53 protein-coding genes (2 of these 53 cut by a window edge) are annotated in these 56,464 nt (G+C 71.2%); 31 read left to right on the top strand and 22 right to left on the bottom strand.

The window, feature by feature from the left end; all coding sequences use genetic code 11:
- Positions 1-11, top strand: partial view of a GntR family transcriptional regulator gene (locus tag ACIQWG_RS33450; protein ID WP_404102482.1) — the final stretch only. The gene continues 685 nt to the left of window position 1, outside the view; 11 of the gene's 696 nt are visible here — the last part of the coding sequence; its start codon lies beyond the left edge, outside the window; it ends in the stop codon at positions 9-11.
- A gap of 178 nt (positions 12-189) precedes the next feature.
- On the opposite strand, the gene ACIQWG_RS33445 is transcribed toward ACIQWG_RS33450, so the two are convergent.
- Entirely contained in the window at positions 190-471 is a 282-nt protein-coding gene (locus ACIQWG_RS33445; RefSeq protein WP_029382363.1) for an HPr family phosphocarrier protein, read from the bottom strand.
- Between the two features lie 179 nt (positions 472-650).
- Here ACIQWG_RS33445 and ACIQWG_RS33440 point away from each other — a divergent pair, with 179 nt between their 5' ends.
- From ACIQWG_RS33440 to ACIQWG_RS33425, 4 genes are read left to right on the top strand one after another with little or no spacing between them, the layout of a single operon-like run.
- Positions 651-3,497, top strand: coding sequence for a GNAT family N-acetyltransferase (locus ACIQWG_RS33440; RefSeq protein ID WP_404102480.1), 2,847 nt, complete (start codon positions 651-653; stop codon positions 3,495-3,497).
- A 52-nt stretch (positions 3,498-3,549) separates the two neighbouring features.
- On the top strand, positions 3,550-4,137 hold the full coding sequence (locus ACIQWG_RS33435) for a DUF5998 family protein (RefSeq protein WP_404102478.1): 588 nt from the start codon (positions 3,550-3,552) through the stop codon (positions 4,135-4,137).
- Entirely contained in the window at positions 4,137-5,330 is a 1,194-nt protein-coding gene (locus ACIQWG_RS33430) for an alkaline phosphatase family protein (protein ID WP_404102476.1), read from the top strand. Before ACIQWG_RS33435 ends, ACIQWG_RS33430 begins: the two co-directional genes overlap by 1 nt.
- A gap of 46 nt (positions 5,331-5,376) precedes the next feature.
- Complete coding sequence (locus tag ACIQWG_RS33425) at positions 5,377-6,024, top strand: thymidine kinase (RefSeq protein ID WP_404102474.1); 648 nt, start codon at positions 5,377-5,379, stop codon at positions 6,022-6,024.
- A 49-nt stretch (positions 6,025-6,073) separates the two neighbouring features.
- Here ACIQWG_RS33425 and ACIQWG_RS33420 read toward each other — a convergent pair whose 3' ends face one another.
- Entirely contained in the window at positions 6,074-6,877 is an 804-nt protein-coding gene (locus ACIQWG_RS33420; protein WP_404102472.1) for a VOC family protein, read from the bottom strand.
- A 294-nt stretch (positions 6,878-7,171) separates the two neighbouring features.
- Between ACIQWG_RS33420 and ACIQWG_RS33415 the strand changes: the two genes are divergently transcribed.
- Positions 7,172-8,023, top strand: coding sequence for a sulfurtransferase (locus tag ACIQWG_RS33415; RefSeq protein ID WP_404102470.1), 852 nt, complete (start codon positions 7,172-7,174; stop codon positions 8,021-8,023).
- A gap of 135 nt (positions 8,024-8,158) precedes the next feature.
- Here ACIQWG_RS33415 and sepH read toward each other — a convergent pair whose 3' ends face one another.
- From sepH to ACIQWG_RS33400, 3 genes are all read right to left on the bottom strand, one after another.
- Positions 8,159-9,196, bottom strand: coding sequence for a septation protein SepH (gene sepH / locus ACIQWG_RS33410; protein ID WP_404102468.1), 1,038 nt, complete (start codon positions 9,194-9,196; stop codon positions 8,159-8,161).
- 463 nt (positions 9,197-9,659) lie between these two features.
- Positions 9,660-10,979 (bottom strand): D-arabinono-1,4-lactone oxidase, encoded by a 1,320-nt coding sequence (locus ACIQWG_RS33405; RefSeq protein ID WP_404102466.1) that lies wholly within the window; start codon positions 10,977-10,979, stop codon positions 9,660-9,662.
- The gene (locus ACIQWG_RS33400) at positions 10,939-12,177 is read right to left on the bottom strand and encodes an MFS transporter (RefSeq protein WP_404102464.1); all 1,239 of its coding nucleotides are present in this window, start codon (positions 12,175-12,177) and stop codon (positions 10,939-10,941) included. The genes ACIQWG_RS33405 and ACIQWG_RS33400 overlap by 41 nt, the downstream gene beginning before the upstream one ends.
- A gap of 187 nt (positions 12,178-12,364) precedes the next feature.
- Here ACIQWG_RS33400 and ACIQWG_RS33395 point away from each other — a divergent pair, with 187 nt between their 5' ends.
- Both ACIQWG_RS33395 and ACIQWG_RS33390 read left to right on the top strand, forming a co-directional pair.
- Entirely contained in the window at positions 12,365-13,492 is a 1,128-nt protein-coding gene (locus ACIQWG_RS33395) for a ferrochelatase (RefSeq protein WP_404102463.1), read from the top strand.
- Between the two features lie 8 nt (positions 13,493-13,500).
- A complete protein-coding gene (locus ACIQWG_RS33390) occupies positions 13,501-14,316 on the top strand; it encodes an inositol monophosphatase family protein (protein WP_404102462.1) in 816 nt (271 codons plus the stop codon).
- Positions 14,317-14,413: 97 nt separating this feature from the next.
- On the opposite strand, the gene ACIQWG_RS33385 is transcribed toward ACIQWG_RS33390, so the two are convergent.
- Positions 14,414-14,587, bottom strand: a complete 174-nt coding sequence (locus ACIQWG_RS33385) for a hypothetical protein (RefSeq protein ID WP_404102460.1) — start codon at positions 14,585-14,587, stop codon at positions 14,414-14,416.
- Between the two features lie 416 nt (positions 14,588-15,003).
- On the opposite strand from ACIQWG_RS33385, the gene ACIQWG_RS33380 reads away from it, so the two are divergent.
- The 4 genes from ACIQWG_RS33380 (at position 15,004) to ACIQWG_RS33365 (ending at position 18,547) form a co-directional block, all read left to right on the top strand.
- Positions 15,004-15,657 (top strand): response regulator transcription factor, encoded by a 654-nt coding sequence (locus tag ACIQWG_RS33380; protein WP_007385219.1) that lies wholly within the window; start codon positions 15,004-15,006, stop codon positions 15,655-15,657.
- Positions 15,658-15,663: 6 nt separating this feature from the next.
- On the top strand, positions 15,664-16,908 hold the full coding sequence (locus ACIQWG_RS33375; RefSeq protein ID WP_404102458.1) for a sensor histidine kinase: 1,245 nt from the start codon (positions 15,664-15,666) through the stop codon (positions 16,906-16,908).
- A gap of 405 nt (positions 16,909-17,313) precedes the next feature.
- Entirely contained in the window at positions 17,314-17,610 is a 297-nt protein-coding gene (locus ACIQWG_RS33370; protein WP_005481602.1) for a DUF4193 domain-containing protein, read from the top strand.
- Positions 17,611-17,623: 13 nt separating this feature from the next.
- A complete protein-coding gene (locus tag ACIQWG_RS33365; protein ID WP_404102456.1) occupies positions 17,624-18,547 on the top strand; it encodes a hypothetical protein in 924 nt (307 codons plus the stop codon).
- A gap of 35 nt (positions 18,548-18,582) precedes the next feature.
- Here the strand turns inward: ACIQWG_RS33365 and ACIQWG_RS33360 are convergent, their stop codons facing one another.
- Positions 18,583-19,044 carry a DUF3093 domain-containing protein gene (locus ACIQWG_RS33360; RefSeq protein WP_404102454.1) on the bottom strand — a complete coding sequence of 154 codons (462 nt, stop codon included), beginning with the start codon at positions 19,042-19,044 and terminating at the stop codon, positions 18,583-18,585.
- A gap of 58 nt (positions 19,045-19,102) precedes the next feature.
- Between ACIQWG_RS33360 and ACIQWG_RS33355 the strand changes: the two genes are divergently transcribed.
- From ACIQWG_RS33355 to ACIQWG_RS33320, 8 genes are all read left to right on the top strand, one after another.
- Positions 19,103-19,687 (top strand): PaaI family thioesterase, encoded by a 585-nt coding sequence (locus tag ACIQWG_RS33355; RefSeq protein WP_404102452.1) that lies wholly within the window; start codon positions 19,103-19,105, stop codon positions 19,685-19,687.
- The gene (gene dut, locus ACIQWG_RS33350; protein ID WP_404102451.1) at positions 19,684-20,244 is read left to right on the top strand and encodes a dUTP diphosphatase; all 561 of its coding nucleotides are present in this window, start codon (positions 19,684-19,686) and stop codon (positions 20,242-20,244) included. Before ACIQWG_RS33355 ends, dut begins: the two co-directional genes overlap by 4 nt.
- A 1-nt stretch (position 20,245) precedes the next feature.
- On the top strand, positions 20,246-21,004 hold the full coding sequence (locus ACIQWG_RS33345) for a DUF3710 domain-containing protein (RefSeq protein ID WP_404102449.1): 759 nt from the start codon (positions 20,246-20,248) through the stop codon (positions 21,002-21,004).
- A gap of 159 nt (positions 21,005-21,163) precedes the next feature.
- Complete coding sequence (locus ACIQWG_RS33340; RefSeq protein WP_404102447.1) at positions 21,164-22,336, top strand: alginate lyase family protein; 1,173 nt, start codon at positions 21,164-21,166, stop codon at positions 22,334-22,336.
- Positions 22,337-22,484: 148 nt separating this feature from the next.
- On the top strand, positions 22,485-25,058 hold the full coding sequence (locus ACIQWG_RS33335) for a DUF4118 domain-containing protein (RefSeq protein WP_404102446.1): 2,574 nt from the start codon (positions 22,485-22,487) through the stop codon (positions 25,056-25,058).
- Positions 25,052-25,768, top strand: coding sequence for a response regulator (locus ACIQWG_RS33330; protein WP_404102444.1), 717 nt, complete (start codon positions 25,052-25,054; stop codon positions 25,766-25,768). The genes ACIQWG_RS33335 and ACIQWG_RS33330 overlap by 7 nt, the downstream gene beginning before the upstream one ends.
- A 77-nt stretch (positions 25,769-25,845) precedes the next feature.
- Positions 25,846-26,244 carry an OB-fold nucleic acid binding domain-containing protein gene (locus ACIQWG_RS33325; RefSeq protein WP_351186738.1) on the top strand — a complete coding sequence of 133 codons (399 nt, stop codon included), beginning with the start codon at positions 25,846-25,848 and terminating at the stop codon, positions 26,242-26,244.
- Between the two features lie 3 nt (positions 26,245-26,247).
- Positions 26,248-27,015: a DUF3159 domain-containing protein gene (locus tag ACIQWG_RS33320; RefSeq protein ID WP_404102442.1), complete on the top strand. Its 768-nt coding sequence runs from the start codon at positions 26,248-26,250 to the stop codon at positions 27,013-27,015.
- An 84-nt stretch (positions 27,016-27,099) separates the two neighbouring features.
- Here ACIQWG_RS33320 and ACIQWG_RS33315 read toward each other — a convergent pair whose 3' ends face one another.
- Positions 27,100-27,777 (bottom strand): potassium channel family protein, encoded by a 678-nt coding sequence (locus ACIQWG_RS33315; protein ID WP_404102440.1) that lies wholly within the window; start codon positions 27,775-27,777, stop codon positions 27,100-27,102.
- The gene (locus ACIQWG_RS33310; RefSeq protein WP_404102438.1) at positions 27,777-28,448 is read right to left on the bottom strand and encodes a potassium channel family protein; all 672 of its coding nucleotides are present in this window, start codon (positions 28,446-28,448) and stop codon (positions 27,777-27,779) included. The genes ACIQWG_RS33315 and ACIQWG_RS33310 overlap by 1 nt, the downstream gene beginning before the upstream one ends.
- A 485-nt stretch (positions 28,449-28,933) precedes the next feature.
- Here ACIQWG_RS33310 and ACIQWG_RS33305 point away from each other — a divergent pair, with 485 nt between their 5' ends.
- The gene (locus ACIQWG_RS33305) at positions 28,934-30,982 is read left to right on the top strand and encodes an APC family permease (RefSeq protein ID WP_404102436.1); all 2,049 of its coding nucleotides are present in this window, start codon (positions 28,934-28,936) and stop codon (positions 30,980-30,982) included.
- A gap of 98 nt (positions 30,983-31,080) precedes the next feature.
- The gene (locus tag ACIQWG_RS33300; RefSeq protein WP_404102434.1) at positions 31,081-32,409 is read left to right on the top strand and encodes a class I SAM-dependent RNA methyltransferase; all 1,329 of its coding nucleotides are present in this window, start codon (positions 31,081-31,083) and stop codon (positions 32,407-32,409) included.
- A gap of 288 nt (positions 32,410-32,697) precedes the next feature.
- On the opposite strand, the gene ACIQWG_RS33295 is transcribed toward ACIQWG_RS33300, so the two are convergent.
- A complete protein-coding gene (locus ACIQWG_RS33295) occupies positions 32,698-33,036 on the bottom strand; it encodes a hypothetical protein (RefSeq protein ID WP_404102432.1) in 339 nt (112 codons plus the stop codon).
- 62 nt (positions 33,037-33,098) lie between these two features.
- Here ACIQWG_RS33295 and ACIQWG_RS33290 point away from each other — a divergent pair, with 62 nt between their 5' ends.
- Positions 33,099-33,419 carry a hypothetical protein gene (locus ACIQWG_RS33290; protein WP_404102431.1) on the top strand — a complete coding sequence of 107 codons (321 nt, stop codon included), beginning with the start codon at positions 33,099-33,101 and terminating at the stop codon, positions 33,417-33,419.
- Between the two features lie 44 nt (positions 33,420-33,463).
- Here the strand turns inward: ACIQWG_RS33290 and ACIQWG_RS33285 are convergent, their stop codons facing one another.
- Positions 33,464-34,393, bottom strand: a complete 930-nt coding sequence (locus tag ACIQWG_RS33285; RefSeq protein WP_404102429.1) for a LysR substrate-binding domain-containing protein — start codon at positions 34,391-34,393, stop codon at positions 33,464-33,466.
- A gap of 119 nt (positions 34,394-34,512) precedes the next feature.
- Here ACIQWG_RS33285 and ACIQWG_RS33280 point away from each other — a divergent pair, with 119 nt between their 5' ends.
- Positions 34,513-35,355 (top strand): enoyl-CoA hydratase/isomerase family protein, encoded by an 843-nt coding sequence (locus tag ACIQWG_RS33280; RefSeq protein ID WP_404102428.1) that lies wholly within the window; start codon positions 34,513-34,515, stop codon positions 35,353-35,355.
- A gap of 691 nt (positions 35,356-36,046) precedes the next feature.
- Here the strand turns inward: ACIQWG_RS33280 and ACIQWG_RS33275 are convergent.
- The 4 genes from ACIQWG_RS33275 to ACIQWG_RS33260 form a co-directional block, all read right to left on the bottom strand.
- Entirely contained in the window at positions 36,047-36,781 is a 735-nt protein-coding gene (locus ACIQWG_RS33275) for a YoaK family protein (protein WP_404102427.1), read from the bottom strand.
- A 97-nt stretch (positions 36,782-36,878) separates the two neighbouring features.
- A complete protein-coding gene (locus ACIQWG_RS33270; RefSeq protein ID WP_404102425.1) occupies positions 36,879-37,826 on the bottom strand; it encodes a LysR family transcriptional regulator in 948 nt (315 codons plus the stop codon).
- A 132-nt stretch (positions 37,827-37,958) separates the two neighbouring features.
- Positions 37,959-40,247 carry an MMPL family transporter gene (locus tag ACIQWG_RS33265; RefSeq protein WP_404102423.1) on the bottom strand — a complete coding sequence of 763 codons (2,289 nt, stop codon included), beginning with the start codon at positions 40,245-40,247 and terminating at the stop codon, positions 37,959-37,961.
- A 67-nt stretch (positions 40,248-40,314) separates the two neighbouring features.
- Positions 40,315-41,148, bottom strand: a complete 834-nt coding sequence (locus ACIQWG_RS33260) for an SDR family oxidoreductase (protein ID WP_404102421.1) — start codon at positions 41,146-41,148, stop codon at positions 40,315-40,317.
- A 294-nt stretch (positions 41,149-41,442) separates the two neighbouring features.
- On the opposite strand from ACIQWG_RS33260, the gene ACIQWG_RS33255 reads away from it, so the two are divergent.
- Positions 41,443-42,663, top strand: coding sequence for a sensor histidine kinase (locus tag ACIQWG_RS33255; RefSeq protein ID WP_404102419.1), 1,221 nt, complete (start codon positions 41,443-41,445; stop codon positions 42,661-42,663).
- Between the two features lie 15 nt (positions 42,664-42,678).
- Here ACIQWG_RS33255 and ACIQWG_RS33250 read toward each other — a convergent pair whose 3' ends face one another.
- From ACIQWG_RS33250 to ACIQWG_RS33230, 5 genes are all read right to left on the bottom strand, one after another.
- Entirely contained in the window at positions 42,679-43,353 is a 675-nt protein-coding gene (locus tag ACIQWG_RS33250; RefSeq protein WP_404102417.1) for a response regulator, read from the bottom strand.
- Between the two features lie 76 nt (positions 43,354-43,429).
- A complete protein-coding gene (locus ACIQWG_RS33245; RefSeq protein WP_404102415.1) occupies positions 43,430-43,732 on the bottom strand; it encodes a hypothetical protein in 303 nt (100 codons plus the stop codon).
- A gap of 413 nt (positions 43,733-44,145) precedes the next feature.
- A complete protein-coding gene (locus tag ACIQWG_RS33240) occupies positions 44,146-45,030 on the bottom strand; it encodes an aldo/keto reductase (RefSeq protein ID WP_404102413.1) in 885 nt (294 codons plus the stop codon).
- Positions 45,030-46,478, bottom strand: a complete 1,449-nt coding sequence (locus ACIQWG_RS33235) for an MFS transporter (protein WP_404102412.1) — start codon at positions 46,476-46,478, stop codon at positions 45,030-45,032. Before ACIQWG_RS33235 ends, ACIQWG_RS33240 begins: the two co-directional genes overlap by 1 nt.
- Positions 46,479-46,590: 112 nt before the next feature.
- Positions 46,591-47,625 (bottom strand): zinc-dependent alcohol dehydrogenase family protein, encoded by a 1,035-nt coding sequence (locus tag ACIQWG_RS33230; RefSeq protein WP_404102410.1) that lies wholly within the window; start codon positions 47,623-47,625, stop codon positions 46,591-46,593.
- 309 nt (positions 47,626-47,934) lie between these two features.
- Between ACIQWG_RS33230 and ACIQWG_RS33225 the strand changes: the two genes are divergently transcribed.
- Both ACIQWG_RS33225 and ACIQWG_RS33220 read left to right on the top strand, forming a co-directional pair.
- A complete protein-coding gene (locus tag ACIQWG_RS33225) occupies positions 47,935-48,831 on the top strand; it encodes a helix-turn-helix transcriptional regulator (protein WP_404102409.1) in 897 nt (298 codons plus the stop codon).
- Positions 48,832-48,854: 23 nt separating this feature from the next.
- Positions 48,855-49,874 carry an aldo/keto reductase gene (locus tag ACIQWG_RS33220; RefSeq protein ID WP_404102408.1) on the top strand — a complete coding sequence of 340 codons (1,020 nt, stop codon included), beginning with the start codon at positions 48,855-48,857 and terminating at the stop codon, positions 49,872-49,874.
- Positions 49,875-49,959: 85 nt separating this feature from the next.
- Here ACIQWG_RS33220 and ACIQWG_RS33215 read toward each other — a convergent pair whose 3' ends face one another.
- Positions 49,960-50,661, bottom strand: coding sequence for a GNAT family N-acetyltransferase (locus tag ACIQWG_RS33215; RefSeq protein WP_404102406.1), 702 nt, complete (start codon positions 50,659-50,661; stop codon positions 49,960-49,962).
- 375 nt (positions 50,662-51,036) lie between these two features.
- On the opposite strand from ACIQWG_RS33215, the gene ACIQWG_RS33210 reads away from it, so the two are divergent.
- From ACIQWG_RS33210 to ACIQWG_RS33200, 3 genes are read left to right on the top strand one after another with little or no spacing between them, the layout of a single operon-like run.
- The gene (locus ACIQWG_RS33210; protein ID WP_404102535.1) at positions 51,037-52,341 is read left to right on the top strand and encodes a uracil-xanthine permease family protein; all 1,305 of its coding nucleotides are present in this window, start codon (positions 51,037-51,039) and stop codon (positions 52,339-52,341) included.
- 5 nt (positions 52,342-52,346) lie between these two features.
- Positions 52,347-53,726 carry an amidohydrolase family protein gene (locus ACIQWG_RS33205; RefSeq protein WP_404102533.1) on the top strand — a complete coding sequence of 460 codons (1,380 nt, stop codon included), beginning with the start codon at positions 52,347-52,349 and terminating at the stop codon, positions 53,724-53,726.
- Positions 53,723-54,439, top strand: coding sequence for a sulfite exporter TauE/SafE family protein (locus ACIQWG_RS33200; RefSeq protein WP_404102404.1), 717 nt, complete (start codon positions 53,723-53,725; stop codon positions 54,437-54,439). The genes ACIQWG_RS33205 and ACIQWG_RS33200 overlap by 4 nt, the downstream gene beginning before the upstream one ends.
- Positions 54,440-54,866: 427 nt before the next feature.
- Here ACIQWG_RS33200 and ACIQWG_RS33195 read toward each other — a convergent pair whose 3' ends face one another.
- Positions 54,867-55,928 carry a LacI family DNA-binding transcriptional regulator gene (locus tag ACIQWG_RS33195; protein WP_404102402.1) on the bottom strand — a complete coding sequence of 354 codons (1,062 nt, stop codon included), beginning with the start codon at positions 55,926-55,928 and terminating at the stop codon, positions 54,867-54,869.
- A 92-nt stretch (positions 55,929-56,020) separates the two neighbouring features.
- Between ACIQWG_RS33195 and ACIQWG_RS33190 the strand changes: the two genes are divergently transcribed.
- Positions 56,021-56,464: the 5' portion of a YhjD/YihY/BrkB family envelope integrity protein gene (locus ACIQWG_RS33190; protein ID WP_404102400.1), read on the top strand. The gene runs 438 nt beyond the window's last position; only the first 444 of its 882 coding nucleotides appear in the window; it begins with the start codon at positions 56,021-56,023; its stop codon lies beyond the right edge, outside the window.

Genomic DNA, 56,464 nt, shown 5'->3' with positions numbered 1-56,464 from the left:
TGCGGCATTAACAAAGGCGCCGTATACAAAGAGGGCATATTCGGTGGCGGTGAATTTCTGCTGCCCTTTTTCGAATGCACCGGCAGCGCGCCGCCAATTGCGTCGAGCCTGCCCGGAAACAGCGAAGCCGCGCCCGCCGAAAAGGCGGACGCGGCTTCACCGTTCGCTACGGATCACCCGCTCAGGTCCTCAGACCGTCTCGGGCAGCTCCTCGAGACCCTCGGCGACCAGCTTCGCCAGTCGGTCGAGGGCGGCGTCCGCGCCCTCGGCGTCGGAGGCGAGGACGATCTCCTCGCCGCCCTGGGCGCCCAGGCCCAGGACGGCCAGCATGGAGGCCGCGTTGACGGGGTTGCCGTCAGCCTTGGCGATCGTCACCGGGACGCCTGTGGCCGTGGCGGCTCGGACGAAGATGGAGGCGGGGCGGGCGTGGAGGCCCTCGGCCCAGCCGACGTTGACGCGGCGCTCAGCCATGTGATGCTGCCCTTCGGTGTTCAGGGTTGTCTAGACCAGTTTCCCACACCCGTGAAGCAAGCCGGAACGAGACGAACGTCCCGTCTCTCGGTGCCCGTCGGATCGCGGCCTCGACCCCACGTTCGTCCTCCACAGACTGCCTCGCGCCGTTGTCGTACGCGAGCCGTACTCTGGGCCCCATGCAGAGCGCCTCGGACCGGCACGAGTACCCCGCCCACTGGGAAGCCGACGTGGTGCTGCGCGACGGCGGCACCGCACGCATCCGCCCCATCACCATTGATGACGCCGAGCGCCTGGTCAGCTTCTACGAGCAGGTGTCGGACGAGTCGAAGTACTACCGCTTCTTCGCGCCCTACCCGCGACTGTCCGCCAAGGACGTCCACCGCTTCACGCACCACGACTTTGTGGACCGGGTGGGACTCGCGGCCACGGTGGGCGGCGAGTTCATCGCCACCGTACGCTACGACCGGATCGGTGCCGACGGAATGCCCGCGTCCGCCCCCGCCGACGAGGCCGAGGTCGCCTTCCTGGTCCAGGACGCCCACCAGGGGCGGGGTGTCGCCTCCGCCCTGCTCGAACACATCGGCGCGGTCGCGCGCGAGCGCGGCATCCGCCGGTTCGCCGCCGAGGTGCTGCCCGCCAACACCAAGATGATCAAGGTGTTCACGGACGCCGGGTACACCCAGAAGCGCAGCTTCGAGGACGGCGTCGTACGCCTGGAGTTCGACCTGGAGCCGACGGACCGCTCGCTCGCCGTGCAGTACGCGCGCGAGCAGCGCGCCGAGGCCCGGTCCGTGCGGCGGCTGCTGGTGCCCGGGTCCGTCGCCGTCATCGGTGCGGGCCGCACGGCCGGCGGGGTGGGCCGCAGCGTCCTCGGCAACATCAGGGAGGCCGGGTTCACCGGGCGGCTGTACGCCGTGAACAGGGCGTTCCCCGAGGACCTCAAGGAGCTCGACTCGGTGCCCGCGCACCGCTCCGTGCGGGAGATCGAGGAGCAGGTCGACCTCGCGGTGGTCGCCGTGCCGGCCCCGCTCGTACCCGAGGTCGTCGCCGAGTGCGGCGAGCACGGGGTGCAGGGCCTCGTCGTGCTCTCCGCCGGGTACGCCGAGAGCGGGCCCGACGGGCGCGAACGGCAGCGCGAACTCGTACGGCAGGCACGCGCGTACGGCATGCGCATCATCGGCCCGAACGCCTTCGGGATCATCAACACCGCCGCCGACGTACGTCTGAACGCCTCACTCGCCCCCGAGATGCCCCGTCCGGGACGGATCGGTCTGTTCGCCCAGTCCGGCGCCATCGGGATCGCGCTGCTGTCCCGGCTGCACCGGCGCGGCGGCGGCGTCACCGGGGTGACCGGAGTGTCGACCTTCGTGTCGTCCGGCAACCGGGCCGACGTGTCCGGCAACGACGTCCTCCAGTACTGGTACGACGACCCGGACACCGACGTCGCGCTGATGTACCTGGAGTCCATCGGCAACCCGCGCAAGTTCACCCGCCTCGCCCGGCGCACGGCGGCCGCGAAGCCGCTGGTCGTCGTCCAGGGCGCGCGGCACGGCGGCGCGGCACCGCAGGGGCACGCCGTACGGGCCACCCGGCTGCCGCACGCCACGGTCTCCGCGCTGCTGCGGCAGGCCGGCGTGATCCGGGTCGACACCATCACCGAACTGGTGGACGCGGGGCTGCTGCTCGCCCGCCAGCCGCTGCCGGCCGGGCCGCGCGTGGCGATCCTGGGCAACTCCGAGTCGCTGGGCCTGCTCACCTACGACGCGTGCCTGTCAGAGGGCCTGCGTCCGCTGCTGCCGCTGGATCTGACGACGGCCGCGTCGGCGGACGACTTCCACCGTGAGCTCTCGCGCGCGCTCGCCGACGAGACCTGCGACGCGGTCGTCGTCACCGCGATACCGGCGATCGGCGACGCGTCGACCGGGGACGCCGAGCTCGCCGAGGCCCTGCGGACGGCCGCCGAGCGGGTACCGGGCAAGCCCGTGCTGGTGGTGCACGTGGAGCTGGGCGGACTCGCGGAAGCCCTGTCGGCCGCGGCGAGCACCGCACCACGACCGGAGTCGAAGGCGCCCGGCGCCGTGGTCCGCGCCCACCCGATCCGCCCCCTCGACTTCCGCCCCGAGACCCTGCCCGAGCTGTCGGAGACCTCCGAGAACACCCCCCGCCTCATCACCGCCTACCCCGCGGCCGAGCGGGCCGTCCGCGCCCTCGGCGAAGCTGTCAGGTACGCGCAGTGGCGGCGCGAGGCGGCCGAGCCCGGCAAGGTGCCCGAGTACGAGGACATCGACGAGAAGGGCGCCGCCCGGCTGATCGACGGTCTGCTCGCGCGCGGGCAGGGCCTCACGCTCGGCACGGACGAGACCGGTGACCTGCTCGGCAAGTACGGCATCCAGGTCCACCGCGCCCTTCAGGCCCCCACTCCCGACGCGGCCGCCGACGCCGCCCGCACCCTCGGCTACCCCGTCGCCCTCAAGGCCACCGCCCCCCACCTGCGGCACCGCGCCGACCTCGGGGGCGTACGGCTCGACCTGGCGGACGAGGAGCAACTGCGCCGGGCATACGCCGAGTTGACCGAGCTGTTCGGCAGGGCCGAGGAGCTGCGGCCGGTCGTGCAGAGGATGGCACCGCGCGGCGTCGACACCGTCGTACGGGCCGTGATCGACCCGGCCGCCGGTGCCGTGCTGTCCTTCGGGCTCGCCGGAGCCGCCTCCCAGCTGCTCGGCGACATGGCGCACCGGCTGATCCCGGTCACCGACCGCGACGCCACCTCGATCGTCCGGTCGATCCGGACGGCACCGCTCCTCTTCGGCTGGCGCGGCTCCGCGCCCGTCGACACCCCGGCCCTGGAGGCGCTGCTGCTGCGGGTGTCGCGGCTGGTCGACGACCATCCGGAGGTCGTCGCGGTCACCCTGGAGCCGGTCGTCGTCGCCACCCACGGCCTGAGCGTGCTCGGCGCGTCCGTACGCCTCGCACCGCCGCCCGCCCGCGACGACCTCGGACCGAGGACCCTCCCCACGTACTGAGACCGCCGTGAGCGGTGCCTCGCAGTCAGTGGTCCCCCGTAGGATGGGCGTCATGGCCAAGACCAGTACGACGACCCAGGGGCTGCGGGCGGCGATCGAACGCAGCGGCTACTACCCGGCCCTCGTGGCCGAGGCGGTGGAGGCCGCCGTGGGCGGCGAGCCCATCCGGTCGTACCTGGTCCACCAGGAGACGACGTTCGACCAGAACGAGGTGCGGCGGCATGTGACCGTCCTCGTCCTCACCGGCAACCGCTTCATCGTCAGCCACACCGACGAGCAGGCCGCGGACAGCACCTCCCCGACGCCCTACGCCACGACCTCGACGGAGTCGGTCAAGATCGGCCGGATCTCCTCGGTCGTGCTCAGCCGCGTCGTCGCCAACCCGGAGCAGTACACGGTGGGCACGCTGCCCCGCGAGGTGGTCCTCACCATCGGCTGGGGCGCCGTCTCCCGTATCGACCTGGAGCCCGCCGCCTGCGGCGACCCCAACTGCGAGGCCGACCACGGCTACACGGGCAGCTCCACGGCGGACGACCTGAGCCTCAGGGTCAGCGAGGCCGGTGACGGCCCGGAGACGGTGCGCCAGGCGCTCGCCTTCGCGCAGTCCCTCTCCGAGGCGACCGCGGACATCACGCGCTGATGGCTCAGTCCACCGCCTGGGACCCGCATCCGGAACCCCTCGCCGTCACGTCCGCGCCGCCCCCCGAGTACGGCAGCGGCTCGCTCGCCGACCTGTTGCCCACCCTGGCCGCCGGCATGGCCGTACCGGGCATGACCGCCACGATCACCGAGCTGACCGCCGCCGACCGCAACTGCGTGTTCCTGATCGACGGCCTCGGCTGGGAGCAGCTCAGGGCGCACCCCGAGGACGCGCCCTTCATGACCTCGCTGCTGGGCAGCTCGCGCGGCGGCACCGGACGCCCGCTCACCACCGGCTACCCGGCGACCACCGCCACCTCCCTCGCCTCGGTCGGCACCGGCCTGCCGCCCGGCGCGCACGGCCTGCCCGGTTACACCGCGCGCAACCCGGAGACCGGCGAGCTGATGAACCAGCTGCGCTGGCAGCCGTGGACGTCACCGCGCGCCTGGCAGCCGTATCCCACCGTCTTCGAACTGGCGCACCGGGCGGGCGTGCACGCGGCGCAGGTGTCGTCGCCCACCTTCGAGAACACCCCGCTCACCAAGGTCGCCCTCAGCGGCGGAACGTTCCTCGGGCGCCTGACCGGCGAGGAGCGCATGGACCTCGCGGCCGGGCAACTGGCGGCGGGCGACCGCTCGTTGGTCTACACGTACTACGCCGAACTCGACGGCGCCGGCCACCGCTACGGCGTCGACTCCGACACCTGGCGCGGCCAGCTGATGTACGTCGACCGGCTCGTCCAGCGCCTCGCCGAGCAACTCCCGCCGCGCAGCGCGCTCTACGTCACCGCCGACCACGGCATGATCGACGTGCCCTTCGACGAGGAGCACCGCATCGACTTCGACGAGGACTGGGAGCTGCGCGCCGGGGTCGCCCTGCTGGGCGGCGAGGGCCGGGCGCGGCACGTGTACGCGGTGCCGGGCGCGGCGAACGACGTCCTGACCTGCTGGCGCGAGGTGCTCGGAGAGCAGTTCTGGATCGCCTCACGGGACGAGGCGATCGCGGCCGGCTGGTTCGGGCCGCAGATCGACGAGCGGGTGTACGACCGCATCGGCGACGTGGTCGCGGCCGCGCGGGACGACGTCCTGATCATCGCGTCCGAGCGGGAGCCGAAGGAGTCGGCCATGGTCGGCAACCACGGCTCGATGACCCCCGCCGAGCAGTTGATCCCGCTGCTCGAAGTACGCTCCTGAAGCGTCCCTCCGTTCTCATCGCTGCCCGAAAGGTGCTCAACTCCCCATGCCCGAGCTGGTGTTCTTCTCCGGAACGATGGACTGCGGGAAGTCGACGCTGGCTCTCCAGATCGAGCACAACCGTTCGGCGCGTGGTCTGGCGGGCATGATCTTCACCCGCGACGACCGCGCGGGCGAGGGCAAGCTGTCCTCCCGGCTCGGTCTGGTCACCGACGCGGTGGAGGTCGAGGACGGCATGGACGTCTACGCCTACATGGTCGACCACCTCTCCCGGGGCGGTCGCGCGGACTACATCATCGCCGACGAGGCCCAGTTCCTCGCGCCGCAGCAGATCGACCAACTCGCCCGCGTGGTCGACGACCTGGGCCTCGACGTCTACGCCTTCGGCATCACGACCGACTTCCGCACCAAGCTGTTCCCCGGCTCCCAGCGCCTGGTGGAACTCGCCGACCGGGTCGAGGTGCTCCAGGTCGAGGCCCTGTGCTGGTGCGGCGCCCGTGCCACCCACAACGCCCGCACGGTGGGCGGTCAGATGGTCGTGGAGGGTGCCCAGGTGGTCGTGGGCGACGTGAACCAGGCGGACGCCGTCGGCTACGAGGTGCTGTGCCGCCGCCACCATCGCCGCCGCATGACGGCGGCCGGCGCGCGGGCCGCGGCGCTGTCCCCGGACGTCCTGCCGGTGCAATCGGCCTAGGCCCTGTCGTTCGGATCGTGCCGACCCGCACGAGGGGCCCTGGCAGAGGTCAGCGCGGGCCCTGGATCAGGGAGAAGCGCGCGCCCTCCGGATCCGCCACCGTGGCCACCCGGCCGTGGGCGCTGTCGTGGGCCGGCCGCAGCACATGCCCGCCGAGGTCGACGACCTCGGCGAGGGCCGCGTCCGTGTCGGCGACCTCGAAGTACGTCATCCAGTGCGGCCCCCGGTCGCGCGGCAGCGCGTTGCCGACGCCGTGGATTCCGGCGACCGGGCGGCCGTCGACGTTCAGCGTCACGTAGTCAAAGTCGCCGGAGACGACCGGCTCCTCCTCGTAGGCGAACACCGACGCGTAGAACTTGGCGACGTTCACGGACTCGAAGGTCACCAGCTCGTTCCAGGCCGGGGTGCCGGGCAGGCCCGTGATGGCCGTGCCGAGGTGGGCCGTGGGCTGCCACAGGCCGAAGACGGCGCCGGAGGGGTCGGAGCAGATGGCCATCCGGCCGGCCTCGCCGGCGTCCAGCGGACCGACCCCGACGGTGCCACCGCACAGCCGTACCGTGTCGGCGGTCAGGTCCACGTCGTACGAGGCGAGGTACGGCGTCCAGGCGATCGGGAGGTGACGGTCCGGCGGCAGCTGGCCGATGCCGGCCACCTCACGGCCGTCGAGCAGGGCGCGGACGTAGGGGCCGAGCTGCTGGGGGCCGGGGCGGAACTCCCAGCCGAACAGCGCTCCGTAGAACTCCTGGGTCGCGGCCAGCCCGTGCACCATCAGACTCACCCAGCAGGGCGTGCCGGGCGCGTGCCGGGCGTGCGTCGCGCCGTTCGGGCCGGCCGACCCCCGTGCCTCGGTCATCGTCACTCTCTCCTCGGCCCCTCGCGGTGGCCGTGTCGCTTCCGCTGTCCCGACCCCGTGCCGATGCTCGCACCCCCCGTGGCCAGGCGCGCTGCGGGCGCGCCGCGCACGACGGCCGGTGACCGGAGGATGCCCGGTGTGCGATTTACCGCCCGTTTCCGTGCGATTGCCGAAGGATGTCGATCGGCTGTACAGCATGTGCCCGATCCCGTACGCCCGGTGATCGGGCCTGTCCGGCGGGCAGAGTATCCGGAGCCGGGCGATGCGGCCACCCCGTGCGCAAGGATGGTGGCCATGAACGCCATCATCTCCGCACCTGAACTCGCGAGCGCGCTGACGGGCGAGAACCCGCCGGCGCTGCTCGACGTCCGCTGGCAACTGACCATGTCGAAGGCGTCGGGAGAGCCGCCGTTCGACGGCCGGGCCGCGTACGAGGCCGGGCACATCCCCGGCGCGGTCTACGTCGACCTGGACCGGGAACTGGCCTCCGCGCCCGGTTCGCGCGGCCGTCATCCGCTGCCGGACTTGGCCGAATTCGGTACGGCGATGCGACGGGCGGGGGTGTCGTCCGGAACGCCGGTGGTCGTGTACGACGGCGGACAGGGCTGGGCGGCCGCCCGCGCTTGGTGGCTGCTGCGCTGGACGGGTCACTCGGACGTACGGGTCCTCGACGGCGGGCTGCCGGCCTGGGAGAGCCCGCTGGAGACGGCGGTACCCACTCCGGCGCAGGGCGACTTCGAGCCGGCGCCCGGGGCGACGGGCCTCCTCGACGCCGACGGGGCGGCGGCCCTGGCCCGCTCCGGCGTACTGCTGGACGCGCGTGCGGGGGAGCGGTACCGCGGCGAGGTCGAGCCGATCGATCCGGTCGGCGGTCACATCCCGGGCGCGCTGTCCGCGCCCACCAACGAGAACGTGGCCCCGGACGGCCGCTTCCTCCCCGCCGAGGAACTCGCCTCCCGCTTCAAGTCCCTCGGTGCCGCCGAGGACACCCGGGTCGGCGCGTACTGCGGTTCGGGCGTCTCCGGCGCCCACGAGGTGCTGGCCCTGGCGGTGGCGGGCATCGCGGCGGACCTGTATGTCGGCTCCTGGTCGGAGTGGTCGTCGGACCCGTCCCGGCCGGTGGCCGTGGGGGCGGAACCGCAGTAGCGGGCGCGAGGGGAGCGCGCCGGGACCGGTCCGCCTCCGGATCGCTCCCTGGGCGCCCCCGCACAGCACAAGGGCCGCGCTGCGACCAGCGCGGCCCTCATCCCCGTACGACCGCCTCCGGGGCCGTACGACCGACTACTCCTGCTTCTTCCGCCGGGTGCCGAACACGATCTCGTCCCAGCTCGGGACGGCGGCGCGGCGGCCGGGGCGGACGCCGTCCGCTTCGGCCTGGCGGTCCGTGGCGCCGATGAGGCGGTCACGGTGGCTGCCGACGGAGCGGGGCATGAGCACGTCCGCGTAGGCGGAACCGGCACCGGCCGAAGCAGCGGGCGCGGGAGGTTCCTCCGCGGCAGGTTCGGCGGGCGGCTCCTCCGGCTCGGGCTCCGCCGGGCGCTCCGGCACCACCAGGTCGCCGCGGAAGCTCGGCACGGCCTCCAGCAGGCTGGTCAGCGAGTCCCGCTCCTCCGTGACCTCCTCGGCCGGCTCGGAGGCCTGCGCGGGCAGGCTCGGCCGGTCGAGGGCGCGGTCCATGGAGCGCTCGCGCGGCAGCCGGGCGATCCGCGGTACGAAGGGGAAGCTGGGCTCCGGCGCGGCGAGATCGTCGGACTCGCCGATGAGCGAGCGCGCCTCTTCGTCGACGGCCTGGACGAGCCGCCGGGGCGGGTCGTACGTCCAGCTCGCCGAGTGCGGTTCGCTCGCCACCCGGTAGACCAGCAGCACCTCCCAGGTGCCGTCGTCCCGGCGCCACGAGTCCCACTGGACGGTGTCCTTGTCGGCGCCGCGCAGCAGCAGCCGCTCCTGGACGGCCTCGCCGAGCTGCGGCCCGGCGGCGTTCTCGCCGGGCCGGCGGACGGGAGTCTTGCGGGCCCGCTCGGCCATGAAGGCGCGCTCGGCGAGCACGGGGCCCTCGAAGCGCCGTACGCGGTCGACGGGAATGCCGGCGAGTTGGGCGACCTCTTCCGCGGTCGCACCGGCGCGTATACGCGCCTGGATGTCGCGGGGGCGGAGATGGCTCTCCACCTCGATCTCGATCTGGCCGAGGCGCGGACGATCGCCGCGCACGGCGGCGCGCAGGCGTTCGTCGATCGGAAGGGTGTACTCCGTTGCGTCGGCAGCCTTCAGCACCAGCCGTGTGCCGTCGTTAGAGACGGCCACGACACGCAGTTCGGGCATGGGGACCTCCCGGGTGGTGCCTGCCGACGTCACGTGCGTCGCTGCTTCCGCTAGTCGAGTGTGGCCTGCCCGGGTGCAGCCTGCCACAACCTTGCCGAGTTGCCCGGCGTGTCGGGCCGGGGCCCTGGATCGCCGTTATGGCACGGTTACCTATTCGCAACGCTAAGTGACCAACTCCGTCACCCTGTGCAACTGGCCCCCTCCCGGCGGTCCTTGAAGGCCACGGATGCCCAGGCGGGAGACCGGACCCAGGGCTCGCCACAGTACTCCATTTGGGCCACGTGCGTGGATTGGCACGCCGCCGAACTTCCGGCAAGAGGCGTGACTCGGCCGAGGGTTGGGCGGTTTTTCGACCTTGAACGTGGCGTACTTCACGTAAATGTCCGAAACGGAGCCAATGATTTCGACCGTGCGTCCCCCTGCCGCGCAGTTGGCCGATCGCGGGGGCCGAGCCGGCCGGGCGTTACGCCCCCAACACCCGGCGCAGATAGTCGTTCTGGAACAGCCGGTCGGGGTCGAGCCGGTCCCGCAGCGCGGTGAACTCGCCGAAGCGCGGGTAGACCTCGGCGAAGTACTCGGCGTCCCGCGTGTGCACCTTGCCCCAGTGCGGGCGCCCCTCGTGCGCCGTGAAGATGCGCTCGGCGGCGGTGAAGTACCGCTGGTACGCGGTGCCTTTGGCCATGTGGACGGCGATGTACGCGCTGTCGCGGCCCGAAGCGGTCGACAGCGTGATGTCGTCGGCCGGGGCGGTGCGCACCTCGACCGGGAAACTGACCCGCAGCCCGGAGCCCTCGATCATGGCCTTGAGTTCGCGCAGCGTCTCGACGAGGGCCTCGCGCGGGACGGCGTACTCCATCTCCACGAAGCGCACCCGGCGCGGTGATGTGAAGACCTTGTAGGGGATGTCGGTGTAGGTCCGCGCGGACAGTGCTGTGCTGGAGATCCGGGCTATGCCGGGGATCGCGGCGGGCACGGCGCGGCCGGCCCACTGGACGGCCTGGAAGACGCCGTTGGAGAGGAACTCGTCCTCGAACCAGCCCGCGAGCCGGCCCACCGGCTGCTCCGGACCCGCGCTGCGGTTGTTGCGCTTGGTGTTGGTGCTGCCGGTGTGCGGGAACCAGTAGAACTCGAAGTGCTCGTTCTCGGCCCACAGTTCGTCGAACTCCGCCAGGACCCGCCCGAGGGGCATCGGCTCCTCGCGCGCGGTGAGCAGGAAGACCGGCTCCACGGCGAAGGTGATCGCGGTGACCACGCCGAGCGCGCCGAGGCCGATCCGGGCGGCGGCGAAGACCTCCGGGTTCTCCTTCTCGGAGCAGGTGAGCACCGAGCCGTCGGCGGTGACCAGCTCAAGCCCCTTGATCTGGGCGGCGATCGAGGCCGAGTCGCGCCCCGTGCCATGGGTACCGGTGCCGGTGGCACCGGAGACCGTCTGCTCCATGATGTCGCCCATGTTGGTGAGCGACAGGCCCTCGCGCGCGAGAGCCACGTTGAGCCGCTTCAGCGGGGTACCGGCCTCGACCGTGACCGTCATGGCCTCCCGGTCGACGGAGCGGATGCCGGTCAGCAGGTGCGGGCGGATCATCACGCCGTCGGTGGCGGCTATCGACGTGAAGGAGTGCCCGCTGCCGACCGGCTTCACCTTCAGGCCGTCCTCGGCGGCCCGGCGTATCGCCCCGGCCAGCTCCTCCACGGAGGCCGGAGTGACCTCGCGCGCGGGGCGGGCGGCGACAGTGCCGCCCCAGTTACGCCACGTGCCGTTCTTGCCGCTCGCTGTGCTGCTCAACGGTGCCTCCCCGACGCGGAGCCGGCTTGCTGAGCCGGCGGTACCCCAGGAAACCGACCGCGACCGCGACGGCCCCGGACACCGCCGGCACCCCGTACCCGGCCCCCGCACCGGCCGAGTCGATCACCCAGCCGGCCATGGCGGAGCCGAGCGCGACCCCGACCGCGAGCCCGGTGCTCACCCAGGTCATGCCCTCGGTCAGTTGCGCGCGTGGTACGTGCTCTTCGATCATGGACATGGTGGTGATCATCGTGGGAGCGACGGCCATGCCCGCAACGAACAGCGCCACGGCCAGAAACGGCAAGTTTCCGACCAGTAGGAGGGGGATCATACTCACGGCCATCGCGCATATGCCCAGCAGCCAACGACGTTCCGGCGCCCCCTTGAAGCGCAACAGCCCGAAGACCAGGCCCGCCGCGCAGGAACCCGCGGCGTACAGCGCGAGGACCACGCTCGCGGCGCCCTTGTGCCCCCGCTCGTCGGCGAAGGCCACGGTGACCACGTCGACGGCCCCGAAGATCGCGCCGGTCGCCACGAACGTGGCCACCAGCACCTGGAGTCCGGGGGCGCGCAGGGCCGAACTGCCGCCCTGCTTCTCGCGCGGATGCGGGGCGGGCTCGGTGGCGTGCTGCGTGGTCAGCCAGAAGACACCGACCGCCAGGAAGCAGCCGGCGAGCAACGGCCCGGCCTCCGGGAACCACGCCGTGGACAGCCCGATGGAGATGATCGGCCCGAAGATGAAGCACACCTCGTCGATCACGGACTCGAAGGAGTACGCGGTGTGCAGTTGGGGCGTGCCCCGGTACAGCGCGGCCCAGCGCGCGCGGATCATCGCCCCCACGCTCGGCACGCAGCCGATGCCGGCGCAGGCCACGAACAGCACCCAGTCCGGCCACCCGTAGTGCGCGGCGAACAGCAGCAGGGCCCCCGCGACGAGCGAGATCAGCGTCGCCGGACGCAGCACCCGCCGCTGTCCGTGCTGATCGACCAGCCGCGACACCTGCGGTCCCGCCACCGCAGCGGCGAGCGCGATGGTGGCCGACAGGGCGCCGGCGAGGCCGTACCTGCCGGTCAGCTGCGAAATCATGGTCACCACGCCGATGCCCATCATCGACAGCGGCATCCGGCCGAGGAGACCCGCGGCGGAGAAGGCCTTGCTGCCGGGGGCGGCGAACAGGGCGCGGTAGGGGCTGGGCACGGGGGTCTCCGGTCGGGCGGGAGCAGCGTGCCCACAAAAGGGCGTGGAGCGCTGCCGTAAGGCGTGTGGATGGCCGAGACAGCTTACGAGTTAGGTGACCCTAACGCACCTGTCCGGACGTACCGGGAACCCGGGGTGGTCACCCCGCCGTTTCCCGGCTGTCAGTACCGGATGACAGGATCGACCCATGCCAGACGCGCGCGATGCCAGCCCCTACGACGCCCTGCTGCTGCTCTCCTTCGGCGGCCCCGAGGGCCCGGACGACGTGATCCCCTTCCTGGAGAACGTCACCCGCGGGCGGGGCATCCCGAAGGAACGCCTCAAGGAAGTCGGCGAGCACTACTTCCGCTTCGGCGGCGTCAGCCCCATCAACGACCAGAACCGCGCCCTGCTGGACGCCCTGCGCAAGGACTTCGCCGAGCACGGACTGGACCTGCCGATCCACTGGGGCAACCGCAACTGGGCGCCGTACCTGACGGACACGCTGCGCGAGATGGTCGCCGAGGGCCACCGCCGCATCCTCGTCCTGACCACCAGCGCCTACGCCTCCTACTCGGGCTGCCGGCAGTACCGCGAGAACCTCGCCGACTCGCTCGCGGCCCTGGAGGCCGAGGGCCTGGCGCTGCCGAGGATCGACAAGCTCCGGCACTACTTCAACCACCCGGGCTTCCTGGAGCCGATGATCGAGGGCGTGGTCCAGTCCCTCGCCGACCTCCCGGAGGACGTCCGCGCGGGCGCCCACATCGCCTTCTCGACCCACTCGATCCCCACCGCGGCCGCCGACACCTCCGGCCCGGTCGAGGACCACGGCGAGGGCGGCGCGTACGTCGAGCAGCACCTGGACGTCGCCGAGCTGATCGCGGACGCGGTCCGCGAGCGCACCGGCGTCGACCACCCCTGGCAGCTCGTCTACCAGTCCCGCTCCGGCGCCCCGCACATCCCCTGGTTGGAGCCCGACATCTGCGACCACCTGGAGGAGCTGCACGCGGCAGGCGCCCCCGCGGTGGTCATCGCCCCCATCGGCTTCGTCTCCGACCACATGGAGGTCCTCTACGACCTCGACACGGAGGCCAAGGCCAAGGCCGAGGAGCTGGGCCTGCCGATGCGCCGCTCGGCCACCGTGGGCGACGACCCGCGCTTCGCCGCCGCGATCCGCGACCTCGTCCTGGAGCGCGCCGCCGTGGAGCGCGCGCAGGAGGTCACGCCGTGCGCCCTGGGCGCGCTCGGCGCGAGCCACAACCTCTGCCCGGTCGGCTGCTGCCCGTCCCGCGCCCCCAGGCCCGCCGCCGCGGGCGCCGACAGCCCCTACGCATGAGGAGCCCCGTGACCGACGCCCTGCACACGGACCTGCTCGCCCTGGCCCAGGAGGCCGCCCGCCGCGCCGGTGAACTCCTGCGCGACGGCCGCCCGGCCGACCTGGCCGTCGCGGCGACCAAGTCGAGCCCCATCGACGTGGTGACCGAGATGGACATCGCGGCGGAGAAGCTGATCACGCAGTTGATCTCCGAGCGGCGTCCCGACGACGGTTTCCTCGGCGAGGAGGGCGCAGCCACCGCGGGCACGAGCGGCATCCGCTGGGTCATCGACCCCCTCGACGGCACGGTCAACTACCTCTACGGCCTGCCGACCTGGTCCGTCTCCATCGCCGCCGAACAGGACGGCGAGGCGGTGGTCGGAGTGGTCGCGGCCCCGATGCGCGGCGAGACCTACCACGCGGTCCGCGGCACCGGCGCCTGGGCCACCGGCCCCTGGGAGGGCGAGCGCGAACTGCGCTGCCGCCCCGCCGCCCCCCTGGACCAGGCCCTAGTGTCCACGGGCTTCAACTACGTCACCGAGGTCCGCACCCACCAGGCCGACGTGGCCCAGCGACTGATCCCGCTGCTGCGGGACATCCGCCGCGGCGGATCGGCCGCGATCGACCTGTGCGACCTCGCGGCCGGCCGCCTGGACGGCTACTACGAGCGCGGCCTGAACGCCTGGGACCTCGCCGCGGGGGACCTGATCGCCCGTGAGGCGGGCGCGCTGACCGGCGGGCGGCCGGGAGAGCGGCCGTCGCGTGATCTCGCGGTCGCCGCGACGCCAGGGGTCTTCGAGCCGCTCCAGCGGCTGCTGGAGGACTTCGGCGCCTGGCACGACTGACGGGACGGGAGCCCGCCTCACCAGGGCCCCAGCCACGACAACAGCGGGCCCCCGGCGCTGGATTCGCCGGGGGCCCGCTGTTGTGCTCACAAGCCGGTCAGACGCCGGACATGCCGACTTCCACACCATGCTCGGCGGCGAGGCGGCGCAGGTCGTCGAGCTCGCCCTGCTCCACCTCGACGAGGAACTCGTCGCCCTCGTCGCGCGCCCGCGTCAGGTCGGACTCGGTCGTCTTTATGCGCTGCAGAAGTCCTGCGGTGAATGCGTCCATGCTGCGCCCCCTCGTCCTGGGTCGTGGGTCGGTGGCACGGGGGTGTGCCGATCGGAAGGGACGATCACGTCTCCGGTAGGTGCCCGGCGCTGCCCTGCCGGGCGGCCTCGGTGCCGGACACCCCACCCGCTCTGCGGAAAGCGGATTGCGCTGTACCGCATGGTGCTGCGGTACATGCAGAGCGTGATCGCGGGGTGTACATGCCGTCCTCCCCCCGCTCTCTTCCACGGAAACCTCAACCGCTCGAGAAAATCTCGCATTCCCGGGCTTCACACCCTTCCTGGAAGGGCCGCTCACCCGTCTTACCGCCGACTTATGGCCGAAAAGGGCAGGATGGAGGCCTACACACCCGACGAAGAACCCTGCCCGCGCGCCGCCCATGCGCTACGCGGGTGGACACAGGAAGGACAAGCGACGTGCGCGTACTCGTCGTCGAGGACGAGCAACTGCTCGCCGATGCGGTGGCCACCGGACTGCGCCGGGAGGCCATGGCCGTCGACGTCGTGTACGACGGCGCGGCCGCCCTGGAGCGCATCGGCGTCAACGACTACGACGTGGTCGTCCTCGACCGCGACCTCCCGCTGGTGCACGGCGACGACGTCTGCCGCAAGATCGTCGAACTCGGCATGCCCACCCGCGTGCTGATGCTCACGGCCTCCGGCGACGTCAGCGACCGGGTCGAGGGACTGGAGATCGGAGCCGACGACTACCTCCCCAAGCCCTTCGCCTTCAGCGAGCTCACCGCCCGGGTGCGGGCCCTCGGCCGCCGTACCAGCGTGCCGCTGCCGCCCGTCCTGGAGCGCGCCGGCATCAAGCTGGACCCCAACCGCCGCGAGGTCTTCCGCGACGGCAAGGAGGTACAGCTCGCGCCCAAGGAGTTCGCCGTCCTGGAGGTGCTGATGCGCAGCGAGGGCGCGGTCGTCTCGGCCGAGCAGCTCCTGGAGAAGGCCTGGGACGAGAACACCGACCCGTTCACGAACGTCGTGCGCGTGACCGTCATGACCCTGCGCCGCAAGCTGGGCGAGCCGCCGGTCATCGTCACCGTGCCCGGTTCCGGTTACCGGATCTGATCCGCCATGGCCACCACCCCCGCGCCGCCCCAGGCGCCCCCGAAGCCCACCTGGGACCCCCGCAGGTCGGAGCCGCAGTTCCCGTGGCTGCGCCCGACCATCCGGATAAGGCTCACGCTGCTGTACGGCGGCATGTTCCTGATCGCGGGCATCCTGCTGCTGTCGATCATCTATCTGCTGGCCGCGCAGGCGATCAACACGGGCAACGAGCCCCTGTTCAAGATCGTGGACGGCAGGGAGCTCCAGGTCACCAGCGACAACTGCCCGGCGATCAAGGCCGGCCTCACGATCTCCCAGTTCAACGACGCGATCAGCGCCTGTATCGACAGCCAGCGCCGGGTGGCTCTGGACGACCTCCTCAGCCGCTCCCTGCTGGCCCTGCTGGGCCTCGCGATCATCGCCTTCGCCTTCGGCTACGCGATGGCCGGCCGGGTGCTGTCGCCGCTCGGCCGGATCACCCGCACCGCCCGCGCGGTGGCGGGCTCGGACCTGTCCCGCCGTATCGAGCTGGACGGCCCGGACGACGAGCTGAAGGAGCTGGCCGACACCTTCGACGAGATGCTGGAGCGGCTCCAGCGGGCCTTCACCGCCCAGCAGCGCTTCGTCGGCAACGCCTCGCACGAGCTGCGGACACCGCTGGCGATCAACCGCACGCTGCTCGAGGTGCACCTGTCCGACCCGAACGCCCCGGTGGAGCTCCAGCAGCTCGGCAAGACGCTGCTGGCCACCAACGAGCGCAGTGAGCAGCTGGTGGAGGGCCTGCTGCTGCTCGCCCGCAGCGACAACCAGATCGTCGAGCGAAAGCCGGTCGACCTCGCCGAGGTCGCCGGGCAGGCCGTCGACCAGGTACACGCCGAGGCGGAGGCGAAGGGCGTGGTGATCCGCGGCGAGCAGAAGCCCGCCGTGGTCCAGGGCAACGGCGTCCTGCTGGAGCGCATCGCCCTGAACCTGGTGCAGAACGCCGTCCGGTACAACGTCCCGGACAGCGGCTGGGTCGAGGTCACCACCGACGTCCAGCACGGGCAGGCGGTCCTGGTCGTCTCGAACACCGGGCCGGTGGTGCCCGCGTACGAGATCGACAACCTCTTCGAGCCCTTCAGACGCCTGCGTACGGAGCGCACGGGCAGCGACAAGGGTGTCGGCCTGGGGCTGTCCATCGTGCGGTCCGTGGTGCGCGCGCACGGCGGGCACATCGCGGCACAGCCCCGTGAGGGCGGCGGGCTCGTGATGCGAGTAACCCTTCCCGTCTGAGACCATGTGCGCCGACAACTGCCACAGTTCGGAGGATGTTCGCTTTGCGCGGAATTTTCTGGGCACCGACCGAGCGATCACGTGTGTGATCGATCACAAGGGCGAATTTCCGGCCATCTACTCTCCGTGATCATGTGACCTGCCGGAAAGCCGGGAAAATCCGGGTTTTCGGGGGTCTTGATCACGGGAAGTACACGGTGAGACGCCTTTGAACTGCGGCATTAGGACCGTGTACGGTCCCGTTCGCCATCCAAGCCGATCACTCTTGAGGAGTCCGGTTGGGTGTCGATTGAGTAACAGACCTTGATGTGAGGCAAAATCTCCGCCTCGGGTCGGGCACAAGTCCGGCCTCTCACGCGTTACGTGCGCTGGAGACACCGCAGACACCCAGAGGGGGAGAGCGACATGGCAACGGATTACGACACCCCACGCAAGACCGACGACGACGTCGACTCGGACAGCCTTGAAGAGCTGAAGGCCAGGCGGAACGACAAGTCGACCTCCGCAGTGGACGTCGACGAGTTCGAGGCCGCAGAGGGCCTGGAACTGCCCGGCGCGGACCTCTCCAATGAGGAGCTGGCCGTCCGGGTGCTGCCGAAGCAGCAGGACGAGTTCACATGCATGAGCTGCTTCCTGGTGCATCACCGCAGCCAGCTGGCCCGCGAGAAGAACGGTCAGCCGATCTGCCGCGACTGCGACTGAGGGCGGGTCGGGCATGACTGGCTCGACCCCTCCTCGGAAGCGCCGCTTTCGCAAGCGGGAAGCGGACCAAGGGCCGTCCGACGGCTCGTTCGGCGCGCGTGACGACGAGCGGGGCTCATCCACCGAGGGGGCCTCGCTCGAACCGATGTCCGGGGCTGACCTCCCGGCGCCGGTCGGGGCTCCCGCACCCGTCACGAGGCGCAGGGCCGCGGTGATCCGGGAGCGGGCCAGGGACGGCGTCCGCAAGGGCGGCAGCGCCGCCAGGGCCGGCCTCGGGTACCTCGCGGACCGGATCATCGAGAACGCGCCGAGGATCCCCGTACGGGACCTCGCGACGCTTCGCAGGCAGTTCCCGGGCCTCGGGCCCGAGCAAATCGCGGACAAGCTGATCGCGGGCGCGGCGAACGCGAGTTCCACGGTCGGTGCCGGAGTCGGCGCGGCGGCGATGCTGCCGGTGCCGCCCGCGATGCCGACCGAACTGGCCGCCGAGATCACCGGTGTGGCGGCGATCGAGATGAAGCTGATCGCCGAACTGCACGAGGTGTACGGCCTGCGCCCGCCCGGCAATCTGCGCGAGCGCAGTGCCGCGTATCTGGCCGCGTGGACCGAGGAACGCGGCATCGACCCGATGAAGCCGGCGACGATCAACGCCGCGCTCGGCGGGCAGATGAAGCGGGAGCTGCGTCAACAGATCATGAAGCGGATGGTGCGGAACCTGCCGAACCTGATGCCCTTCATGGTGGGCGCCGCCGTGGGCGCGGTCATGAACCGCCGGGACACCAAGAAGCTCGCGGCACGGGTCCGCACGGACCTGCGCAGAATGCAGGTGCCGTGGGAGGAGCTGCCCGAACTGCCACCGCTGGAGCGCCCCGCGGAGCCGTTGCAGATGCGGGACATCACACGGGACCTCGGGCGCAAGGAGCTGGGCGGCGACTGAGACCGGCCGGGCCGGTGACGGCCCGATCTGGTGTGCTAGGCCGCGGCCTTGGCCGCCCTGATCGCCTCCGCCAGGCGCTCCGGCTCACGGGTCGACAGGTACAGGTACGGCGTCGGGTCCTCGGGATCCGTGATCTCCACGCGCAGCGCCCCGGGGATGTAGGCACGCAGCAGCAGGAAGGCCCGGGTGTCGGCCTTGTGGGTGCGCCAGGCGCGGGCTTCCTCCGGGTCCAGCACATGTGCCTCGCCCAGCGCCCGCAGCGGGACCCTGGCCTCGCCCGCGATCAGCGAATCACCCACCACTCGGATCCGGACCGAGCCGTACGCACTGGCCATGACGGCCGCCGCCGCGGTGCCGCCGACCAGGCCGGCGAGCATGAGCAGGGTGCCGAAGGGCAGCAGGATCAGGGCCAGGGAGAGCCCGACCAGGAACGAGATCAGCCACCACGAGCGCGGGGCTGTGAGGCGTTCTTCGTAGGGGGCGGCGGAGAGCTGCATGGAGCCAAGCTTGGCACGGTGTCCGATTGTTGCCGACGCGCGGGTAAGGTCTGCGGCTGTGAGAGGTACTTCCGCAGCTCTTCAGCCCCCGGCCGACGCCGTGCAACCCGTGCGGCACCCGGACGCGCCCGCGCCCGGTGAGCTTCTGGGCGCGCACTACGGCGAGTGTTTCGGCTGTGGCGGCGAGCAGCCGCACGGGCTTCATTTGGAGGCGCGGGCCGGTGACGGCGTGAGCATCACCGCCGAGTTCACCGTGCAGCCCGCCCATCAGGGAGCGCCGGGGCTCGCCCACGGCGGTGTGCTCGCGACCGCCCTCGACGAGACCCTCGGCTCGCTCAACTGGCTGCTGCGGACCATCGCCGTCACGGGGCGGCTGGAGACCGACTTCGTGCGGCCGGTTCCGGTGGGCACGGTGCTGTATCTGGAGGCCGAGGTGACGGCCGTGGCGGGCCGCAAGATCTTCTCCACCGCCACCGGACGGATCGGGGGTCCGGAGGGGCCCGTCGCCGTCCGCGCCGACGCCCTGTTCATCGAGGTGAAGGTCGACCACTTCATCGACAACGGCCGTCCGGAGGAGATCCGGGCCGCCATGGACGACCCGGACCAGGTCCGCCGTGCCCGAGCCTTCGAGGTGAACCCGTGAGCCGTGCCCCCGTGGACGTGGCCATCCGGCGCGTCGACCCGGACGTACCGCTTCCGACGTACGCGCACCCCGGTGACGCGGGCGCCGATCTGCGCACCACCGAGGGCCGGGAACTGAAGCCCGGGGAGCGGGCTGTGCTGCCCACCGGGGTGTCGATCGCCCTCCCGGAGGGGTACGCGGCGTTCGTGCACCCGCGTTCCGGTCTCGCCGCCCGCCTCGGTGTCGCCCTGGTGAATGCCCCAGGGACGGTTGATGCCGGGTACCGTGGGGAGATCAAGGTGATCGTGGTGAATCTCGACCCGCATGAGGCAGTGCGGTTCGAGCGCTTCGACCGGATCGCCCAACTGGTTGTCCAGCAGGTCGAGAGGGTCCGCTTCCAGGAGGTCGCGGAGCTTCCCGATTCGGCACGGGCCGAGGGGGGCTTCGGGTCCACCGGCGGCCATGCCGCGGTGGGCACCGCAAGCGGCACAGGCGATACAAGCGATGGGGCCGCCGATGGCGGCGCAACGGGTGGGAATCGATACGCTTCGGTCGTATCCGACCGGGAAGGACAGTGACGTGTTCGGACGTCGCAACAAGAAGGGTGCCGCCGAGGACGCGGCGGGCGAGCCCGAGCAGGTCGTCGACATCGACTCTGAGGCGGACGACGACGGCACGCGCGAGCGCGTACGGCTCGAACCGGAACCGCGTCCCGACGGACCGTGGGACAGCTCCGAGGTCCGGGAGCCCGGCGAGGGCCGGGTGGACCTGGGCGGCATGTTCGTGCCGGGCGTCGACGGCATGGAACTGCGCGTGGAGGTCGCGGGCGACGCCATCGTCGCGGCGACCGTGGTGCTGCGCGACAGCGCCGTCCAGCTCCAGGCCTTCGCCGCCCCCAAGCGCGAGGGCATCTGGAGCGAGGTGCGCGAGGAGATCGGCTCCGGGATCACCCAGCAGGGTGGCATCGTGGACGAGGTCGAGGGACCGCTCGGCTGGGAGCTGCGGGCCCAGGTGCCGGTGCAACTGCCGGACGGCACCAGCGGTTTCCAGGTGGTGCGGTTCGTCGGTGTGGACGGACCCCGCTGGTTCCTGCGTGGTGTGATCTCGGGCCAGGGCGCGGTGCAGCCGCAGGCGGCCGGTCTGCTGGAGCAGATCTTCCGGGACACGGTCGTGGTCCGCGGCGAGGGCCCGATGGCGCCCCGTGACCCGATCGTCCTGAAGCTGCCGGAGGACGCCCAGATGGTTCCCGAGGGCGTTCAGCAGGAGGAGGCCGGCTCGCGCTTCTCCGGCGGCATGGGCCAGCTCCAGCGCGGACCGGAGATCACCGAGGTTCGCTGAGCACCGTAGAAACAGCAGGGCCGCATCCCACCGGGGTGCGGCCCTTTCTCGTGCGTGAACTCTTGACGGCGCATTGGTCTGTACCTACCGTCTCCGGCCAACGCGCCTGTTCATAAAGGCGCTTCACGTTCATATACGAGAACGGAAGGCCCCCCACGCATGCGCAGAACCGCACTCTTCGCGACCGCGGCCGCCCTCGTCGCCGGTGTGCTCGCCTGGCCCGCCGGCGCCGGTGCCGCCCCGAGCACCTTCGCCCACCCCGGAGTCACCGTCTCCAAGTCCCAGCTGGACTTCACCCGTTCCAAGGTCAACGCCGGCGCCCAGCCCTGGAAGGGCGCCTTCGACCAGATGATGGGGAGCAAGTACGCCGACCTGAACCGCACGCCCAAGCCCCGCGCCGTCGTCGAGTGCGGCTCCTACTCGAACCCCAACTACGGCTGCACCGACGAGCGCGAGGACGCGATAGCCGCGTACACCCAGGCCCTCGCCTGGTACATCACGCGCGACGAGCGCCACGCGCGCAAGGCCATCGAGCTGATGGACGCCTGGTCGGCCACCATCCGCGACCACACCAACAGCAACGCGCCGCTCCAGACGGGCTGGGCCGGCTCCTCCTGGCCCAGGGCTGCCGAGATCATCAAGTACACGTACACCGGGAGCTGGGCGAACTCCGGCCGGTTCGCCACCATGCTCCGGGACGTCTATCTGCCCGAGATCATCAACGGCTCGAACTCCAACGGGAACTGGGAGCTGTCGATGATGGAGGCCGCCGTCGGCATCTCCGTCTTCCTGGAGGACAAGGCGTCGTACGACAAGGCCATGGGGAAGTTCCGCACCCGCACGGCCGCCTACGTCTACCTCTCCTCCGATGGCGAGCTGCCGAAGACCGTGCCGAGCCAGAACCTCGACACCCGCCAGAAGATCGTCAACTACTGGCAGGGGCAGGGCACCTTCGTCACCGGTCTCACCCAGGAGACCTGCCGCGACTTCACCCACACCGGGTACGGCGTCTCGGCGATCTCGCATGTCGCCGAGACCAGCCGCATCCAGGGCCAGGACCTGTACGGCACCGACGTCGGCGAGCGGCTGCGGCAGGCGCTCGGGTTCCAGTCGAAGTACCAGCTCGGCACGGCCGCCCCGAGCTGGCTGTGCGGCGGCTCGCTCAAGCTGGGCCTCGGTCCCGTCACCGAGGTCGGCTACAACGCCCTGCACAACCGCCTCGGCATCGCGATGACCAACACCCAGACGCTCACCGAGCGTGGCCGGCCGGCCGGTTCCAACAACCTCTTCGTCGCCTGGGAGACCCTCACCCACGGCGACAACCCCAGCTGAGGCGCAGGTCACGCGGCGGGGGCGTCAGAATTGCGTCAAAGACGCCCCCGCCGCGGCACCCGGCCCCATTTGTCGCGATTGCTGGCCGTAAGGTCGACGCTGCACAGGCCGCTGCGCGAGCGGCGGCGGCCGGAAGACAATGGGGACCATGGGACGCGGCAAGCTTCGGATCTACCTCGGTGCGGCACCGGGCGTCGGCAAGACGTACGCGATGCTGTCCGAGGCGCACCGCCGTGTCGAGCGGGGCACCGACTGCGTCGTCGCGTTCGTGGAGCACCACGGCCGGCCCCGCACCGAGGTCATGCTCCACGGGCTGGAGCAGATCCGGCGCCAGGAGCTGGAGTACCGGGGAAGCCGTTTCACCGAGATGGACGTCGACGCCGTCCTCGCCCGGCACCCCCAGGTCGCCCTGGTCGACGAACTCGCCCACACCAACATCCCCGGCTCCCGCAACGCCAAGCGCTGGCAGGACGTGGAGGAGCTGCTGGCGGCCGGCATCGACGTCATATCGACCGTCAACATCCAGCACCTGGAGTCACTCGGGGACGTCGTCGAGTCCATCACCGGCGTACGGCAGCAGGAGACCGTCCCCGACGAGATGGTGCGCCGGGCCGACCAGATCGAACTGGTCGACATGTCGCCACAGGCGCTGCGGCGGCGCATGGCGCACGGCAACGTCTACCAGCCCGACAAGGTCGACGCGGCCCTGTCCAACTACTTCCGCCCCGGCAACCTCACGGCGCTCAGGGAGCTGGCGCTGCTGTGGGTGGCCGACCGGGTGGACGAGTATCTGAAGCAGTACCGCAGCGATCACCGGGTGTCGAAGATCTGGGGCTCCCGGGAACGGATCGTGGTCGGGCTGACCGGCGGCCCCGAGGGACGGACACTGATCCGCCGGGCCGCGCGGCTCGCGGAGAAGGGCGCCGGCGGTGAGGTGCTCGCCGTCTACATCTCTCGCAGCGACGGGCTGACGTCCGCCTCGCCCAAGGAGCTGGCCGTCCAGCGCACCCTGGTCGAAGATCTCGGCGGCACCTTCCACCACGTCGTCGGCGACGACATCCCGGCCGCGCTGCTGGCCTTCGCGCGCGGGGCGAACGCCACCCAGATAGTGCTCGGCTCCTCCCGCCGCAGAAGCTGGCAGTACGTCTTCGGACCCGGCGTCGGCGCCACGGTGGCCCGGGAGTCCGGTCCCGACCTCGACGTGCACATCGTCACCCACGAGGAGGTCGCCAAGGGGCGCGGGCTGCCCGTGACCAGGGGAGCACGCCTCGGCCGGTCCCGGATCCTCGCGGGCTGGCTCGTCGGCGTCGGCGGCCCGGCCCTGCTCACCCTGCTGCTGACCCACGTCGACGCCGAACTCGGGCTCGCGAACGACATGCTGCTGTTCCTGACCCTGACGGTGGCGGCCGCCCTGCTCGGCGGGCTCTATCCGGCGCTGGCCTCGGCGGCGGTCGGTTCAGCCCTGCTGAACTGGTTCTTCACCCCACCGCTGCACCGGGTCACGATCGCCGACCCCAAGAACCTGCTCGCCCTGGTGATCTTCGTCTTCGTGGCGGTCGCGGTGGCCTCCGTGGTGGACCTGGCGGCCCGCCGCACCCACCAGGCGGCCCGGCTGCGCGCCGAGTCGGAGATCCTCTCCTATCTCGCCGGGAACGTGCTGCGCGGCGAGACCGGCCTGGCGGACCTGCTGGAGCGGGTCCGGGAGACCTTCGGGATGGAGTCGGCGGCCCTGCTGGAGCGGGAGAGCGACGTCGACCCGTGGACCTGCGCGGGCAGCGTGGGTGTGGGAGCGGCGCCCATCCGGCCGGAGGACGCGGACGTGGACGTACCCGTCGGCGACCACATGGCCCTCGCGCTGACCGGCCGGGTGCTGCCCGCCGAGGACCGCCGGGTGCTCGCCGCCTTCGGTGCCCAGGCCGCCGTCGTCCTCGACCGCCAGCGCCTCCAGCGCGAGGCCGACCAGGCGAAGGAACTGGCCGAGGGCAACCGGATCCGGACGGCGCTGCTCGCCGCGGTGAGCCATGACCTGCGGACGCCCCTCGCGGGCATCAAGGCGGCGGTGTCCTCCCTGCGCTCCGACGACGTGGCGTGGTCGGAGGAGGACGAGGCCGAACTGCTGGAGGGCATCGAGGACGGCGCCGACCGGCTGGACCACCTCGTCGGCAACCTGCTCGACATGTCCCGCCTCCAGACCGGCACGGTCACCCCGCTGATCCGGCAGATCGACCTCGACGAGGTGGTGCCGATGGCGCTCGGCGGGGTGCCCGAGGACAGCGTGGAGCTGGACATCCCGGAGACGCTGCCGATGGTCGCCGTGGACCCGGGACTGCTGGAGCGGTCGGTGGCCAACCTGGTCGAGAACGCCGTCAAGTACAGCCCGGACGACCGCAGGGTCCTGGTGTCCGCCAGCGCCATCGCCGACCGGGTCGAGGTCCGGGTGGTCGACCGCGGGCCGGGCGTCCCGGACGAGGCCAAGGAGCGCATCTTCGCCCCCTTCCAGCGTTACGGCGACGCCCCGCGCGGGGCCGGAGTGGGCCTGGGCCTCGCGGTCGCGCGCGGCTTCGCCGAGGCGATGGGCGGCACCCTCAACGCCGAGGACACGCCAGGAGGCGGCCTCACCATGGTGCTCACCCTCCGGTCGGCGGGATCGCGTCCGGAGCTTCTCCAGGCGGAGGGCGCGAGTGGGCGCCCCGTGGAACTCGAAAGGCAGGTCACATGGTGAGCGCGGCTGGGGAGACCCCCCGGATCCCCACGAGGGTTCTGGTGATCGACGACGAGCCGCAGATCGTGCGCGCCCTCGTGATCAACCTCAGGGCCCGCAAGTACGAGGTCGACGCGGCCCACGACGGAGCCACCGCCCTCGAACTCGCCGCCACCCGCCACCCCGACGTGGTCGTCCTCGACCTCGGTCTGCCCGACATGGACGGCGTCGAGGTGATCCGCGGCCTGCGCGGCTGGACCCGGGTGCCGATCCTGGTGCTGTCGGCCCGGCACTCCTCCGACGAGAAGGTCGAGGCGCTGGACGCGGGCGCCGACGACTACGTCACCAAGCCGTTCGGCATGGACGAGCTGCTGGCCCGGCTGCGGGCCGCCGTCCGCCGGGCCGAGCCCACCGGGGGCGGCGAGGACGAGGTGCTGGTGGAGACCGACGAGTTCACCGTCGACCTCGCCGCGAAGAAGGTGAACCGCGGCGGCAAGGACGTACGGCTGACGCCCACCGAGTGGCATCTGCTGGAGGTGCTGGTGCGCAACACGGGACGGCTGGTCAGCCAGAGGCAGTTGTTGCAGGAGGTGTGGGGGCCGTCGTACGGGACGGAGACCAACTATCTGCGGGTGTACATGGCCCAGTTGCGCCGGAAGCTGGAGGCCGACCCATCGCACCCCAAGCACTTCCTGACGGAGCCGGGGATGGGCTACCGGTTCGAGAAATGAGCCCTCTCACCAGGGCGGGTTCGGGCCCCGGCACCAGGGGTACGTGAGTGGCGGTGCACCCCGGTAGGCTTCGAGTCATGAGTGCTGTTCCTCGTTCCGAGAAGTCGGTGGGCCGGTTCAGGCGCATGCTCGACCGGCTCTCCTCGTCGCAGGAGGACCTGGAGTCCGAGGAGCTGCGAGAGGACGCCGAGACCACTGGCTGCATCAAGATCGGTGACTGTCATGACCGACAGATCGTGACGGTTACTGGTACCTTGCGCACGGTCACCCTGCGGCCGCGTGCGGGAGTCCCGGCCCTTGAGGCCGAGCTGTTCGACGGCTCCGCCGCCCTGGACGTGGTGTGGCTCGGCAGGCGCTCCATAGTGGGCATAGAGCCCGGGCGCCGGCTGATCGCATCGGGCCGGATCTCCATGAGCCGGGGCCGCCGAGTGCTGTTCAACCCGAAATACGAACTGAGACCCCTCGGACGGGAGTAGCCGGTGACGTCGCTCGACAAGCCGACCGAAGACACCACCGCAGACGCCGAGCACGACTCCCGGGCGGTGACCGAGGCCGCGCTGTTCGAGGCCTTCGGCGGCCTGCGCGGCATGATCGAGACGGTGCTTCCCGGTCTGCTCTTCGTCACCATCTACACGATCAACAAGGACCTGCACATGTCGGCCATCGCGGCCCTTGCGGTGTCCTTGGTGCTCGTGGTCGTACGCCTGGTGATGCGGGACACCATCAAGCACGCCTTCAGCGGGGTCTTCGGTGTCGCCTTCGGTGTCGTCTTCGCGATGATGACGGGCAACGCGAAGGACTTCTATCTGCCCGGCATGCTCTACACCTTGGGTCTGGCGCTCGCGTACATCATCACGACGCTGTTCGGTGTGCCCCTCATCGGACTGATCCTCGGCCCGGTGTTCAAGGAGAACCTCTCCTGGCGCACCCGCAACCCCGGCCGCAAGAAGGCGTACGCGAAGGCCAGTTACGCCTGGGGCCTGATCCTGCTCGCCAAGTGCGCCATCCTCTTCCCGCTGTACTGGTGGGCGGACACCGCACAGCTCGGGTGGGTGCTCGTCGCCCTGAAGATCCCGCCGTTCCTGCTGGCCGTGTGGCTGACCTGGGTCTTCCTGGCGAAGGCGCCGGCCCCCATCGACGTGTTCGCGGAGATGGAGGCGGAGGAGCAGGCCGAGAAGGAACGCAAGGCGGCGCTGGCCGCCGAGGGCGGGGAGACCCCGGGCGCCCGGCACCGCCGGGACGGCTAGCTCTCCCCACAACCGGATCTGTCACGACGACGGAGGGCGCCCCGTACACGCGGGGCGCCCTCCGTCGTCGTGGGGTGTCTGCGCTCAGCGCTTGGTGTCCTCGCGCCGCACCGACAGCAGGTCCTCCAGCTGCTCCTCGCGGGCCTGCGCGGCCACGAAGAGGAGCTCGTCGCCCGCCTCCAGGGAGTCCTCGCGGGACGGCGTCAGGACGCGGGTGCCGCGGATGATCGTCACCAGCGAGGTGTCCTGCGGCCACTCCACGTCACCGACCTGGGTGCCGGCCAGCGCCGACTCCTCCGGCAGGGTCAGCTCCACGAGGTTGGCGTCGCCGTGGCTGAAGCGCAGCAGGCGGACCAGGTCGCCGACCGACACCGCCTCCTCGACCAGAGCGGACATCAGACGCGGGGTGGAGACGGCCACGTCCACGCCCCAGGACTCGTTGAAGAGCCACTCGTTCTTGGGGTTGTTGACGCGGGCGACGACGCGCGGGACGCCGTACTCCGTCTTCGCGAGCAGCGACACGACCAGGTTCACCTTGTCGTCACCCGTGGCCGCGATCACCACGTTGCAGCGCTGGAGCGCCGCCTCGTCCAGCGACGCGATCTCGCACGCGTCGGCCAGCAGCCACTCCGCCTGCGGGACCCGCTCGACCGAGATGGCGGTGGGCGCCTTGTCGATCAGCAGGATCTCGTGGCCGTTCTCCAGCAATTCGCCCGCGATGGAGCGACCCACCGCGCCGGCACCGGCAATGGCGACCCTCATCAGTGACCGCCCTCCTCTTCGGGACCCTTGGCGAAGGACGCCTCGACCTTGTCGACCTCGTCGGAGCGCATCATGACGTGCACCAGGTCGCCCTCCTGCAACACCGTCTGCGAGGTGGGCAGGATCGCCTCGCCGAGCCGGGTCAGGAACGCCACGCGGACGCCCGTCTCCTCCTGAAGCCTGCTGATCTTGTGCCCCACCCAGTCGGTGGACGTGTGCACCTCGGCGAGCTGGACGCCGCCGGTGGGATCCCGCCACAGCGGCTCCGCGCCCGAAGGCAGCATGCGGCGCAGCATCTGGTCGGCCGTCCAGCGGACCGTGGCGACGGTGGGGATGCCCAGGCGCTGGTAGACCTCGGCGCGGCGCGGGTCGTAGATCCGGGCCGCGACGTTCTCCACGCCGAACATCTCGCGGGCCACCCGCGCGGCGATGATGTTGGAGTTGTCGCCGCTGGAGACGGCGGCGAAGGCGCCCGCCTCCTCGATGCCGGCCTCGCGCAGGGTGTCCTGGTCGAAGCCGACGCCGGTGACGCGGCGGCCGCCGAACCCAGGGCCCAGCCGGCGGAACGCGGTGGGGTCCTGGTCGATCACCGCGACCGTGTGCCCTTGTTGCTCCAGGGTCTGGGCCAGAGCGGAGCCCACCCTTCCGCAACCCATGATGACGATGTGCACGGCGCTTACCCCGCACTCCTCGTGAGGCGTCTGACTTGCGTGAACGTGGTGCTCATAACCTTCTCTCGGTTCGCCTGGCAACGGTCGCGGGCCGGTCGCGGGCCGCCGGGCAACATCATGCCGGGGAATGGCCTGAATGATCCCTCGCGGTACGGACCGTGGCCGCGCGTGTGCCTCGGTCCACCGTAACCTTCGGCCCGCCGCGTTCCCCTCCGGGCCCTCAACGGCGGTTGAAGCTGCGGACGCCGGCGAGAGCCAGGACGCCGAGCCCGGCGAGCGAGACGAGGGCTCCGGCGAGCTGAGCGGCCGTCTGCGACATGGCGTCTCCCGGCTGTGACGAGCGTATCGACGCCGGTCATTTCAGGCATGCGCGGGCCGTCCGGCCCGGCGCCGGGCGCCGGTCCGGGACGGAATTCACCCCCGCGCCGTGCGCGATTTCACCCGGATGTGCTCCGCCCCAGGCCGGGGGCCTACGATTCTCTGTTGTGTCCAAACTGACCGACGTGCCCAAGCGGATTCTGATCGGGCGCGCACTGCGCAGTGATCGGCTGGCGGAAACGCTCCTGCCGAAGCGCATCGCGCTGCCCGTCTTCGCCTCCGACCCGCTGTCCTCCGTGGCGTACGCGCCCGGAGAAGTGCTGCTGGTCCTCTCCATCGCGGGCGTGTCGGCCTACCACTTCAGCCCCTGGATCGCGGTCGCCGTCGTCGTGCTGATGTTCACGGTGGTCGCCTCCTACCGGCAGAACGTGCACGCCTACCCGAGCGGCGGCGGCGACTACGAGGTCGCCACCACCAACCTCGGCCCCAAGGCGGGCCTGACGGTCGCGAGCGCCCTGCTCGTCGACTACGTCCTCACCGTCGCCGTGTCCATCTCCTCCGGCATCGAGAACCTCGGCTCCGCGGTCCCCTTCGTGGTCGAGCACAAGGTCGAGTGCGCGGCCGCGGTGATCCTGCTGCTGACCGTGATGAACCTGCGCGGCGTCCGGGAGTCCGGCAGCCTCTTCGCGATCCCGACCTACGTCTTCGTCGCGGGCGTCTTCATCATGATCGCGTGGGGCGCGTTCCGCGGGCTGGTCCTGGACGACACCATGCGGGCACCCACGGCGTCGTACGAGATCAAACCGGAGCACGAGGGACTCGCCGGGTTCGCGATGGTCTTCCTGCTGCTGCGCGCGTTCTCCTCCGGATGTGCCGCGCTCACCGGCGTCGAGGCGATCTCCAACGGCGTCCCCGCCTTCCGAAAGCCCAAGTCGAAGAACGCCGCGACCACGCTGGCGATGATGGGCCTGCTGGCCGTCACCATGTTCTGCGGCATCATCGGGCTCGCCATGGCGACCAAGGTCCGCATGGCCGAGAACCCGGCCGTCGACCTGATCAAGGACGGTGTCGCGGTCGGCTCCGGATACGTCCAGAACCCGGTGATCACGCAGGTCGCCGAGGCCGTCTTCGGCAAGGGCAGCTTCTTCTTCATCGTGCTCGCCGCGGCCACCGCGCTGGTGCTGTTCCTCGCGGCCAACACCGCCTACAACGGCTTCCCGGTGCTCGGTTCGATCCTCGCCCAGGACCGCTATCTGCCGCGCCAGCTGCACACCCGCGGCGACCGGCTCGCCTTCTCCAACGGCATCGTGCTGCTGGCGGGCGCCGCCGCGCTGCTGGTGTGGATCTACGGCGCCGACTCCACGCGCCTGATCCAGCTCTACATCGTCGGCGTGTTCGTGTCCTTCACGCTCAGCCAGATCGGCATGGTCCGCCACTGGAACCGCCTCCTGGCCACCGAGAAGGACCAGGCCAAGCGCCGCCACATGATCCGCTCCCGCGCGATCAACACCTTCGGCGCCTTCTTCACCGGCCTGGTGCTGGTCGTCGTCCTCGTCACCAAGTTCACCCACGGCGCCTGGGTCGCGCTGCTCGGCATGGTGATCTTCTACGTGACGATGACGGCCATCCGCCGCCACTACGACCATGTCTTCGAGGAACTCGCCGCCCCCGAGGGCCCGAGCGACGACAGCGTACGGCCCTCGCGCGTGCACTCCGTCGTCCTGGTCTCCAAGATCCACCGTCCCGCGCTGCGCGCCCTGGCCTACGCCAAGCTGCTGCGCTCGGACACCCTGGAGGCGCTCAGCGTCAACGTCGACCCGGCGGAGACCAAGGCGCTGCGCGAGGAGTGGGAGCGGCGCGGGATCGACGTACCGCTGAAGGTGCTCGACTCGCCGTACCGCGAGATCACGCGGCCGATCATCGAGTACGTGAAGAGCCTGCGCAAGGAGTCCCCGCGCGACGCGGTGTCCGTGATCATCCCCGAGTACGTCGTCGGCCACTGGTACGAGCACCTGCTGCACAACCAGAGCGCGCTGCGGCTCAAGGGCCGGCTGCTGTTCACGCCGGGCATCATGGTCACCTCCGTCCCCTACCAGCTCCAGTCGTCCGAGGTGGCGAAGGTCCGGGCCCGCCGGCGCCAGGAGTGGAACGCGCCCGGCGCGGTGCGGCGCGGGCCGGCCCAGGAGCGGGCGAAGGAGACCGAAGCCCGGAACTGACCGGGGCCGGAAGCCCGTAGACTGGTGGGCTGTTGTCAGGCCCCCAGGAGACCGCCGGTCCGGGGCCGTACCCCCTCTCGATCTGGAGTCACCCCACCATGCAGGCAGAACCGAAGAAGTCGCTGGTGGGGGAGGAGTACGAGGTCGAGATCGGCCCCGTCGCCCACGGCGGGCACTGCATCGCCCGCACCGACGCCGGCCAGGTCCTCTTCGTCCGGCACACGCTGCCCGGTGAGCGGGTGGTGGCCCGGGTGACGGAGGGCGAGGAGGGCGACCGCTTCCTGCGCGCGGACGCGGTCGAGGTGCTGTCGGCCTCCAAGGACCGCGTCGAGGCGCCCTGCCCCTTCGCCGGCCCCGGCCGCTGCGGCGGCTGCGACTGGCAGCACGCCAAGCCCGGGGCACAGCGCCGGATGAAGGGCGAGGTCGTCGCCGAGCAGCTCCAGCGGCTCGCCGGCCTCACGCCGGAGGACGTCGGCTGGGACGGCACGGTCATGCCGGCCGAGGGCGACAAGCTGCCCGCCGGACAGGTGCCGCAGTGGCGGACGCGGGTGCAGTACGCGGTGGACGATGAGGGGCGTGCGGGTCTGCGCCGGCACCGCTCGCACGAGGTCGAGCCGGTCGACCACTGCATGATCGCCGCGGAGGGGGTCAGCGAGCTGGGCGTCGAGAAGCGGGACTGGACGGGCATGGCGTCGGTCGAGGCGATCGCGGCGACCGGCTCGCAGGACCGACAGGTGATCCTGACGCCCTGGCCGGGCGCGCGGCTGCCGATCGTGGAGCTGGACCGGCCGGTGTCGGTGATGCGGGTCGGCGAGAAGGACGGCGGCGTCCATCGCGTCCACGGCCGCCCCTTCGTCCGCGAGCGCGCCGACGACCGCACCTACCGGGTCGGCAGCGGCGGCTTCTGGCAGGTCCACCCGAAGGCCGCGGACACCCTGGTGCGGGCGGTCATGCAGGGCCTGATGCCACGCAAGGGCGAGATGGCGCTCGACCTGTACTGCGGCGTCGGCCTCTTCGCCGGCGCCCTGGCCGACCGCCTCGGCGACAAGGGCGCGGTCCTCGGCATCGAGTCCGGCAAGCGCGCGGTGGAGGACGCCCGGCACAACCTGGCCGGCTTCGACCGCGTACGCATCGAGCAGGGCAAGGTCGACTCGGTGCTGCCGCGCACCGGCATCAGCGAGGTGGACCTGATCGTCCTGGACCCGCCGAGGGCCGGGGCGGGTCGGGCGACGGTGGCGCATCTGGCGTCACTCGGGGCGCGGCGCATCGCGTATGTGGCCTGCGATCCCGCGGCGTTGGCTCGGGATCTGGGGTACTTCCGGGATGGGGGGTATCGGGTGCGGGTGCTTCGGGCGTTCGATCTGTTTCCGATGACGCATCATGTGGAGTGTGTGGCGATCCTGGAGCCTGCCGAGAAAGGCGCCTGAGCTGCGGTTTTCGGGGTCCGTCATCTGCTCGACGCGTTCCCGGGCGTGCAACGTGTGAACGGTGGCGCTGCTCATCGCCAAACAGCTTGACCTGCGGTTTCCGCAGGGCCGACGCCCCCTTCGCCAGCAGCATCAGAGCATTCCTCGGACTGTCGACGCTCAAACGACGCACGTTCTGAAGCCCCATCACGTGGGCCCGGCCGCGTCCACAGACGCGGCCGGGCCGACCGTCGGTTCCGAGGGGGGACCGCCGCAGTGATGCGGCGGTCCCATCCGACGCTTCGCCGCCTACGCCAGGTGCTCGCGGAACCAGGCGAGGGCGGCGGTGCTCGCACGGTCGAACTGAGTGGTGTACGGGCCGAAGTGACCGCCCGGGACCAGCTGCAGCCGCTTGGGCTCCAGCGCGCGCTCGTAGGCCGCGAGCGCCAGATCGGTCGGGGTGAGGGTGTCATTGAGGGCGACCACCATCAGCAGCGGCGTGGGTGAAACCCGCGTGATCCAGATCCCGGGCTCGTACATGCGCGCCGCGCGGGTGGAACGGACCGTGACCTGGCTCTCCCACACGCCGTCGGGCTTGGGCTGCAGGTGGAAGTCGACAGCCTCCTGCGACCGGTAGGACGCCGGCACCGCCGGGTCACTGCTGACGATGGCCTGGGTGCGCGGAGCCTCGCCGCGCTGGGATCCGGCCGGTGCCGCACGCGGCCACGGTCCGCCGCCTGCTGCAACGCGTCGACGGCGACGACCTCGACGCGGCCATCGGCGCACATCTCCAGACCAGAACGACACCGTCGCAACTGTCCGAGCCGCCGCCGAAGTCGTCGTTGCGGGCGGTCGCGGTCGACGGCAAGACCCTGCGTGGCCCCCGCACTACCAAGGCCACCGCGATCCAGCTGCTGGATGCGATGGACCACCACGGCGTGGTCCTGGCGCAGCGGCAGGTCGCCTCCAAGAGCAACGAAATCCCCTCCTGCCAGCCCCTGCTGGACAACAAGGTTCCGGGCCACAGCTGACTATCCCCTGCGCGGGGGCACTGCCTTCGCCGAGCAGCTGGACGTCATGGTCGCGGTGGGTCGCGCTGCTGTGCGCGGATCACTTCCAGCAGGCGGAGGACTGCCGCATCGGCATCGGGACGGTATACGGCGAACACCATGGTCTCCAGGTATGGAGATGACCCTCGCACCGGAACAAAGGCGATCCCGGGGACGCCGAGGTCCCGAAGGCCTTCCGCCAGCAGACTCACGCACAGCCCGGAGGCGACGTAGCTGAGCAGGCCGCTGAGGTCGTCGGCCACGGCACGTCTGCGGGGAGTGAATCCTGCTTGACGGCAGGCGAGGTGGACCTGTTCGGCCAGGGCGGGAAGGGCCGTCACGTTCGGAAGAACGAAGTCTTGGTCGCGCAGATCCTTCAGCCCGATTTCGTCGGCCTCGGCCAGCGGGTGATCCTGCGGCAGAGCCGCGGTTAGTCGCTCGACGGCGAAGACCTCGTCGGCCAGATCGCCCGACAGGGCAGAGGTGTCGCGCACGTACCCCAGGTCCAGCGTGCCGGAGCGCACCTTCTCGGCGATGGCGACCGATGAGTCCTGGTGCAGGTGCACCCGCAGCCCGGGTATTTCCTCAGCCACCGTCCGCAGCAGTCTGGGCACGTAGAGGTGGCTGAGGATGGTCACGTACCCCACATGGATGTCCCCTTCCAGGCCGCTCGCAACACGTCGGACCCGCTCGATGGCAGCCTCCTGCGCATCGAGGAGCCGCCGCGCGTCCAGGACGAAGGCCGCACCCGCCGGAGTCGGACGAACACCTCCCGGGCCCCGCTCGAACAGCCGCACACCCAGACCGCGCTCCAGGCGCTGTATCGACTGGCTCAGCGGCGGCTGGCTCATGCCAAGACGCTCCGCTGCCCGCCCGAAATGCTTTTCGTCGGCCACGACCAGAAACTGTTCCAACAGGCGTTTGGTCAGAGAAATATCATTGAGCATATCGACCATTCCCTCATTATATATTGGACAGGATGGCGGGAATTGGTGTCGACTGGTCCGGAAATCGCAGCTCACCGAGCGGGAAACCGGTGACCTACGCGAACTCCTATCAAGGCAGGAAGATCAATATGAGCGACGTGCCCGAAATGGCGGCCCCCGTTCACATCATCGAGGAGACGCCGGCCCACTGGCGGGTCCTGTTCGACAACCCGCCCCTCAACGTGGTCGACCAGGCCGTGTTCGAGGGCCTGCAGGACCTGCTCGCACGGATGGACGCCGTCCAGGACCTTCGCGTCGTCGTCTTCGAAAGCGCGAACCCCGATTTCTACCTTGCCCACACCGACATGTCCGGGAAGTCAAGGAACTACACCAACAGCGGTGGTCCTTCCGGCATGAACATCATTACGGACACCCTCGTCCGCCTCACCAAGTCCCCCGTGGTCAGCATCGCGAAGATCCGCGGCCGCGTCCGCGGCCTGGGCAGTGAATTCGCCCTCGCCTGCGACATGCGCTTCGCCTCCCGCGAGAACGCCATCCTTGGTCAGCCCGAGGTCGGCGCGGGAGTCATCCCCGGGGCCGGCGGCACGGAGCGTCTTCCCCTGCTCGCCGGCCGAGGCCGCGCGCTGGAAATCATCCTCGGCGCGGACGACTTCGACGCCGACACCGCCGAACGCTATGGCTGGATCAACCGGTCCCTCCCGGACAGCGAACTGGACGGCTTCGTCGACACCCTCGCACGACGCCTCGCCTCCTTCGACCGGCGCCCGATCGAGGCGGCAAAGAACCTCGTCAACCAGGTCTCCCTGCCCTCCGTCGACAGACTCCTCGACGGCCGCAACGCCTTCCACGGCACCCTTGCCTGGCCCGAAACCCAACAGAGAGTCGCCGCCCTGTTCAAGCGCGGGATGCAGCAGGAGGGCGACCTGGAGAACCGATTCGGCGCACACCTCGCCGACCTGCTCGACGACTGAAGCAGGCGCGGGTGTTCAGCGGGCCGGGGTGACCTGACGGCCACTGTGGTCTCCAAGGTGATGGGCCGGCAGACCTCACCGATTTCGGCCCGCACGGGCACTGCCACCTGGATGGCCGTGCCCATGCGCGTGCACATCGCCGTCCAGGAGTCCCCGTCGTCGCGTACTTGCTACTGCAGCCGTGCGGCTCGAACCCGCGATCACCCGCGAACACGCCACCACAGCGGCCGCCCGTCGAGACCTCGCTCATGATTGCCCGGACAGGTCCTGAGCTCGCGGGTTGAGGTATCAGGTCGCCAGCTGGGGCGTGCGTCAGACATCTGACGCTCGCCTTCCACCGTGACGCTCGTTTGACGCTCGGGGGTTTCGGCGCGGGGCTGGCAGCTGCCAAACGTCCCCTGACCTGCATGTTTATCCCCTGGCTTCGGATGCACATCATCCCGATGACTCATCATGTGGAGTGTGTGGCGATTCTGGAGCCTGCGGCCAAGGGTGACTGACCTGGGGACCCGGCGACCCGATGACCACGGGGTCGCCGGTGGCGGCGCGTCGTCGACTACGCAGCCGTCACGCGTGTGGATGCCGGTGCCCGGGCCGGGTGCTGGCCGCCGCGGCCGGCGACGCCGTGCCCTGGTCAGCATGGTGATCGCGCTCCACACGCTCCGGCAGCTCGTCCGAAGGACATCGCTGGTCACAGTGGGCTGGTCCAGTCCGCATCGGATCGGGTCAGGGTGAGGGCGGCGACCGTACCGGCCACGAGCAGGACGAAGGCCAGCAGCAGCGGCAGGGCCGGGCTGCCGTGGAGGACCGATACGGCGCCGATGAGGCCGCCGACGAACATCGCCGTCGTCGAGAGGGCGCGGCGGCCGATTTTGCCTCCTCTGCCTCCGGCGACTTTGCTGTCGGAGGCCATGCCGGTGATGGTCAGGGTGAGGACGGTCGTGGTCAGGTCTGGTACGGCGAGCGCGCGAGCGGTCGCGTTCTGGACGCCCATGGCTATGCCCAGAAGCGCGATGAGCGCGTAGCGGGTCCCCGCTCCGTATGCCGGGCCGGCGAGTTGGGCGGTGACGTAGGCCGCCAGGACGAGGATCGTCTCCTGGGCTAGCGCCAGGTGCAGGACGAGTCCGCGGTGGGCTCGGGCTCTGTGCGCGATACGGCCGCCCAGGACGGCGCCTGCCGCGAAAGCGGCCAGCGCGGCCAGTGAGGCGGTCAGGGAGAAGCCCGCTGCGCCGGCGATCGCGAAGCCGGAGAAGACCACGTTGCCTGTCATGTTAGCGACGAAGACGTGGCCGAGGACCAGGTAGCTGAACGCGTCGACCAGGCCGGTGACCATGGTGAGCGCGAGCATCAGCGGGGGCAGCGGGCCGTGCCGGTCCGCCGGATCGGGGACCACGGTCGTCCACGCGTCACGAAGTACAGGGTGCATCGGCGGTCGGCTTTCACATCAGGGCCAGGGCCAGGGCTGGACGGCATACCCAGCGTGGTGCCGACCCGGCCGTGCAGTCCAACATATGGATCTGCGCTCAGCGATCGCTCAGACCGATTGATGTTTGCTCGTAGCTTCCCAGCACGTCGAGGAACGCGGCTGCGGCTGGTGCCAAGCGGGTGCCGTCGTACACCACGCAGGTGTGGTGTACGGCCTCGCGGTCGGCCAGGCGCAGCATCCGGGCACCGTGGGGCAGGTCGTCGGCGGCTTCGAGGCCCAACAGGGAGCCGGGGCCGACGACGGAGGAACGGGGGACGACGGTGACGCCGACCCCTCGCGAGGCCAGCCGGACCATGTCGTGGATCTGGCCGACTTCGAAGTGCCGGCCCGCTGTCGCGCCCGCGCGGGTGAAGGCGGCCTCGACCTGGTGGCGCAGGCCGCTGCCCTGCGAGAACTGGATCAACGGGTGACTCTCCGGCAGGTCCGCCAGGCTGATGGTCGTCCGGTCCGCCAGCAGATGATCGCGTGGGACCAGCAGCACGAGGGGGTCGCTGCCCAGCGCCCGGTGGTCCAGTCCTGGGGGCACGTGCCGGGAACCGAGGCCGACCACGGCGATGTCAAGGGCGCCGCTGATGACCGCGGCGGCCATCGCCGAGCTGGGTGCGTTGGTCACATGCAGGTCGATGCCGGGATGACGGGCGCGGTACTCGGCCAGCACCTCGACCATGTCGAAGGAAACGGTCATTGCCTGCACCAGGCCCAGCCGCAGTCGGCCCCGGCGCAGACCCGCCAGCGCGTCGAGGGCGGCCTGGGCGTTGTCGACGTCGGCCAGGAGGCGCCGGGCCATGGGCTCCAGCAGTTCACCGGCGGCGGTCAGCCGGACCGACCTGCTCGTGCGGCTGAACAGAGGGACGCCCACGTCCTTCTCCAGCCGGGCGATCTGCTGGCTGAGCGCCGACTGCGCCACGTAGCAACGCGCCGCGGCCTGCGTGAAGTTGCGGGACTCGGCGACTGCGAGGAAGTACTTCAGATGCCGCAGTTCCATGGCTGTCAATCTGTCTCAGCGATGGATCACGGTCAACTGATGTGTCTGAGCGGTTCAGCGGTGCATGAGGTGCAGCGGAACGTGGGGCAGGCCCGCACCGCCGTGGCGGTACGGGCCTGCGGGCCGGATGTGTCAGAGCTGGTCGTGTGCCGCGGCACTGGGAACGGGTTGCCGTGGGTCGGAAGCCGGGGGCGGTGTGGGCCGGGCGAGTTTCTCCCCTTCGATGTCGACGTCCGGCAGGATGCGGTCGATCCACGCGGGCAGGGACCAGGCGCGTTCGCCGAGGAGGGCGAGGACCGCGGGCACGATGGTCAGGCGCACGACGAAGGCGTCGAAGACGACCGCGGCCGCGAGAGTGAAGCCAAGGCCCTTGAGGATGGCGTCGTTGGCGCCGATGAAGCCGGCGAACACCGAGACCATGATGAGCGCGGCGGCGGTGACGACGGTGGCGTTCTGCCTGAAGCCCACCGCGACCGCCTTGCGGGCGTCGGCGCCGTGGACGTACGCCTCGCGCATGCGGGTCACCAGGAACACCTGGTAGTCCATGGCGAGACCGAAGACGATGCCGACCATCAGGATGGGCATCAGGCTCATGATCGGGCCGGGCTGCTCCAGGCCGACCAGATCCTTCAACCAGCCCCACTGGAAGATCGCGACGAGTGCGCCCATGGCCGCGAGCACGGACAGCAGGAAGCCGAGGGCCGCCGTGACGGGGACGAGGATCGAACGGAAGACCAGGATCAGCACGAGGAAGGCCAGGCCGACGACGACGGCCAGGTAGGGCACGATCGCCGCGGAGAACTTGGCGGCGATGTCGATGTTGACCGCGGTGGTGCCCGTCACCATGGAGCGTGCGCCGGTGTCCGCCCAGACGTCATGGCCCAGCTCGCGGATGTCGTGGACCAGGTCCTTGGTGACCTCGCTGCTCGGTCCGCTCTTGGGGACGACGGCGATGATCGCGGTGTCGCCGGCCTGGTTGAACACCGCTGGGGCCACCGAGGCCACGTCGGACAGGCCGGGGAGGGACGCGGTCATCTTCTCCGCGCCGCTGTGCGCGACGGCGGGGTCCTTGTCGTCGACGGTCACGGTGAGGGGGCCGTTGAAGCCCGGCCCGAAGGACTGCGACAGCATGTCGTAGGCCTTGCGCTGGGTGGACGAGGTGGGCTGGGAGCCATCGTCCGGCAGGCCGAGTTGCAGCTTCGAGGCCGGCAGGGCGATCACGCCGAGGCCGACCACGGCCAGGATCAGGACCTGGGCCGGCTTGCGGAGAATGCCGGAGATCCAGCGCTGTTGCAGACCGGGCCCGCCTTGCCGTCGGCCGGGCACCGCTGCACTGATCAGCCGCTGTACGAGCCCTGCCCTGACCGGGGTGGTCGAATCGGCTTGGGAAGCGGGGCGCTTGGCTGTCTTGGCGTGGATACGTCCGCCGAAGAAGCCAAGGAGCGCGGGGATCAGGGTGGTGGCGACCAGGACCGCGACCGCCACCGCGAAGGCCGCGCCCTGGCCCATCGCGGTCAGGGTGGACAGGTTCACCACCGCCAGGCCCAACAGCGCGATGATCACCGTCAGCCCGGCGAAAACCACGGCGGACCCCGCCGTGCCGTTGGCACGGGCGGCGGCCTCCTGCGGATCGTGGCCCTCGGCGCGCTCCGAGCGGTAGCGGGAGACGATGAACAGCGCGTAGTCGACGCCGACGGCGATCCCCAGCATGCTGCACAGCCCCGAGGTGCTGCTGGGCAGGTCGAGCGGGCCGCTGAGCGCGGAGATGCCGGCCAGGCTGATGCCCACCCCGATCAGCGCGGTCACCAGGGGCAGGCCGGCCGCGAGCAGCGAACCGAAGGTCAGGAACAGGATGACGGCGGCCAGTACGAAGCCGATCACCTCGGACGACATGCCCTCCCCGGGGGGAGCCAGCGCGTTGCCGGACGCCTCCACCGTCAGGCCCCGGTCCCGGCCCGACTCCATGGCCCGGTCCAGGCCGGTGTGGTCGCGGGAGGTGAGGTCCTTGTTCTCGACGCTGTAGTTGACTTGCGCGTACGCGGTGGTTCCGTCCGGGCTGACGGTCTTGGCGGTGAAGGGGTCACTGACCTGGGCGACGTGTGAGGAGGAGTCCTTGATGTCGGCCAGGGTCGCCTGGAGCGCCTTCTTGTTCCCGGCGCTGTCGATCTTCTCCCCGTGAGGGGCTCGTACGACGACGCGGGCGGTGGCGCCTTCGGGACCGGCGGCGGCCGGGAACTTCTGCTTCAGCAGGTCGTTGGCGCGCATGGCCTCGGTGCCGGGAATCGAGACGCTCGTGTCGGAGGGGCCCGAACTGTTGGCGGCGCCGATGCCCACGACGCCCAGGACTAGCGCCCACAGGAGGACGACCAGCCAGCGCCGTCGGAAGGCGGACCGGCCGATTCGGTAGAGAAAAGTGGCCATGGTGGTGCGGTGACTCTCTGTGTGTCGGGACGAAGGGGATGCGAAGGACAGGAGCAAGGGGTCGGCGCTACTGGCGAGCCGGCGGGAGGTCGTCGAGCAAGGCGGTGCAGCCGCCGTCGACGAGGAGATCGGCTCCGGTGATGAACCCGGCCGTCGCGCCGAGCAGGAATTCCGCGGCGGCGGCGATGTCCTCCGGCGTGCCGAGCCGCGGCACCGGGGACGTGCCGAGCACGGTGCGCATGGCCGCGCCGTGCGGGCCGGCGAGTTCGGCCTGGCCCCTCGGGGTGGCGATGACACCGGGGCTGATGCTGTTGATCCGGGCCCCGCGCTCGCCCCAGGACCGGGCCGCTTCCCGGACGCGCAGACGGTTGGCGTGCTGTGCGAAGCCGTACGCCTGTCCCGGGCCGGCGAAGTTCCTCTCCCGCAGCACCGGCAGCGACGGCAGCTCTCGTGCGGGGTTCCGGCGCAGTTGCCGTCGCTCCTCGGCGGTGAGCGGGCGGTCGCAGTAGTGGCCGGCGCCGCCAGCGACGACCACTCCGGCCCCGCCGGGTGCCACGACCTGCCCGAACTCCTCGACGACGAGGGCCACACCGACCAGGTCCACGGCCAGAATGGCGGAGACGTCGGCCTGCGCCGGGGACAGACCGGCCGTGTGCACGACGTGGGTGACCGGGCCGAGCCCCGCTGCCCTCCGGGCCAGAGCGGTGACGGAGGCCGGGCTGGAGACGTCGACCTTCTGGGCGCTGACCTGGTAGCCGGCCCGCTCCAGCCGCGTCCCGGCCGCGAGCAGGCACTCCCCGTCCTCGTCGGCGATCAGGACGGGCCGTCCGGTGCCCATTCTGCGGGCGACGGCCTGGCCCATGCCGCCGGCTCCGATGGCGACCAGTACACCGTGATGCATGACAAATCCCGGTTCGTCGAATGGATGTCTGTGTCCGATGGACGTCTGTGTCCGATGGATGTCTGTGTCCGGCAGCCCGGCGGGTGCGTGCCCGTCGACGCGCGGGGCGCGGTCGGGTGCGGATGAGGACGTTCTGGCCGGCGGCCGGACCTCGGGGGATGGTGCCGACCGCCGTGTTCACCATGGTTCCGCCGGGGCCGGACGCATCGCGTCAGCCGCTGGTATCCGACGTCCGGCTCCGTGTCGGTCATTCGGCCGACACCTCTGTAGGCATTCACTCCTACGCTGAGCAGCGTGAACTGGAACCTGCCGCGCGTCCCGGTCGGCCGTCGGCTGATCACGGTCAGCGGGCTGGTCGCGTTCACTCTCACCTGGGGCGTGGACCTCGCAGCCTTCGTGACCAGTCCCGCGCCCTTCGGGACCCCGGCCGGCTGGCTGCCCGTGCTCGTCACCGGTCCGGTGGCCGCCCTGGCCGCCATCGGCCTGCCCCGGTCCGTGGAGCTGAGCAGGCGGGTGGCCGTCGTCGTCACGCTCTCCCTCGGGGTGACCGTGTGGAGCCTGGTCGCGCCGCCCGAGCCGCTGTGGTGGGGGGCCCTGGAGACGTGCGGGCTGCTCTTCCTCGCCGTCCGTACCGCGGCCGACATCCGGCGGCCGGCGGCCGCGGTCGCCTGCACCGTCGCCCTCGGTGTGACGATCCTGCTGCTGCCGTTGCGCGCCGGTTCGCTGGGAGCCTTCGTCGTGGGCGGCTACATCCTCACCGTCGCCCTGGCCATCTGCGTCGCCATCGGCTGCGCGCTGCGGTCCCTGGAAGCACGCAGGGAGCGTGCCGTACGCGATGTCCGCCAGGCCGAGCGCCTTGCCCTGGCGAGGGACCTGCACGACCTGATCGCCCACCACATGACCGGGATCATCGTCCAGGCCAACGCGGCCCTGACCATCCAGACCACGGCGCCCGGCCAAGTGGCGCCCATCCTCCGCAACATCGCGCAGTCCGGCACCCAGACCCTGGACTCGATGCGCCGTCTGGTGCGCGTTCTGCGAGAGGACAACCACACCGCCCTGCGCAGCGGTGACCTGCTCACCGAACTCGCCGACCTCGTCTCCACGCACTCCGCCGCCGGCGGTGACGACACCCCGTCCCGGCTCGACATCACCGCGGCGGCCAGGACGGCCCGCCTCAGTCCCGAGGTCGAGATCTCCGTGCAGCGCCTGGTGCAGGAAGCCCTCACCAACGTCCGCCGCCACGCGCCCGGTGCCACGACCACCGTGCGCCTGGACACGGACAGCACCGGATTGCTGGTGACCGTCAGCAACACCACGCCCGCACGCCATGCCGCCGCGCCCGCCGGTGGTCGTGGTGGCTTCGGGCTGCTGGGCGTGCGCGAACGCGTCGAAGCGCTCGACGGCACCTTCCGCGCGGGCCCCGTCACCCACGGCGGCTGGGAGGTACGGGCCGTCTTCCCCCTGGCAACTGCGGTCGGCCCTACCGCGAGCGGCGATCAGCCGTTGCGTTGAAGCGCCGGGTCCACCTCACCTGGGCGGGCGCACCGCGCCGTGCTCCCAGGCCCACGCCGCGACCTCCACCCGGTTACGGGCGTCGAGCTTGGCCTGGATGCGCGCCAGATACGTCTTCACGGTCGACAGCGACAGGAACAGCTCGTCGCAGATCTCCCTGTTGGTACGCCCCACCGCCACCAACCGCACGATGTCCCGCTCGCGTTCGCTGAGCCCGGCCGTCGCCGCACTCCCGGACGCGTCCGCGCGTTCCGTCTCCTCCATCCCCCGCAACAGGCGCACGGTGACCGCCGGTGACACCAGCGCGTCCCCGCGGGCCGCCGCCTGCACCGCCTCCACCAGCAGGCCCGGGGAGGCGTCCTTCAGCAGGAACCCGCACGCCCCGTTGCGCAGCCCGGTCCGCACGTAGTCGTCCTGGTCGAACGTGGTGATCAACACGACGTTCAACGGGTCGGCCACACCCGGCCCGGCCAACTGCCGCACCACTTCCAGACCATCCAGCCGTGGCATGCGGATATCGGCGAGCACCACCTGCGGACGCAGCCGACGGGCCAGCTCGATGCATTCGACCCCGTCGGCCGCCTCGCCCACCACGGCGATGCCGGGCTGCGCTCCCAGGATCAAACTGAAACCGGCCCGCACCAACGGCTGATCGTCAGCGATCACCACGTCGATATGCGTCTCTGCCACGATCCGTTCCTACCACGTCGATCCGTTGCCCATGGCCCGCATCCATGCCGTCGGCCGCCCGCTGTACGTGACATCGTCAAGGACATCGTTCACCGCGTTTGACCACGGAGAAGTCGACGGGTGTGGTCGCTTCGTACCGGCCGGGTGCGGGGGTCTGGCGGCAGACTCTCCAGTTCTTCTGGAGGAACGGGATCCGGTGCTTGCCCAGCGCGTCGTGGGTCACGACGGTCGCGAACCCGGCCTGTCGGGCGGCGCTCTGCGCGACGTCCAGTGTCCGCCCCGTCGAGTCCGACAGTACGGCGGTCTGCTTCCTGCCCTGTGCGGACAGGGCCAGGAGGGCCGCGACGACCAGAACGGTGAGGACCGTCCCCTTCTTCATGACACGCTCCCCGAGTCTGGCTCGCCGGACGGACACCTCCGCCGTGATCACCATGGTGGCGACGAGCCGGGAGCCGCAGCGTCGCCCCTGCGCACGAGTTTCACCTGCTGCTGTCGGCCGTTCGACCGACAGCGACCAGCGCGACTACGTCCCCCAACTGGGCCACTGATGATCGGCCCACCGGGTGCGGAAGTCCTCGTCCTGCACCGCCAGTTCACCGACCAGCACGCGGCTCAGCTGTGGCTGGACCTTGTGCCCGGCACGCCGACGCGGACGGACACCCGCCCTTACCGGCCTGGACCGCCGAACCCGGCACCCCCTCCCACCACGGCCTCCGCCTGTCGGCCTCCTGGGCCGCGACGCGGCAGGAGCAGCCGCAGAAGGGGTGAGGGTCCACAGCGCGGGTGTGCGGGTCAGGCCTCGGGGATGGCGCGGCCGTAGTCGGCGAGGGTCACCGTCTCCGGGTCGGGACCGCCGCGGCGGCCGGTCTCCAGGGCGTCGAGGGCGGTGAGTTCGTCGGCGGTGAGGTCGAAGTCGAAGACGTCGATGTTCTCGGCGATACGGGCGTGCTTCGTGGACTTGGGGATCACCGAGCGGCCCTGCTGGAGGCCCCAGCGCAGGAGTACCTGGGCGGGGCTCTTGCCGTGCGCCTGGGCGATGCGGGTGACGGCCGGGTCCTCGAGGACGCTCCTGCGGTCCTCGCCGTAGCCCGGGTAGAAGGTGATCCCACCGATGGGGGACCACGCCTGGTTGAGGATGCCGTGCCGGTCGTCGAAGTCGAGCACGGCGCGCTGCTGGAAGTAGGGGTGGATCTCCAGCTGGTTGACCGCCGGGACGACGGTGGTGGCGTCCAGCAGCGTGGTCAGGTGGTCGACCATGAAGTTGCTGACGCCGATGGCGCGGACCTTGCCGTCGGCCAGGAGCTTCTCCAGGGCGCGGTAGGCCGCGAGGGTCCTGTCGAACCCGGACGGCAGGGCCTGGTGCAGGATGAGCAGGTCGATCCGGTCGACGCCGAGCTTCGCGGCGCTCTTGTCGAAGCCGTGGAGGGTCTCGTCGTAGCCGTAGTCGCTGATCCAGATCTTGGTCTCGATGAAGATGTCGTCGCGGGGCACCGCCGAGTCACGGATGGCCTGGCCGACCTCGCGTTCGTTGCCGTAGGCGGCGGCGGTGTCGATGTGCCGGTAGCCGAGGTCGAGGGCCGACTTCACGGCGGCCCTGGTCTCGTCCGGCGGGGTCTGGAAGACGCCGAGTCCGAGGGCGGGCATCTCGACGCCGTTGTTGAGGGTGAGGGTCTGCATCACAGGGACCTTTCGTCGTGGGTGGTGGCCCGTGCGGGCACGATGAGGACGAGGACGGCCCCGACCGCCAGCGCGAGCAGCACGGCCGAGCCGGTCAGGGCCGTGGCCGAGCGGGTCGCGATGTCGGCGGCCGTGTGGCCGGTGGAGACGGCGGCGGCCAGGGCGGTCAGAACGCTCAGGCTCAGGGCGCTGCCGATCTGGTGGACGGTGTTGACCAGGCCGGCGCCGGCTCCCGCGTCCTCGGGAGCGACACCGTCGACGCCACTGGAGGTCATCGGGGCGAGCGCGAGGCCCTGGCCGGCGCCGATGAGCACCATCGGCAGAGCCACTCCCGTCAGGTAGGGGGTGTGCAGGTCGAGGCGGCTGAGCCACACCATGCCCGCCGTGGTCAGGGCGACGCCGCTCAGGAGCACCAGGGGCCGGCGGACGCGCCCCAGCAGCCGGGGCACCTGGACGGCGAGGACGAAGTTGGCCAGTGTCATCGGCAGGAACGCGAGGCCGGCCTGGAGCGGCGTCCAGTGGTAGACGCTTTGCAGGAACTGCGCGGTGAAGAAGAAGAACCCCATCATCGCGCCCATGTAGAGCATCCGGGTGACGTAGGCGCCGCTGCGCTCCCGGTCGGCGAACAGCCGCAGTGGCACGATCGGTTGCGCGGCCCGCCGCTCCACCCGGACGAACGTACCCAGCATGGCCACGCCGGCCACGAGTGGGACCAGGGTGGCCGGGGCGGTCCAGCCGAAGTCGGCCGCGTCGACGATGCCGAGGACCAGCGCGCTGGAGCCCAGCGTCGCCAGCAGCGCCCCGGCGACGTCGAAACGGCCGTGCCGGCGCTCGGTCTCGGGCAGGAACCGCGCCGCGAGCACCGTCAGCACGGTGCCGACCGGGACGTTGAGGAAGAAGCCGGCCCGCCACGAGATCAGGTCGGCGACCAGCCCTCCGACCACCAGGCCGAGGGCCGCGCCGAGTCCGGCTACGGCGCTGTAGGCGGCCATCGCCCGGTTGCGGGCCGGCCCTTCGGCGAAGCTGCGCGTGAGCAGCGACAGGGCGGACGGGGCCAGGACCGCGGCGCCGACGCCCTGGAGGGCCCGGGCGCCGATCAGCCACCACTGGGTCTGCGCGGCGCCCACCAGGAGTGAGGTCAGCGAGAAGACGACCAGCGAGAACAGGAACACCCTGCGGTGTCCGAACAGGTCGCCGGCCCGGGCCCCCAACAGCAGCAGGCCGCCGAAGACGAGGACGTACGCGTTGGTGATCCAGGACAGGCCGGTCTCGGAGAACCCCATGTCGGAGCGGATCTGCGGCAGCCCGGTGAACACGATCGAGTTGTCGAGGATGACCATGAAGTAGCTGACGCAGATGACGGCGAGGATCAGCCTCGCGTGGACCGGGGCTCCGCGCGGCCGTTTCGCCGCGGGTACCGGCGCGCTCTGGGCCTGGGCGGTGGTCATGGTGTCACCAGCCCCGTCCACTGGTTCCCGGCGTCGGTCACGGCGGTCGTCACGACGGTGGGCGAAGGACCCTGGGTGCCCGGTCGCGTCCACCGCGTCACAGGTTGCCTGTTCACGGGCGCACCAGCACCTTGAGGGCCTCGCGCGCGTCCATCGCCCGGTACCCCTCGGCGACGTCGTCCAGACCGACCGTGCGGTCGAAGACCCGGCCCGGTTCGATACGGCCCTCCAGCAAGTCCGGAAGGAGCTCTTCGATGTAGGCGCGGGCCGGGGCGGGACCGCCGGTCAGGGTGATGTTGTGGCCGAAGAGGCTGCCGAAGCCGACCGGAGCCTCCTCGTACTGGGGCACCCCCACGCGGCTGATGGTGCCGCCGGGACGGACCACTCCGTACGCCTGCTCGTAGGCGGGCCGGTGCCCGACCGCTTCGAGGACGATCTCGCTGCCGCCGCCGGTCAGCCGACGTACCTTCTCGACGCCCTCGTCGCCGCGCTCGGGGACCACGTCGGTCGCTCCGAACGAGCGGCCGAGGTCGGTGCGGGCGGTGTGCCGGCCCATGAGCACGATCCGTTCGGCGCCGAGACGCTTGGCGGCGAGCACCGCGAGCAGGCCGACCGCGCCGTCGCCGATCACGGTGACGGTGCTGCCCCGCCGCACTCCGCCGCGGACCGCGGCATGGTGGCCGGTGCCCATGACGTCGGACAGCGTGAGCAGGGAGGGGATCAGCGCGTCGTCAACGCCGACCGGCAGCTTGACGAGGGTGCCGTCGGCCAGCGGCACGCGTGCCGCCTCGCCCTGGCCGCCGTCGATCCCGTTCCTCGCCCAGAAGCCGCCGTGCACACAGGAGGTCTGGAGCCCGGCCCGGCAGAAGGCACAGGTGCCGTCCGAATAGGCGAACGGGGCGACCACGACGTCGCCCTTCCGCACCGACGTGACCTCGCTCCCGGTCGCCTCGACCACGCCGATGAACTCGTGGCCCATCCGGACCGGGCCGTCGGAGCCGGACATGGAGCGGTAGGGGTGCAGGTCGCTGCCGCAGACGCAGGCCGCGGTGATACGGACCAGCGCGTCGGTGGGTTCCTTGAGACTCGGGTCGGCGACGTGTGCGGCGCGGACGTCGCCGGCTGCGTACATGAGTGCTGCGCGCACGGGTGTTCCTTCAGGTCGGTTCTCTCGGTCCGGCCCCGGACGCGGCATGGCTGTCCTGGGCCTTCTCCAGCGAACCGCGCGCAGGCACCCGGGTGAGAGTCCCTGCTCTTCCAGGTAATGGCAGTACCTCCCAGGTCCGAGCCGACGGACCTACCGTGAAAAGAACCGGCACACGCTGCACGCCGATCAAGAGGAGTCCCCCGTGCCCCTGGCCCCCGCCGAAGCCCCCACCCACCTCACGTCCCACGCCGGCCGGTCCCGGGTCATGTCCTGTGACGGCGTCCCGGAACACCTGCGCGGAGTCTGACCGTGCCCGGAACCGACAGGAAGAACCTGGCCGGCGAGGTCCGCGAGTTCCTCAGCACCCGGCGCGCACGCATCACCCCGGAGCAGGCCGGGCTGCCGGTCTACGGCGGGAACCGTCGCGTCGCCGGCCTGCGCCGCGAGGAGGTCGCCCTGCTCGCGGGCATGAGCGTGGACTACTACGTCCGGCTGGAGCGCGGCAATCTCAGCGGCGCCTCCGACTCGGTGCTCGAAGCCCTCGCGCACGCGCTGCAACTGAACGAGGCCGAGCGCACCCACCTCTACGACCTGGCCCGCGCGGCCACTCCCTCGGGCAGGCGCCCCGCGGTGACCGCGTCCCGGGTACGGCCCACGATCCTGCGGCTGCTCGACTCGATGACCGACGTCCCGGCGTTCGTCCGCAACGCGCGGTTCGACATCGTGGCCGCCAACGTGCTCGGTCACGCGCTGTACGCACCCGTCTTCGACTCGCCCCTGTTCGCCCAGCGCGGGCCGGTCAACAGCGCCCGCTTCATGTTCCTGGACCCCGCGAGCAAGGACTTCTGGGTCGACTGGGACAAGGGCGCCGACGACGCGGTGGCCTTCCTGCGCACCGAGACGGGCCGGGCGCCCCACGACAAGGCGCTGACGGATCTGATCGGAGAACTGACCACGCGGAGCGACGACTTCGCCCGGCGGTGGGCACGCCACGACGTCAAGTTCCACCGCTCCGGCGTGAAGAACCTGCGCCACCCCCTGGTCGGCGATCTCGCGCTGCCCTACGAGGCGATGGAGCTGCCGTCCGACCCCGGGCTCCGCATCAACGTCTACACCCCTGAACCGGACTCGCCGGAACAGCAAGCCCTCGGCCTGCTGGCCAGCTGGGCCGGTACCGGCACGGTCGTGCCCTCCGGCGACGACTGACCTCACGCAAGGAGAACAGCCTCATGCACCACCGACCGCTCGGCCGCACCGGCGTCCAGGTCAGCCCGCTCTGCCTGGGCGCGATGATGTTCGGACCCTGGGGCAACGAGGACGAAGCCGACTCGGTACGGATCATCCACCGCGCCCTCGACGCCGGCATCAACTTCGTCGACACCGCCGACGTCTACTCCGCCGGTGTCTCTGAGGAGATCGTCGGCAAGGCACTGAAGGGCCGGCGGGACGACATCTTCCTCGCCACCAAGTTCTTCATGCCGATGAGCCAGGACGACCCCAACCGGCGCGGAGGCTCACGGCGCTGGATCATCCGCGCGGTGGAGGACTCGCTGCGGCGCCTGGGCACCGATCACCTCGACCTCTACCAGGTCCATCGCCCCAGCCCGGACACCGACGTGTCCGAAACCCTCGGCGCCCTCTCCGACCTGGTGCACCAGGGCAAGGTCCGCTACATCGGCTCCTCCTCGTACTCCGGCTCGCAGATCGTCGAAGCCCAGTGGACCTCCAGGGAACGCCACTTGGAGCGGTTCGTGACCGAGCAGCCGCCGTACTCCGTCCTGGTCCGCGGCATCGAGGAGGACGTGCTGCCGACCGTGCGCCGCCACGGCATGGGCACGCTCACCTACAGCCCGCTGGCCGGCGGCTGGCTCTCGGGCCGCTACCGCAAGGACAGCACCGCAGGCCCGGCCTCCGCGGCGCGCCCCTCGACCCGCTTCGACATGAGCACCCCGGCCAACCAGCGCAAGCTCGACGCCGTCGAGCAACTCGCGCTCCTGGCCGAGAAGGCGGGGCTCACGCTGATCGAGCTCGCCGTCGCCTTCGTCCTGAACCACCCGGGCGTCACGTCGGCGATCATCGGCCCGCGCACCATGGAGCAGTTGGAGGCGTTCCTGCCCGCCGCCGACATCACCCTCCCCGCCGACGTCCTCGACCGCATCGACGAGATCGTGGCACCCGGAGTGACCGTCAACCCCGCCGACAACAGCTACGGCGACTTCGAGCTGCGCGCCGACCAGCGCCGACGCTGACGCTGTCCGGTGCCACGGCCCCGCGCGGCACCCGGAGTCCAGCGCGCGGCGGCACGCCGACCGCGTACGCCCGCGTCCTCGACCGTCAGGGCGTGCGGAAGCCCCGGAAGGTCACCTGCCTGCGCGTCTTGAAGCCGAGGCGCTCGTACAGGGCGATCGCACCGGTGTTCGACTCGGCCACGTGCAGGAAGGGACGTTCGCCACGCGCCACGACGCGTGCGGCGAGCGTCGCGACCAGACGGGCGGCGTGCCCCTGCCCGCGTACCTCGGGAGCGGTGCAGACGGCGCTGATCTCGGTCCAGCCGGGAGGCCGCAGGCGTTCCCCGGCCATCGCCACCAGGATGCCGTGGACCCGGACACCGAGGTAGGTGCCGAGCTCGTGGGTCCGCGGCCAGAAGGGCCCCGGCTCGGTCCGCTTCACGAGGTCGAGCATCTCGGGCGCGCTCTCGGCGCCCAGTTCGACCACCTCCGCGCCGGGCTCGGCACGGGCATGGTCGGGCACGCCATCGCCGGACAGGGTCATCTGCCGGCCTGCGAGGCGGAAGACCGGTTCCCAGCTCGGCGGCGGTACGTCCGGACAGCTGAACAGGTCGGCGAAGGCACCCGGACCGAGCAGCCCGGCCAGGTCGGACCAGTCCCGTGCGTCAGGATCTGCGGGCACGGCGGAGAAGGTCGCCACGTCCGTGACATAGGTGGCGGCCCGGCCGAGCCGCCGCGCGAGATGCGCGTGCCGGCCGCCGAGTGAGCGGCCCACCGGGTCGTCGAGTGCCGACTCGTCCGCGTTCATCGTGTCTCCTGGGAAAGGGCAGGGCGGATCCCTGCCCTGGCTGCGCTGTCGGGTGAGGTTACCTCCCCGGCGTGCGGAGACCCACGGCCGACGGGGTCGCTCCGAAGCGGGTCCCTCCGAAGCTCCTGCCGGATGTATTGACGTCCTCGGAAACCCTCCGGATACTGGCGGCCAAATCGATTTGGCCAAATCGATTTGGCTCACTTCTCTCACCGGCTGCCCCGCCCCGTCGGAACGGAGCTCGACGTGCCAAGCCCCATCCCCAGCCGCAGCACCGGCGCCAGCACCGGCGTCACCCACAGCACCACGCAGCAGCCCGACCCCACCGAACCCGACCGGCCGCACCCCGTCGACGAGAGCCGTCCCCTCCTGCGCATGCTGCTCTTCGGCATCCAGCACGTGCTCGTCATGGCCGCCACGCCCATCTCGGCCATCTTCCTCATGAGCGCCACGCTCGACCTGGGCCCCGACCTCACCGTCGATCTGCTCTCCGCCGCCTTCCTGCTCTCCGGCGTGGGATCGCTGATCCAGTCGCTCGGACCCTGGAAGTTCGGGCCGAAACTGCCCTTCGTGATGCTGCCCGGCGGCGCACCGCTGATCCTCTTCATGGCGATCGCGCAGCAGCACGGCCTGCGCACCGCCTCCGGCGCCGTCCTGCTGACCGCCGCCTTCTACTTCGTCGTCCTGCCCGTCTTCTCGCGGCTGCTGAGGTTCTTCCCCGCCCTCGTCATCGGCACGATGATCGTCATCGTCGGCGTCAACCTGGTGAAGGTGGGCGCGGTCCTGGTCACCGGGCGCCCCGGCGAGCCCGGCTTCGGCAACCCCACGAACCTGATGCTGGGCCTCGCCACGATCGGCTTCACCGTGGCCTTCTTCTGGCTGTTCAGCGGGGTGCTGCGACAACTCGCCGTGATGCTCGGCCTGCTCGCGGGCACCGCCCTGGCCTTCGCCATCGGCCGGACCGACTTCGGCGGCGCCACCGACGGCGGTCTGCTGAGCGCACCGCAGCTGCTCCCTTTCGGTACGCCGGAGTTCAGCCTGTTCGCCGCGCTGCCGCTGATGCTCTACAGCCTCGCCTCGATGGCCGAGGCCACCGGCCAGACCGTCATCAACGCCGAAGCCGTCGGCAAGGACATCGACCGCCGCACCGAGGTCCCCAAGACGATCCGCGGCGACGCGCTCACCTCGTTCCTCGGCGGCTTCCTCGGCCTGCCTCTGATGGTCACGAGCGGCGAGAACATCGGCATCGTCCGGGTCACCGGGGTCCGCAGCCGCTACGTCACCGCCGCGGCCGGCGTCGTACTCGTCGTCGCCGGCTTCCTGGCCCCCGTCACCCGCGCGATCAGCGTCATCCCCTCCGCCGTCGTCGGCGGCACGGCGATGCTCGTCTTCGCCGTGATCACCGTCCTCGGCGTCCAGATGCTCGGCCGCGCCGATCTCACCGACCACGCCAACACGTTCATCTGCGCGGCGGCGCTCGCGGTCGGCCTGCTCCCGATCCTGATCCCCGGCGTGTATGGCGCCTTCCCGCCGAACGTACGGATCCTGCTGGAGAGCGGCGTCGCCGTCGGCGCCTTCACCGCGGCCGTGCTCAACATCGCGTTCCACCACGTACGTCCCCGGCTCCGCAAGCCGGCCAGGACCGCTCCCGCTCCCACTCCCGCCTCCCTCGCGAAATGAGTTCCATGAACCGGCTCACCGCCGACCCGCTCGACGCCGACACCCTCCTGCTCGCCCCCGAAGTCGTCCTCACGCCCGAAGGACCCCTCCGTGACCACGCGGTCCTGGTCGCGGACGGCACCTTCCGGGCGGTCGAACCCGCCGACCGACGGGGGCGTCGCCACCCGCACTTGACGCCCGTACCGCTCCCGGGACACGTCCTGATGCCCGGCTTCGTCGACGCCCACCATCACCTCACCCAGAGCTTCGGCTCCGCCCTGGCCTTCGGTGAACCGTCGGAGATCTTCCGCCGGGTCTGGGTGCCTCTCGAAGGCGCGCTGGACGAGGAATCCGCCTACCTGGCCGCGAAACTGGCGGCGCTCGAATCGCTGCGCGGCGGCTTCACGACCGTGGCCGACGCCGGCACCCGGGCGCCCGTGGACGTGGAGGCCGTGGCGTCGGCGGCGCGGGACGCCGGAATCCGCTGCGTGCTCGGGCTGGTCTGCGCCGACGCGGACGAGCCCGGCCCGGGACCGACGCTCGCCGCCGCCGAGAAGCATCTCGCCCGCTACGAGGGCGACGCGCTGATCCATCCCTCCCTCGCCGTCCCCATCCCCGAGTCCGCCACCGACCGCACCCTGCGGGACACCGCGCTGCTCGCCGCCGAGGCCGGAGCCGTCGTACAGATCCACGTCAACGAGCATCTCGCCGCCGTGGAACGGTCGTTGCTGCGGCACGGACTGCGGCCACTGGAGCATCTGCACACGGTCGGGGCACTGGGTCCCCAACTCCTCGGCGCGCACGCCACGTTGCTCACCCCCGGCGAGCTGACCCTGCTCGCCGACACCGGCACCGCGATCAGCTACAACCCGGTCGCCAGCGCCTGGAAGGGCAACGCCGTTGCCCCGGCGGTGGCGATGGCCGAACGCGGCATACGCTTCGGGCTCGGCACCGACGGCACCCGCGGCGACGGGTTCCGGCTGCTGGACGCCGCGGAGTTCGCGCAGCGGATCGCGTACGGGCTGGCCGTGGGCGACTCCTCCTGCGGTGCCGGCTGGACGTGGCTGGAGCACGCCACGGGGCGGGGCGCCGACGCCGTCGGACTGGGGGAGCGCACGGGGCGTATCGCCGAAGGCGCGGCAGCGGACTTCCTGCTCGTCGACATCACGGGGCCCGAGATGCGGCCCTCGTGGGACCTGCCCTGGGAACTCGTGCGGCGCGCCAACCGCGACCAGATCAAGGCTGTGTTCGTCGCGGGGCGGCTCAGACTGCGCGAAGGATGGCCCACCGACTGGGACGGACCCGCCCTCGTCGAACAGGCCGCCGCCGTCGCCGAGGAGGTGGTGGCCCGCGCGCCGGTCACCCGGGTCCATCCGACCTCCGTCGAGCACCGGCGTCGCTCGTGAGCGTCACCGCCATCCTGCTGCTCGCGCTCGTCGTGGCCGTGGCGGCGTTCGTCCAGGGCGCGAGCGGTCTGGGCTTCGCCCTGATCGTCGCGCCCGTGGCGGGCCTCCTCGCGCCCGGACTGCTCCCCGTGTTCCTCCTCGCCGTCATGATCCCGCTCAATCTGCACATCGCCTGGCGTGAGCGATCCGCGCTCGATCTGCGCGGCGCGGGCTGGATCAGCGCGGCCCGGCTGGTCGCGACGCCCGGCGGCCTCGCGCTGCTGTGGCTGATCCCCGAGAGCAGTCTCGGCCTGTACGTCGGACTGGCCACGGTCCTGGCGGCGCTGGTGAGCCTCGCCGCACCCGCGTTCACACCGGGACGCGCGGCCTACCTCGGCGCGGGCGTCGTCACCGGCCTCACCGAAACGGCGACCGGCGTCGGCGGCCCCCCACTCGCCCTCGTCTACCAGCACCGCCCTCCGGCGGAACTCCGTGCCACGGTCGCCGTCTGCTTCCTGACCGGCGAACTCGCCTCGCTCGCCCTGTTCCTCGCGACCGGCGAGGCGCGGGCGTCCCAGCTGGGGTGGGCGGCGTTGATGCTGCCCGCGCTGGGGGCGGGAGTGTGGCTGAGCCGACTGGTGCACGAGCGGGCCGACGCCCGGCGGATGCGGTTGTTCGTGCTGGGGTTCGCGTTGGTGTCGGGGGTGGTGTTGGTGGTGGGGGCGGCGGTGTGAGCGCCGCCGCGGAACGCCGCCCGTCCGTGTCGTTCCAGCCGGGCAGTGCCGCGCCGTTGACACCGGCGACGAGCGCCACGCCGGCCGCGACCACCCCGTAGTCTCCGGTGCCCGACCGCGTCTCGGCGCGCTCGCCCGGGTCGGTGACGGCCTGCCACAGCAGCCGGGTGCCGTCCGCGTAGTGGACGACGGGCAGCAATTGCTCCGTCACCGTTTCCCGGGCGGCGTGCGGCTCGGCCGATGAAGCCTTGCGGTCCAGCCGCGCGTCGGCCTCGGCCGAGTCGGGGTCGGCCGAGTCGGAGTCGGTGAACCGAGGATGTGCAGCCGGGCCTGATCGCCGGGGGAGGCAGGGCGTTCAGCAGCTCGGCGCCGATGCCGCAGGCGCCCCCGAGCCGCACTGGGGCCGCACCCGCGGACCGGGGACAGCTCACCCCCGTAGCGACGACTCCCGTGGCACCAGCCGCGGCTCAGGTCCCAGGACCACGTCGACCGTGCCGCTCCCGCTCCCGCCCGCGTCCCCGACCCCGACCCCGCCGACCCGTCCGAGCAACAGCTCGACCGCATCGGATGCGGCGCGGTCGAGGCTGAGGTCGATCGCGGTCAGCGGGGGGTGGCTGGTCTTCGCGCGCAGGCCGTCGTAGCGCGTGGCGACCATGACGTCGCCGGGGACCGTACGACCGCTGTCGGTGATCGCCCGGACCGCCCCCACCGCGAAGGCATCCACGAGCGCGCACACGGCGTCGGTCTCGGGGTGCTCGGCCAGCAGTGCGGCACACGCGTCGTACCCCGCCTGCTCTCCGCCGTCCTCCGCGGCGGTCACGGTACGCGCGTCCCACCCGTACTCCCGGGCGAGCCGCTCGTACACGGCGCGCGCGTCGACCGCGGAGTGCCGGCGGCCGGTGCCGGTGATGAGCGCCGGATGACGCGCGCCCTGCTCCCGCAGATGTTCCAACAGCAGCTCGGCGACCCTCTCGCCGCGCAGATCGACGTAAGGCGCCGGGGCGTGCGGCGACACCTGGCGGCCCAGCGTGACGAAGGGCAGGCCGCGTTCGCGCAGCTGCGTCACCGCCGGGTCGTCCACGTCCGGTTCGACCACGATGGCACCGTCGATGTCGACCGACGACAGCCCTGCACCGGACTTCACCGGAGGGACCAGCACCAGCGCGAATTCGTGCACGAGGGCCCGCTCGGCGGCGGCCGCGGCCACCTCCATGTAGAAGCCGAGCCGGGACGGACCGCCCGCGACGGCGAACGGCATCGACGACGCGAGCGCGATCGCCCTGGCCTGCCCCCTGCGCAGCCGCTGCGCACGGAGGTTGGGCCGGTAGCCCATCTCGGCCGCGATCCGCTTCACCCGTTCCCGGGTGCGCGGGTCGACCTTCCCCAGCCCGTTGAGGGCGTGCGAGACGGTCGTGCGGGAGACGGAGGCGGCCTTGGCGACGTCGGCGATCGTCGGCGGCCGGGCGGACGCGGGGTCGGTGGCGGTCACCTGGGTATTTTCCTCCATCGACGGGGCCGGGGGACACCCGTTCGGGGGCACGCGCGTCGGGTCACCTCCGGCGTACGGGTAGTCCACGGCACATGCCCTTCAGATTCGGTGCGCGCAAAGACGACGACCGTGCCGCGCACCACGGCCACTGGTTCGCCCGGCTCCATCGGTGGGCGCTCACCTCGTGGCTCGGGCTCGCCTGGAACCGGGGGCGCGAGATGGAGCTGATGCACCGGGCCATGGGCTTCGCGGCGCTGAGCTTCCTCACGCTGCTGCCGCTGCTGGTCGTCGTCGCGGCGGCCGACCTCACGCGAGGCCAGGGCTTCGCCAAGTGGCTGGTGCAGGGCCTCGGCGTGTCGGAGGTGTCACAGGAGGAGGTCGAGCGGATGTTCGGCCAGCCGGGGCAGGCCCTCCAGCGCACCACGGCGCTCGGTCTCGCCGCGCTCGCCGCGTTCGGCGTCACCTTCGGCGCGGCCGTACAGACCGGGTACGAACGCGTGTGGGATCTGCCGACGGCGCGCTGGCACACGATGTGG

The sequence above is a fragment of the Streptomyces sp. NPDC098781 genome (assembly GCF_044759995.1).
Classification (GTDB): domain Bacteria; phylum Actinomycetota; class Actinomycetes; order Streptomycetales; family Streptomycetaceae; genus Streptomyces.
The sequence above is the reverse complement of the archived record's forward strand: the minus strand, read 5'-3'. Positions and strand labels throughout refer to the sequence as shown.

Coding starts and splice junctions, on each gene's coding strand:
- ACIQWG_RS33445 (WP_029382363.1), bottom strand. CDS start 471: ATGGCTGAGCGCCGCGTCAACGTCGGCTGGGCCGAGGGCCTCCACGCC.
- ACIQWG_RS33440 (WP_404102480.1), top strand. CDS start 651: ATGCAGAGCGCCTCGGACCGGCACGAGTACCCCGCCCACTGGGAAGCC.
- ACIQWG_RS33435 (WP_404102478.1), top strand. CDS start 3,550: ATGGCCAAGACCAGTACGACGACCCAGGGGCTGCGGGCGGCGATCGAA.
- ACIQWG_RS33430 (WP_404102476.1), top strand. CDS start 4,137: ATGGCTCAGTCCACCGCCTGGGACCCGCATCCGGAACCCCTCGCCGTC.
- ACIQWG_RS33425 (WP_404102474.1), top strand. CDS start 5,377: ATGCCCGAGCTGGTGTTCTTCTCCGGAACGATGGACTGCGGGAAGTCG.
- ACIQWG_RS33420 (WP_404102472.1), bottom strand. CDS start 6,877: ATGACCGAGGCACGGGGGTCGGCCGGCCCGAACGGCGCGACGCACGCC.
- ACIQWG_RS33415 (WP_404102470.1), top strand. CDS start 7,172: ATGAACGCCATCATCTCCGCACCTGAACTCGCGAGCGCGCTGACGGGC.
- sepH (WP_404102468.1), bottom strand. CDS start 9,196: ATGCCCGAACTGCGTGTCGTGGCCGTCTCTAACGACGGCACACGGCTG.
- ACIQWG_RS33395 (WP_404102463.1), top strand. CDS start 12,365: ATGCCAGACGCGCGCGATGCCAGCCCCTACGACGCCCTGCTGCTGCTC.
- ACIQWG_RS33385 (WP_404102460.1), bottom strand. CDS start 14,587: ATGGACGCATTCACCGCAGGACTTCTGCAGCGCATAAAGACGACCGAG.
- ACIQWG_RS33375 (WP_404102458.1), top strand. CDS start 15,664: ATGGCCACCACCCCCGCGCCGCCCCAGGCGCCCCCGAAGCCCACCTGG.
- ACIQWG_RS33370 (WP_005481602.1), top strand. CDS start 17,314: ATGGCAACGGATTACGACACCCCACGCAAGACCGACGACGACGTCGAC.
- ACIQWG_RS33365 (WP_404102456.1), top strand. CDS start 17,624: ATGACTGGCTCGACCCCTCCTCGGAAGCGCCGCTTTCGCAAGCGGGAA.
- ACIQWG_RS33360 (WP_404102454.1), bottom strand. CDS start 19,044: ATGCAGCTCTCCGCCGCCCCCTACGAAGAACGCCTCACAGCCCCGCGC.
- ACIQWG_RS33340 (WP_404102447.1), top strand. CDS start 21,164: ATGCGCAGAACCGCACTCTTCGCGACCGCGGCCGCCCTCGTCGCCGGT.
- ACIQWG_RS33335 (WP_404102446.1), top strand. CDS start 22,485: ATGGGACGCGGCAAGCTTCGGATCTACCTCGGTGCGGCACCGGGCGTC.
- ACIQWG_RS33330 (WP_404102444.1), top strand. CDS start 25,052: ATGGTGAGCGCGGCTGGGGAGACCCCCCGGATCCCCACGAGGGTTCTG.
- ACIQWG_RS33325 (WP_351186738.1), top strand. CDS start 25,846: ATGAGTGCTGTTCCTCGTTCCGAGAAGTCGGTGGGCCGGTTCAGGCGC.
- ACIQWG_RS33315 (WP_404102440.1), bottom strand. CDS start 27,777: ATGAGGGTCGCCATTGCCGGTGCCGGCGCGGTGGGTCGCTCCATCGCG.
- ACIQWG_RS33300 (WP_404102434.1), top strand. CDS start 31,081: ATGCAGGCAGAACCGAAGAAGTCGCTGGTGGGGGAGGAGTACGAGGTC.
- ACIQWG_RS33285 (WP_404102429.1), bottom strand. CDS start 34,393: ATGGTCGATATGCTCAATGATATTTCTCTGACCAAACGCCTGTTGGAA.
- ACIQWG_RS33280 (WP_404102428.1), top strand. CDS start 34,513: ATGAGCGACGTGCCCGAAATGGCGGCCCCCGTTCACATCATCGAGGAG.
- ACIQWG_RS33275 (WP_404102427.1), bottom strand. CDS start 36,781: ATGCACCCTGTACTTCGTGACGCGTGGACGACCGTGGTCCCCGATCCG.
- ACIQWG_RS33270 (WP_404102425.1), bottom strand. CDS start 37,826: ATGGAACTGCGGCATCTGAAGTACTTCCTCGCAGTCGCCGAGTCCCGC.
- ACIQWG_RS33265 (WP_404102423.1), bottom strand. CDS start 40,247: ATGGCCACTTTTCTCTACCGAATCGGCCGGTCCGCCTTCCGACGGCGC.
- ACIQWG_RS33260 (WP_404102421.1), bottom strand. CDS start 41,148: ATGCATCACGGTGTACTGGTCGCCATCGGAGCCGGCGGCATGGGCCAG.
- ACIQWG_RS33245 (WP_404102415.1), bottom strand. CDS start 43,732: ATGAAGAAGGGGACGGTCCTCACCGTTCTGGTCGTCGCGGCCCTCCTG.
- ACIQWG_RS33240 (WP_404102413.1), bottom strand. CDS start 45,030: ATGCAGACCCTCACCCTCAACAACGGCGTCGAGATGCCCGCCCTCGGA.
- ACIQWG_RS33235 (WP_404102412.1), bottom strand. CDS start 46,478: ATGACCACCGCCCAGGCCCAGAGCGCGCCGGTACCCGCGGCGAAACGG.
- ACIQWG_RS33220 (WP_404102408.1), top strand. CDS start 48,855: ATGCACCACCGACCGCTCGGCCGCACCGGCGTCCAGGTCAGCCCGCTC.
- ACIQWG_RS33215 (WP_404102406.1), bottom strand. CDS start 50,661: ATGAACGCGGACGAGTCGGCACTCGACGACCCGGTGGGCCGCTCACTC.
- ACIQWG_RS33210 (WP_404102535.1), top strand. CDS start 51,037: ATGCTGCTCTTCGGCATCCAGCACGTGCTCGTCATGGCCGCCACGCCC.
- ACIQWG_RS33205 (WP_404102533.1), top strand. CDS start 52,347: ATGAACCGGCTCACCGCCGACCCGCTCGACGCCGACACCCTCCTGCTC.